General features: G+C 64.9%; 50 protein-coding genes and 4 pseudogenes (2 of these 54 running past the window's edge). 18 read left to right on the top strand and 36 right to left on the bottom strand.

The genetic code is table 11. The features are described 5' to 3' along the window. Positions 1-1,887: the 3' portion of an arylsulfatase gene (locus tag HYG77_RS25930; protein WP_208961080.1), read on the top strand. It extends 435 nt beyond the left edge of the window; only the last 1,887 of its 2,322 coding nucleotides appear in the window; its start codon lies off the left edge, out of view; its stop codon occupies positions 1,885-1,887. A 290-nt stretch (positions 1,888-2,177) separates the two neighbouring features. On the opposite strand, the gene HYG77_RS25925 is transcribed toward HYG77_RS25930, so the two are convergent. Both HYG77_RS25925 and HYG77_RS25920 read right to left on the bottom strand, forming a co-directional pair. Next, positions 2,178-2,519 (bottom strand): Lsr2 family protein, encoded by a 342-nt coding sequence (locus tag HYG77_RS25925; RefSeq protein WP_208961079.1) that lies wholly within the window; start codon positions 2,517-2,519, stop codon positions 2,178-2,180. 239 nt (positions 2,520-2,758) lie between these two features. Then, positions 2,759-3,433 (bottom strand): FHA domain-containing protein, encoded by a 675-nt coding sequence (locus tag HYG77_RS25920; protein WP_208961078.1) that lies wholly within the window; start codon positions 3,431-3,433, stop codon positions 2,759-2,761. Positions 3,434-3,563: 130 nt separating this feature from the next. Here HYG77_RS25920 and HYG77_RS25915 point away from each other — a divergent pair, with 130 nt between their 5' ends. The 7 genes from HYG77_RS25915 (at position 3,564) to HYG77_RS39965 (ending at position 12,454) form a co-directional block, all read left to right on the top strand. After that, on the top strand, positions 3,564-5,834 hold the full coding sequence (locus tag HYG77_RS25915; protein WP_208961077.1) for a serine/threonine-protein kinase: 2,271 nt from the start codon (positions 3,564-3,566) through the stop codon (positions 5,832-5,834). A gap of 186 nt (positions 5,835-6,020) precedes the next feature. Continuing rightward, positions 6,021-7,070, top strand: coding sequence for a hypothetical protein (locus HYG77_RS25910; RefSeq protein WP_208961076.1), 1,050 nt, complete (start codon positions 6,021-6,023; stop codon positions 7,068-7,070). Positions 7,071-7,278: 208 nt separating this feature from the next. Further along, the gene (locus tag HYG77_RS25905; RefSeq protein ID WP_208961075.1) at positions 7,279-9,156 is read left to right on the top strand and encodes an endonuclease/exonuclease/phosphatase family protein; all 1,878 of its coding nucleotides are present in this window, start codon (positions 7,279-7,281) and stop codon (positions 9,154-9,156) included. 207 nt (positions 9,157-9,363) lie between these two features. Then, complete coding sequence (locus HYG77_RS25900; RefSeq protein ID WP_208961074.1) at positions 9,364-10,212, top strand: hypothetical protein; 849 nt, start codon at positions 9,364-9,366, stop codon at positions 10,210-10,212. A gap of 13 nt (positions 10,213-10,225) precedes the next feature. Beyond that, positions 10,226-11,281 (top strand): tetratricopeptide repeat protein, encoded by a 1,056-nt coding sequence (locus HYG77_RS25895; protein WP_208961073.1) that lies wholly within the window; start codon positions 10,226-10,228, stop codon positions 11,279-11,281. 206 nt (positions 11,282-11,487) lie between these two features. Beyond that, complete coding sequence (locus HYG77_RS39970) at positions 11,488-12,198, top strand: UPF0182 family protein (protein WP_244373192.1); 711 nt, start codon at positions 11,488-11,490, stop codon at positions 12,196-12,198. After that, a complete protein-coding gene (locus HYG77_RS39965) occupies positions 12,158-12,454 on the top strand; it encodes a hypothetical protein (RefSeq protein WP_244373189.1) in 297 nt (98 codons plus the stop codon). Before HYG77_RS39970 ends, HYG77_RS39965 begins: the two co-directional genes overlap by 41 nt. 415 nt (positions 12,455-12,869) lie before the next feature. On the opposite strand, the gene HYG77_RS39960 is transcribed toward HYG77_RS39965, so the two are convergent. The 4 genes from HYG77_RS39960 to HYG77_RS39955 all read right to left on the bottom strand — a co-directional run bounded on the left by HYG77_RS39960 (position 12,870) and on the right by HYG77_RS39955 (position 14,735). Further along, positions 12,870-13,280 carry a hypothetical protein gene (locus HYG77_RS39960; RefSeq protein WP_244373188.1) on the bottom strand — a complete coding sequence of 137 codons (411 nt, stop codon included), beginning with the start codon at positions 13,278-13,280 and terminating at the stop codon, positions 12,870-12,872. A 121-nt stretch (positions 13,281-13,401) separates the two neighbouring features. Next, positions 13,402-13,836 (bottom strand): hypothetical protein, encoded by a 435-nt coding sequence (locus HYG77_RS25875; RefSeq protein ID WP_244461387.1) that lies wholly within the window; start codon positions 13,834-13,836, stop codon positions 13,402-13,404. Positions 13,837-14,016: 180 nt separating this feature from the next. Beyond that, positions 14,017-14,181, bottom strand: coding sequence for a hypothetical protein (locus tag HYG77_RS25870; RefSeq protein WP_208961072.1), 165 nt, complete (start codon positions 14,179-14,181; stop codon positions 14,017-14,019). Between the two features lie 89 nt (positions 14,182-14,270). Next, positions 14,271-14,735: a winged helix-turn-helix domain-containing protein gene (locus HYG77_RS39955; RefSeq protein WP_244373185.1), complete on the bottom strand. Its 465-nt coding sequence runs from the start codon at positions 14,733-14,735 to the stop codon at positions 14,271-14,273. 181 nt (positions 14,736-14,916) lie between these two features. Here HYG77_RS39955 and HYG77_RS25860 point away from each other — a divergent pair. Beyond that, positions 14,917-15,412: pseudogene (locus tag HYG77_RS25860) on the top strand (N-formylglutamate amidohydrolase). Between the two features lie 259 nt (positions 15,413-15,671). On the opposite strand, the gene HYG77_RS25855 reads toward HYG77_RS25860, so the two are convergent. Continuing rightward, the gene (locus HYG77_RS25855) at positions 15,672-15,935 is read right to left on the bottom strand and encodes a hypothetical protein (protein ID WP_208961070.1); all 264 of its coding nucleotides are present in this window, start codon (positions 15,933-15,935) and stop codon (positions 15,672-15,674) included. Positions 15,936-16,188: 253 nt separating this feature from the next. Further along, the gene (locus tag HYG77_RS25850; protein ID WP_208963518.1) at positions 16,189-16,971 is read right to left on the bottom strand and encodes a hypothetical protein; all 783 of its coding nucleotides are present in this window, start codon (positions 16,969-16,971) and stop codon (positions 16,189-16,191) included. A 308-nt stretch (positions 16,972-17,279) separates the two neighbouring features. Here HYG77_RS25850 and HYG77_RS25845 point away from each other — a divergent pair, with 308 nt between their 5' ends. Both HYG77_RS25845 and HYG77_RS25840 read left to right on the top strand, forming a co-directional pair. Further along, positions 17,280-18,317, top strand: coding sequence for an alpha/beta hydrolase (locus HYG77_RS25845; RefSeq protein WP_208961069.1), 1,038 nt, complete (start codon positions 17,280-17,282; stop codon positions 18,315-18,317). A gap of 809 nt (positions 18,318-19,126) precedes the next feature. Further along, complete coding sequence (locus HYG77_RS25840) at positions 19,127-19,462, top strand: hypothetical protein (RefSeq protein WP_208961068.1); 336 nt, start codon at positions 19,127-19,129, stop codon at positions 19,460-19,462. Between the two features lie 400 nt (positions 19,463-19,862). Here HYG77_RS25840 and HYG77_RS25835 read toward each other — a convergent pair. From HYG77_RS25835 to HYG77_RS25815, 5 genes and pseudogenes are all read right to left on the bottom strand, one after another. Next, positions 19,863-20,112, bottom strand: a pseudogene (locus HYG77_RS25835) (DNA-binding protein); the annotation flags it as partial. Positions 20,113-20,349: 237 nt separating this feature from the next. Continuing rightward, on the bottom strand, positions 20,350-20,955 hold the full coding sequence (locus HYG77_RS25830) for a hypothetical protein (RefSeq protein ID WP_208961067.1): 606 nt from the start codon (positions 20,953-20,955) through the stop codon (positions 20,350-20,352). 269 nt (positions 20,956-21,224) lie between these two features. Next, positions 21,225-22,406, bottom strand: coding sequence for an AAA family ATPase (locus HYG77_RS25825; RefSeq protein ID WP_208961066.1), 1,182 nt, complete (start codon positions 22,404-22,406; stop codon positions 21,225-21,227). Between the two features lie 35 nt (positions 22,407-22,441). Beyond that, entirely contained in the window at positions 22,442-22,663 is a 222-nt protein-coding gene (locus tag HYG77_RS39950; RefSeq protein ID WP_244373183.1) for a hypothetical protein, read from the bottom strand. A 257-nt stretch (positions 22,664-22,920) separates the two neighbouring features. Beyond that, positions 22,921-23,244, bottom strand: a complete 324-nt coding sequence (locus HYG77_RS25815; RefSeq protein WP_244373180.1) for a hypothetical protein — start codon at positions 23,242-23,244, stop codon at positions 22,921-22,923. Positions 23,245-23,389: 145 nt separating this feature from the next. Here HYG77_RS25815 and HYG77_RS25805 point away from each other — a divergent pair. Together HYG77_RS25805 and HYG77_RS25800 are read left to right on the top strand one after the other, a co-directional pair. Continuing rightward, positions 23,390-23,558 (top strand): annotated as a pseudogene (locus HYG77_RS25805) (MFS transporter); the annotation flags it as partial. Between the two features lie 328 nt (positions 23,559-23,886). Beyond that, positions 23,887-24,541, top strand: a pseudogene (locus HYG77_RS25800) (hypothetical protein). A 282-nt stretch (positions 24,542-24,823) separates the two neighbouring features. Here the strand turns inward: HYG77_RS25800 and HYG77_RS25795 are convergent. The 19 genes from HYG77_RS25795 to HYG77_RS25705 form a co-directional block, all read right to left on the bottom strand. After that, positions 24,824-28,084 (bottom strand): protein kinase, encoded by a 3,261-nt coding sequence (locus tag HYG77_RS25795; RefSeq protein WP_208961065.1) that lies wholly within the window; start codon positions 28,082-28,084, stop codon positions 24,824-24,826. Positions 28,085-28,397: 313 nt separating this feature from the next. Next, positions 28,398-29,723, bottom strand: coding sequence for a bifunctional lytic transglycosylase/C40 family peptidase (locus HYG77_RS25790; protein ID WP_208961064.1), 1,326 nt, complete (start codon positions 29,721-29,723; stop codon positions 28,398-28,400). A 373-nt stretch (positions 29,724-30,096) separates the two neighbouring features. Beyond that, complete coding sequence (locus HYG77_RS25785) at positions 30,097-30,726, bottom strand: hypothetical protein (RefSeq protein WP_208961063.1); 630 nt, start codon at positions 30,724-30,726, stop codon at positions 30,097-30,099. A 56-nt stretch (positions 30,727-30,782) separates the two neighbouring features. Next, a complete protein-coding gene (locus HYG77_RS25780) occupies positions 30,783-31,748 on the bottom strand; it encodes an MlaD family protein (protein ID WP_208961062.1) in 966 nt (321 codons plus the stop codon). Then, complete coding sequence (locus tag HYG77_RS25775; protein ID WP_244373178.1) at positions 31,745-32,740, bottom strand: MlaD family protein; 996 nt, start codon at positions 32,738-32,740, stop codon at positions 31,745-31,747. Before HYG77_RS25775 ends, HYG77_RS25780 begins: the two co-directional genes overlap by 4 nt. After that, positions 32,737-33,822 carry an MlaD family protein gene (locus HYG77_RS25770; RefSeq protein WP_208961061.1) on the bottom strand — a complete coding sequence of 362 codons (1,086 nt, stop codon included), beginning with the start codon at positions 33,820-33,822 and terminating at the stop codon, positions 32,737-32,739. The genes HYG77_RS25775 and HYG77_RS25770 overlap by 4 nt, the downstream gene beginning before the upstream one ends. 1 nt (position 33,823) lies before the next feature. Then, the gene (locus tag HYG77_RS25765) at positions 33,824-34,843 is read right to left on the bottom strand and encodes an MlaD family protein (protein ID WP_208961060.1); all 1,020 of its coding nucleotides are present in this window, start codon (positions 34,841-34,843) and stop codon (positions 33,824-33,826) included. Beyond that, complete coding sequence (locus HYG77_RS25760) at positions 34,828-35,844, bottom strand: MlaD family protein (RefSeq protein WP_208961059.1); 1,017 nt, start codon at positions 35,842-35,844, stop codon at positions 34,828-34,830. Before HYG77_RS25760 ends, HYG77_RS25765 begins: the two co-directional genes overlap by 16 nt. Beyond that, entirely contained in the window at positions 35,841-36,929 is a 1,089-nt protein-coding gene (locus HYG77_RS25755; protein ID WP_244373175.1) for an Mce family protein, read from the bottom strand. Before HYG77_RS25755 ends, HYG77_RS25760 begins: the two co-directional genes overlap by 4 nt. 4 nt (positions 36,930-36,933) lie before the next feature. Then, complete coding sequence (locus HYG77_RS25750; RefSeq protein WP_208961058.1) at positions 36,934-37,812, bottom strand: ABC transporter permease; 879 nt, start codon at positions 37,810-37,812, stop codon at positions 36,934-36,936. Continuing rightward, positions 37,812-38,699: an ABC transporter permease gene (locus HYG77_RS25745; protein WP_244373172.1), complete on the bottom strand. Its 888-nt coding sequence runs from the start codon at positions 38,697-38,699 to the stop codon at positions 37,812-37,814. The genes HYG77_RS25750 and HYG77_RS25745 overlap by 1 nt, the downstream gene beginning before the upstream one ends. A gap of 649 nt (positions 38,700-39,348) precedes the next feature. Next, positions 39,349-40,296, bottom strand: coding sequence for a zinc-binding dehydrogenase (locus HYG77_RS25740; protein ID WP_208961057.1), 948 nt, complete (start codon positions 40,294-40,296; stop codon positions 39,349-39,351). Positions 40,297-40,335: 39 nt separating this feature from the next. Further along, a complete protein-coding gene (locus HYG77_RS25735; RefSeq protein ID WP_208961056.1) occupies positions 40,336-41,334 on the bottom strand; it encodes an acyl-CoA dehydrogenase family protein in 999 nt (332 codons plus the stop codon). After that, a complete protein-coding gene (locus tag HYG77_RS25730) occupies positions 41,331-42,443 on the bottom strand; it encodes an acyl-CoA dehydrogenase family protein (RefSeq protein WP_208961055.1) in 1,113 nt (370 codons plus the stop codon). The genes HYG77_RS25735 and HYG77_RS25730 overlap by 4 nt, the downstream gene beginning before the upstream one ends. A 10-nt stretch (positions 42,444-42,453) precedes the next feature. Next, positions 42,454-43,236 carry an enoyl-CoA hydratase-related protein gene (locus tag HYG77_RS25725; protein WP_208961054.1) on the bottom strand — a complete coding sequence of 261 codons (783 nt, stop codon included), beginning with the start codon at positions 43,234-43,236 and terminating at the stop codon, positions 42,454-42,456. Continuing rightward, entirely contained in the window at positions 43,229-44,035 is an 807-nt protein-coding gene (locus HYG77_RS25720; RefSeq protein WP_208961053.1) for an enoyl-CoA hydratase-related protein, read from the bottom strand. Before HYG77_RS25720 ends, HYG77_RS25725 begins: the two co-directional genes overlap by 8 nt. Positions 44,036-44,076: 41 nt before the next feature. Then, complete coding sequence (locus tag HYG77_RS25715) at positions 44,077-44,838, bottom strand: SDR family NAD(P)-dependent oxidoreductase (RefSeq protein ID WP_208961052.1); 762 nt, start codon at positions 44,836-44,838, stop codon at positions 44,077-44,079. A gap of 58 nt (positions 44,839-44,896) precedes the next feature. Then, entirely contained in the window at positions 44,897-46,093 is a 1,197-nt protein-coding gene (locus HYG77_RS25710; protein WP_208961051.1) for a thiolase family protein, read from the bottom strand. A 50-nt stretch (positions 46,094-46,143) separates the two neighbouring features. After that, positions 46,144-47,442, bottom strand: a complete 1,299-nt coding sequence (locus tag HYG77_RS25705; RefSeq protein WP_208961050.1) for an oxygenase MpaB family protein — start codon at positions 47,440-47,442, stop codon at positions 46,144-46,146. A 236-nt stretch (positions 47,443-47,678) separates the two neighbouring features. On the opposite strand from HYG77_RS25705, the gene HYG77_RS25700 reads away from it, so the two are divergent. After that, positions 47,679-48,263 carry a TetR/AcrR family transcriptional regulator gene (locus tag HYG77_RS25700; protein WP_280123282.1) on the top strand — a complete coding sequence of 195 codons (585 nt, stop codon included), beginning with the start codon at positions 47,679-47,681 and terminating at the stop codon, positions 48,261-48,263. Here HYG77_RS25700 and HYG77_RS25695 read toward each other — a convergent pair. From HYG77_RS25695 to HYG77_RS25680, 4 genes are read right to left on the bottom strand one after another with little or no spacing between them, the layout of a single operon-like run. Beyond that, positions 48,241-49,392, bottom strand: a complete 1,152-nt coding sequence (locus HYG77_RS25695; RefSeq protein ID WP_208961048.1) for a CaiB/BaiF CoA-transferase family protein — start codon at positions 49,390-49,392, stop codon at positions 48,241-48,243. The genes HYG77_RS25700 and HYG77_RS25695 overlap by 23 nt on opposite strands. Next, positions 49,389-51,083, bottom strand: coding sequence for an AMP-binding protein (locus HYG77_RS25690; RefSeq protein WP_208961047.1), 1,695 nt, complete (start codon positions 51,081-51,083; stop codon positions 49,389-49,391). Before HYG77_RS25690 ends, HYG77_RS25695 begins: the two co-directional genes overlap by 4 nt. A 1-nt stretch (position 51,084) precedes the next feature. After that, positions 51,085-52,212, bottom strand: coding sequence for an acyl-CoA dehydrogenase family protein (locus HYG77_RS25685; RefSeq protein ID WP_208961046.1), 1,128 nt, complete (start codon positions 52,210-52,212; stop codon positions 51,085-51,087). Between the two features lie 7 nt (positions 52,213-52,219). After that, positions 52,220-53,455, bottom strand: a complete 1,236-nt coding sequence (locus HYG77_RS25680; protein ID WP_208961045.1) for an acyl-CoA dehydrogenase family protein — start codon at positions 53,453-53,455, stop codon at positions 52,220-52,222. A gap of 196 nt (positions 53,456-53,651) precedes the next feature. On the opposite strand from HYG77_RS25680, the gene HYG77_RS25675 reads away from it, so the two are divergent. The 4 genes from HYG77_RS25675 to HYG77_RS25660 form a co-directional block, all read left to right on the top strand. Continuing rightward, on the top strand, positions 53,652-55,094 hold the full coding sequence (locus HYG77_RS25675) for an aldehyde dehydrogenase family protein (protein ID WP_208961044.1): 1,443 nt from the start codon (positions 53,652-53,654) through the stop codon (positions 55,092-55,094). A gap of 45 nt (positions 55,095-55,139) precedes the next feature. Next, a complete protein-coding gene (locus HYG77_RS25670) occupies positions 55,140-56,546 on the top strand; it encodes an aldehyde dehydrogenase family protein (protein WP_244373169.1) in 1,407 nt (468 codons plus the stop codon). 44 nt (positions 56,547-56,590) lie between these two features. After that, on the top strand, positions 56,591-57,394 hold the full coding sequence (locus tag HYG77_RS25665; protein WP_208961043.1) for a crotonase/enoyl-CoA hydratase family protein: 804 nt from the start codon (positions 56,591-56,593) through the stop codon (positions 57,392-57,394). A 149-nt stretch (positions 57,395-57,543) separates the two neighbouring features. Then, positions 57,544-57,671, top strand: partial view of an ABC transporter ATP-binding protein gene (locus HYG77_RS25660; protein WP_208961042.1) — the 5' portion only. 913 nt of this gene lie beyond the right edge of the window; the window shows 128 of its 1,041 coding nt (coding positions 1-128); the start codon lies at positions 57,544-57,546; the stop codon falls past the right edge of the window.

The following is a 57,671-nucleotide window of genomic DNA, read 5'->3' as shown; positions in this document are numbered from 1 at the left end:
AGCACCGCCGCCTTCGGCAAATGGCACAACACCCCCGCCGAGGAGACCACCGCGGCCGGCCCGTTCGACAACTGGCCCACAGGTGTCGGGTTCGAGTACTTCTACGGATTCCTCGCCGGCGAGGCGTCGCAGTACGAGCCGAACCTGGTGCGGAACACGACGGTGGTGCTGCCCCCGAAGACCCCGGAGCAGGGCTACCACCTCAGTGAGGATCTCGCGGACGACGCCATCGGCTGGCTGCGCAGGCACAAGGCCTTCGACGCCGACAAACCGTTCTTCATGTACTGGGCCAGCGGCTGTCTGCACGGACCGCACCACATCATGAAGCCGTGGGCCGACAAGTACGCCGGGAAGTTCGACGACGGCTGGGATGCCTACCGGGAGCGTGTCTTCACGAAGGCGAAGGAGAAGGGCTGGATTCCCCCCGAAGCGGAGCTGACCGACCGGGATCCGACGATGGCCGCCTGGGACGACATTCCCGAAGACGAGAAACCGTTCCAGCGCCGGCTGATGGAGGTCGCCGCCGGATACGCCGAGCACTGTGACGTTCAGGTGGGCAGGCTGTTCGACGAACTCGAACGTCTGGGCTACCGGGACGACACGCTGGTCCTGTACATCTGGGGCGACAACGGTTCCTCCGGGGAGGGGCAGAACGGCACCATCAGCGAACTACTCGCCCAGAACGGAATCCCGACCACCCCCGCGCAGCACATCGCGGCGCTCGAGGAGCTCGGCGGACTCGACGTCCTGGGTTCCCCGAAGACCGACAACATGTACCACGCCGGCTGGGCGTGGGCGGGCAGCACACCGTACAAGGGGATGAAGCTGCTGGCCTCCCATCTCGGTGGCACCCGCAACCCGATGCTGGTCCGGTGGCCGGCCAAGATCGCCCCCGACCCCACACCACGCACCCACTTCCTGCACTGCAACGACGTGGTACCGACGCTGTACGACATCGTCGGGATCACCCCTCCGCGGACGGTGAACGGGATACCGCAGGACCCGATAGACGGTGCCAGCTTCGCGCCGACCCTCCTTGACCGCGACGCGGCGGCGGGAAAGCTCACCCAGTACTTCGAGATCATGGGTAGCCGGGCGATCTACCACGACGGCTGGATGGCCTCGGCGTTCGGGCCGCGGGCACCCTGGTTGCCGGGCACACCTGGCGGCATCCGTGATTGGAGCCCGGACGACGACACGTGGGAGCTCTACCACCTCGACGAGGACTGGACCCAGAGCCGCGACCTCGCCGAGCAGCATCCGGACAAGCTCGCGCAGCTACGGGAACTCTTCGTGATCGAGGCCGCGAAGAACAATGCGCTCCCGGTCGGCGGCGGGCTGTGGGTGGTCGCACTGCATCCCGAGCAGCGGATCACCACCCCGTATACGAGCTGGGAATTCTCCGGCGACATCACCCGGATGCCCGAATTCTGTGCACCCGCACTCGGCAACAAGAACAACCGCGTCACGATCGATTTGACCGTCCCCGACAACGCCGCCGGAGTGCTGTATGCGCTGGGCGGTGCGGGCGGGGGCCTTACCTGTTACATCGACGACGGCCACCTCTGTTACGAATACAACTTGTTCATCATTCAGCGCACCAAGATCCGCTCGGCAACCCCGATTCCGCCGGGTAGACGCACCATCGAGGTGATCACCGACTACGCCGAACCCCGGCCCGGGGGGCCGCTGAATGTGCGGATGTGCATTAATGGGCAGGAAGTGGGCCGGAGCACCGTGCCCGTCAGCGCACCCCTGCTGTTCACCGCGAACGACTGCCTCGACATCGGCACCTGCCTCGGCTCCCCGGTCTCTCTCGACTACTACGACCGTGCCCCGTTCCCGTTCACCGGCACCATCGACAAGGTGGTGGTCGAATACCCGTGACGGCTGGCAACGATCACGGAAGGTCGGCGCCCGCAGCATCGAACACAAAAGTCGGGCACCGCCCGCCCGTCGAGCGGCAAGGCAGCCGGAAGGCCGCTCCCGGTAACCGCGCTGGCCCGAATTTTTCTCCTTTCTGGCTTGCCCGAACTCTCACGTCGACGCGACGCGTCGAGCGGGACCGTCTGGGTAGGCGTGGAGCAGGCGTGCCCGATATTTCCGGAGTATCGGTCGTGTTCAGGCCGCGCCCGGTTCAGCACGGAGCCGGCGCGGCCGACTCGTGTCGAAAGGGGTCAGTGCGCTGCGTCGAACGCTTCCTGGACGTCGGTGGGGATCCGGCCGCGTGCGGACACTTCGTAGCCGCTCGCGGCCGCCCACCCCCGCACCTCCCGGGCCCGCGACCGGGACCGCGCCGAGCCGGCCTTGGCGGTCGGGCGGCGCTCGTCGCCGCCGATCTTGGTGGCATGTTCAATGTAGAAGTCCATCGTTTTGAGGAATTCTCGGGCGTTCTTCGTCTTGAGGTCGATCTCGTAGTCGACACCATTCACCAAGAACGAGTTGTGCTCGCCCTCGCCGGCCTCGATCACACTGCCGTCGAGGTCGTCGACCAGCTCCACGACCATTTTCCGCGCCACGCGTGAACTCCCTTTTCCTCCGGATCCAGCCAGGCAGACACTACTGCCCAGACGACCTGGACAGCCTCCCTGCATCTGGCGGTACCGAAGTCATCTCCGTCACGGGCGCAGCGCTGCGGACGATCTGGACGCTGGGGAGGAGATAAAGGCCAACGGCGCTGTGGCGAATGCCTCATGATCGATCTCAACCTGGAGACCCGTTGACCCGACATCCTGCTTCCTTCAGGAACGATGACCGATCAGTCGGTGAGGCCGTCGTTCATGCCGTCGAAGTCCGCGACGAGACCGTAGTGCAGCGCGCGCTGGGCCAGGCGGGTCCGCTTCTGGCTGGGTGGTGCGTCGCCGACATCGAATCTGCGGAAGAGTTCGCGGAGGTGCGACTTGACGGTCGCCTCGGATAGGTTCAGTTCCTCGGCAATCCGTTTGGTGGACGCCGGAACGGCATAGGGCGCGTTGTCGAGGTAGGGCCGGCACAGTGCCCGTAACACGTTCATCTGGGCGTTTGTCGCGTTCCACATCGACGGCCGGCTGGTGGCCGTGTGGCTTTCGGCCCGCTTCGTCGTCCGCTGGCCGACACCGCCGAGGCCGCACACGGTGAACGTGGTCTCGCCGATCGCGATGAAGTCGCCGCTGTGCAGTCGACGAGATCCGCACAGGCGGGTGCCGTTGACATATGTTCCATTACGGGAGAGTCCGTTGTCCTCGACCGTCCAGTGCGCGCCCATCCATCTGACCACGGCGTGCAGTGTTGAGACCGATTCGTCCCAGGTGAGCGCGATGTCGGCTTCCTCCGCCCGGCCGATGACAACCAGCGGCGTGTCGACCGACAGGGACAGCTGGAGGGGACGCCCCGCGTTGTCGTCGTAGCACAGGAACGCCTCCCCGGTTCCTTCCGAATCCCTCGAAGTGGACATCGGAGTCCTCTCACCCACGGCCGAACCGGTGTACTCCATTGTGGTCCTTCCGGCGTGTGCCGACATCCGCATCGGCCGACCCGGTAGGACTACCATTACCTCATCGCACGAGGGCAAGGAACCGACCGCGATGGATCACGACCGTCGGCCGCTGCCCCAGACCCGAGGCGGCGTCGGAGAAGATTCCGCCACCGCAACCCGATCCGGGTTGGCCGTGGCAGTGGCATGCTTCGCCGAGGCGTGGGAGCAGGCTAGTTCCCCGCCGGACCTGGCTGCCTACCTCCCGGAGGTGCCCGGTCTTCGCAGCGTGTGCCTGATCGAGCTGATCAAGGTCGACCTGACGTACCGGTGGCGTCCGGGCGGTCACCGCAAGCGGCTCACGGAGTATGTCGACGAGTTCCCCGAGCTGCGGGCGATGCCATTGCCGCCAGATCTGCTCTATGAAGAGTTCCATTGCCTGCGCCGCACCGGTGTAACGGCCGAGCCGGCACACGATTGCAGGGCCATCCGGTCTGGGTGGCGGACGGGCGACTACCGCAGCACCCTGATCGTCCGTCCGCGCGCCGTCGACGCCCTCGGCAGTTTCGACGTCGGCGACCAAATCGACGATTTCGATCTGCTGCTCGACCTCGGCAGCGGCGCCTTCGCCCGGGTATTTCTGGCCAGACAGCGGTCAATGGAACGGCTGGTGGCGTTGAAGATTTCGCAGGATCATGGCACCGAGCCGCAGACACTCGCCCAACTGGACCACCAGTACATCGTTCGGGTCTTCGACAAGCGACTGCTCGCCGATCGCGACCTGAAGCTGATGTACATGGAATACGTCCCGGGCGGGACGTTGCTGGGAGTTCTGCGGCGCGTCGTCGAAACCCCGGCGGGCCGGCGCAGCGGCAGGATGCTGCTCGACGAACTGGATTCGGTGCTCGGGGAGAAGGGTGTCCGCCCGCACGAGTCCGGTGTCCGCGCCGACCTCACCGGCTTGTCATGGCCGGAAACCGTGGCGTGGCTCGGGCGCAGGCTCGCCGAGGCCCTCGACTACTCCACGCATCACGGCGTTCTGCATCGCGATATCAAGCCGGCGAACGTGCTCATGACCGCCGACGGGGTCCCCAAGCTCGCCGATTTCAACATCAGCTTCAGCAACCACATCGCCGGCGCGAGTCCCGCCGCCTACTTCGGTGGCTCGTTGGCCTACATGTCCCCTGAGCAGTTGGAGGCATGCCATCCGCAGTTGCCCGGCCGCGCCGAAGATCTGGACGGGCGCAGCGATATCTATGCGCTCGGGGTGATGCTGTGGGAGCTGCTTACCGGCCGTCGTCCGTTCGACGACGAAACGGCAGCCGGTGACTCGGCCACTTCCCTCGAGCGGATGCTCGCCCAGCGCCGGCGAGGTATCGGGCGGGCCTCACTTGCCGGGTTGCCACCGGACTGTCCAGCGACCCTGCGCCGGGTGCTGCTGACCTGCCTCGCGCCCCGACCACAGGATCGGTGGTCGTCGAGTGCCGAGCTGACCCAGCAACTTCAACTGTGCCTGGACCCGCGTGCCCGCACTCTCGTCGACCCGCCGCTCGGCAGCTTGCGCGAGCGGCTCGCGTTGCGGCCGGTTCCGATCGCGACGACGGCCGTGGTCGTCGGGCAGCTGCTGGCCGCCGCCTACATCTTCGGACACAACGTCACCCTGCTCAATGCGCACCTCCCCGCCGACGCGAAGCCGGCATTCGCGATCATGACGGTGATCGCCGCGATCGTTGTCCCGGCCGTATTCGGCGGGTTGATTCTCTACGCGTGCCGCAGTGTCATCACCGTGCCGTGGGGAGTGCGGAAGGGGCGGTTCGACGCCGCGGTCCTCGAGAAGTCCCGGTCGGACACCCTTGCATGCGGCGACCGCATCGCGCTGATCACGTTGACCGGGTGGCTCGCAGCTCTGGTCGTTCTCGGCGGCACCATCGTCGTAGTCGCCGACCTCCCCACGGAACTGCTCGTCAACATTTTCGCAACGCACGTCGTCACCGGAATGATCGGCGCCACGTGGCCCTTCTTTCTCGTCACCTTCCATGTGGTGCGCTGGTACTACCCGGCCCTGCTGATGTACGGGACGACGACACCGACCGACGCGGAACAACTTCGTCGGCTGGCTCGTCGAGCCACACAGATCCTTGTGCTGACAGCACTGATTCCACCGGTGGGAGCGGCGGTGGGGACCGCGTTTCTCGATCCGGACGACCTGCACTTGATCATTGGGTCAATCATCTGGTTGAGCATCTGCGGCGCCTGCACATTCGTCCTTTCATTCGGGCTGTATCGGACGCTCACGGCAGACCTGGCTGCACTCGGTCGGGTGGTCAGCACCGGGCTGCCGCACCGGGGGCGGTCGTCCGCACCGGGTGCCGGGGCCGCGTGAACGGCGGTGTCACCGGACGCGGGGTAGCCATCGGGTGCAAAACCCCAACACCTACGAGGGGCGCCGAGCCACCCTTTCGCTGATGTTCCTGGCCCACGCGGAGCGAAGACTTCTCGGTGTCCACTCCGGTGCTCCGAACTTTCCGCGGAATGCCGCTTCCCATATTCCGCAAGAAGGTTAAATCCGATGACCGACACAAACGAGGGACCCATCGTTCTCGACGAAGGCGCCGAGGAGTTCAGGCCGACGGGCTGGGAGGACTATCTCATTGGATTCGGTGGCCCCACCGAATTCACCAAAGAGGACCACAAGCAGTGGTACGACAATGCGCTCGAGTTGGAGGAGGAGGCCGAGGCGGCCTGGCGAGAAGCGCGACGTGTCCGCAAGCTTCGCGAAGACCAGTTGGAAGAGGCTCAACGCAAGTATCCCGACCAGACCGGCGACCACCCGTCAACCGTCGCTGCCGTTACCGGCGGTGAGGGCAACGAGGTCTACACCGCGAAAAGAAATCTGCGGCATGCGCAGGAGTCGGAAGACCAGGCCACCGAGGACTATCTGAAAGCGAAGGACAGGCGGGAGGTGGTGCAGGAGAGATACGAGAACTACGACGTCAACAAGATGCTCAGGCATCTCCTCAAAGCTCTTGCGGTGTTCGCCATGATTGCCGCGCTCGTGGCCATGGGGTACACCGTCACGAGAAGCGACTCCCCGCCTGAGCCGGCTGTCGTTGAGAAATCCGAGTCGAAGTCAGTCCCGAAGCCCGGCACGAACACGCCACCCGCCCCCGCGGTCCCCAATCCGGCACCGGCATCACCGGCCGACTCGGGCCCCGCGCCCGAACCCGAACCCGCGTCCGACCCAGGACCCGCGTTCGACCCAGGACCCGTGCCCGGTTCAGAAGATTCCGGCCAGGGCATGGTCGGCACCACCTCTGACGCCGGTCCGGCGCCCGAACCCTCGCCGGCGGCAGATCCGGGGCCTACACCTGAAGCAGGTCCCGCGCCCGGTTCGGTCGATACTGACCAGGGAACAGTCGGCACCGCACCCGACCCGGTCACCACATGGATTCCGGAGATCACTGTTCCGGACCTCGGCGACATCCCGATTGCGGACGTCACCGTTCCAGAACCAGGCGCGAGCATCACCGGTGAATATCCCCCGCTCGCTCCCCCCGGCACCGACACCTACACCCAGCCGCACACCGACATCGGCGACGCGCCGGCGTCTGTGTGGTGAACTGCCGCTTCCACACCAGCTCGAAACCGTCCCGGTGACCGCCCCACGGGATGCACAACCCGCAGATGCCGTACTCATCCCCGTCGGGTCGCCCATCGCAGCACGGAGGGGCGGCACCCGGTCACCGGAAATCGACAACTCGATCCCCGACCATTCCGATCCCTCGATTCATCCGACACCATCAGCACCACTTTATTTGGGAGCAAACATGCCCGAGAACAATCCGACCGCCATCGCCCTCAACCCGAACATCATGGCGATTCTCACCGCCGTGGACAATGCCGCGGAACTTCGAAAAGCCCTGGATGGACTAGGGCCGGCACTGGCCTCACTCGCTTGGCTCGGCGAACCGGCCAGCGCCGCCGAGTCGACCAACAACATCGGTGGCAAATACCGTCACTTCACGAACGGAATCCTCTACCGGTACACCCATGACGACGGCACGAAAGCATTCGGTGGTGTCCCACGCGGTGGGGTGTACGAGCTGTGGACCAAGACCGGCTGGGAATACGGACCGTTCGGCTATCCCGTCGGCATGCCCGAATTGGCAGGGAACAAGACGGTGTGCCGGTTCGAAGGTGGCACGATCACCTCGGTCGCGGAGAGCCGCCACTCCATCATGTTCTACAACACCGCACTGATCGGCATGGACGTACTCGGTGTCACCGAGAACCGCGCCACCCTGGAAATCCCGCTTTTCGGTAAGGTCATCGACAAGGCGATATACAGTGGCCGGGGCCGCGCCGCACAGCTGAAGGCGCTGATCGCCACGGTGTCGAAATCGAAGAACGACGTCGTGGTGCTCGCCGAGATGATGGGCAACCACGAACGCGACAAGCTCAAGACCGCGGTCAAGAACCTGTTCCCTCACAGCGCCGAAGGGCCCGACGAGAAGGATCCCGAGGAGGATGGCGGGCTACTCATCCTCAGCCGCCACCCGATCACCGAGGTTCGCAGCACCATCTATCGGTCATGTATCGGCGACGACTGCTTCGCCAACAAGGGTGCGGTGATGGTGCGGGTGTCCCCGCACGACGGACCGGACTTCTACGTGCTCGGCACCCACCTGCAAGCCGGCAACGCCACCTCCGGTTCCTGGCCCACCGACGCCGGCGTGGGAACCGGCGCAAACGGCAAGCGCGAGGCGCAGTTACGCCACCTAGACTCCTGGATTCTCGGAGCACGCGATCGGGACCTGCCGATCATCATCGTGGGCGACTTCAACATCGACGCCAACACGCAGGAGGGGCGAGCGACCCTCGCACACAATCTCCCCGAGACCAAAGACCTGTGGCCCGAATACCAGATGTGGCTACCTACGGACCGGACGCGTTACGACCCCATCACCTGTGACCGAGCCAGCACCTACAGACCCGGCACTCCAGCACTTCCCCAGATGAGCCCGCACCGCTACAAGAAGGGTGGCCGGATAGACTTGGCCCTCGTCGATCAGGGCGAACGAGTCACCGCCCACGTCACTCATATGGGCGTGTACAGCCATGAACTCAGCCCCGGAATCGACCTATCGGACCACTACGCGATCACCCTCTCCGTCGGCATGTCGACAGTCACCCACAAGCTGAATCGGAAGGTCAAGAAGACAACCGCATGGCTGAAATACATCCACGCGCTCACCTTGACCGACGGCGCCGGGGTGGCGCACTTTTCGAAGAAAGATCCCGACGAGGTAGAGGTTTCCGGGCGAATATACAAGGGCAAACCGGGTCTCGATGGCCGACCAAGCGCACGCGTCGAGTACGCCGAACGGACGATGTCCATGGGCGAACGCCACGAGTACTCCTACAAGCCCCAAAAAACGTTATCCTTCAACGGGACTGACGACGTCCACCTCGAAATCACCCTCGACGAAGTCGACACGGCGGGACCCATCGAGACGGGTCGGACCGCGATCGGCAGGGACCGCGACGTGGTGGCCTCGAAGACCTCACAACTGCTTAACGCACTGCATGGTCACCGATACGCGCCGAACGTGATGCACGGCGACGGCTCAGAATACGTTGCGATCCTGTACGCCAACGTCGATCTCGAACCATTCGCGCACAGGCGGCAAAATCCCGCCCCATAGCTGTCATCTGCCGGCCGCGGCGTCAACGCCTCCGATAACCGGGACAGGTCTCGACCGGTCGACCCGACACCACCGGGACCGCTTCGGAGCCCGCCGGAGTCGCCCCCCATGACGGGGTTGTAAATCGGGAACCCATCGGTGGGCCCGGCGACACGTTCGGGGTCACCCGCGACACCGTTCACGGCCTGAACCCCGGATCGGCAGGCGGTGGCCCGGTACTCCGGCACCGGCACCTCCTGGACGAGGGTCGGCGGCACCCGCGGCCTCGATCACCGCGTTCGAGGAATGACGCCAAATGTGAATCGGTCCTACGCCCAGCCGTACTCGAAGTGGTTTGACCAGCCGCCCAGAACTGGATTGAGCCCAACGTCACGTAAGAATCAGCAGGCCGTCATCGGTGACCGGGAGGATGTCGTGGACTACATCTGCTACATCTCACGAACCAAGGTAGACAGCCTGCATGCGCAGCTCGATCCGGAGCGCAGTAGCGAGTTCACCGAGCAGGTGATCTCCGAACAGTCCGGTGTTCGAGATCTCCGCATGGGTTTGTCCCTCGGCAATATTCTGAGCCTGTTCAACGGTGGCCTAACGTACGGGCGGAAGAACGTGATCCAACGGGAACGCACGGTGAAGCTGGCCTACATCGACAAGCTCAGGGACGTACTGTTGACCATCGCTGCGGACCACGGCGACGTGCCGGATATCAGAGAAGCAATCTCATCGGGACAGAGCGGGACATACTACTTTTACGATGGCCCATTCCGGATTGAGATACCGGTCGAGAACCCCACTTCGGCGGACATTGTGACGCTTCGGTCGTCGTTCTGCGGACGCACCCTGCTCTTGGACTGCTCGCTGCGCTTCTTCAGCGAAGGACCCGAGCCGGACGGAACTTTCCTGCTGCATTCAGGCAACTACCGTTTCTTCGCCGGACAACTGCAAATGAGGATGTCCACCGTTTTCGCGCTGCTTGGGGTACAAGGAACGGACGTCGTCGGAACTCCTCTCTACCTCCAGCTGTCGAGCGCCAATTTGTCGCCCGGAGCGGCACTGTAGGCGCGGTGCCGTCATGGAGATACTCGATGTGCGCGAGCACGATCCCGAGGAATACGAGGGGAAGGGTATAAACATCCGCGGCTGTCTCTATCGGATCGGCCCCCAGATCGGCGCGGGTCATTCAAAGATCGTCCATGTGCTGCGCAACGCCAGATCGGGCCTGCACCTGAATGCACTCGCGATCTATCGCGACTCCGACTCGGGCAGACAGGAGCTGGGCCGCGAATTGGCCTTCAAGGCTCTCGACGACCTGATCGAGGGGCAAGGGGTGGTACCCAGTCTCATGGAGGTCGATCTGCCGGGAGGAGTCGCGTACGTGCAGGACTACATAGGCCCCTATGAACCCGCGCCGAGTCAGGACATCATGGCTGCGGAGCGACTCATGGCGGCCGGTGAATGGATCGGGGCCATCGACGTGTACTCGCGTGTTCTCGAGACGCAGCCGGACCACACCGTCGCCCTGTTTAACTGCGCATCAGCCCTCAACTCCACGGGTCACCCGGAACAGGCGGCACACCTGATGGCGCGGGCTATCGACATCGAGCCGAACGACCGTGCCTACCTGCACGACTACGTGAAATACTGCTCGGCCGCCGAAAGGCCGACCCAGGTCATGGATGGGTGGAGGGCCATCACCGAGCGCTACCCGCACGACACCAGCTGCCAACTGTACGTCGACAAGGTGCCGCAACAGGCCGCCGCGCTGCACAACAGGGGAGTTCAACTGGCGGCCGAAGGCCATTGGAATGAAGCGGTAGCGCTGACAGACCGGGCGATCGAGTCATACGTTCGGCTCGCCGAATTCGATCACAAGAAGGTCGACCAGGAGCTGGCAGAGAGCTTGTTAAACTATGGAGTCTTCACAAGAGCGATCGGCAACCTAATTGGCGGCGTTCAACCGTTACTTCAGACCATGCGCATCGCCCATGAATACGGGCGTCACGATCTGTATGATCTTGCCGCACACGCAATGCGGCAAGCATTGGCGCGTGACCGGCAGACGGTGGAGCAGGAACTCGAGCGGCTGACCGGAGGCCCGGTACCGCTGTGGTTCAGCAAACCGAGCTAGCGTGCGGCGGGCGGGAGTGATGCGAACCGCTCCCTCCTCAGTTCAGTTGCAGATCCTTGCAGAACTAGAATCCCCCATGGCAAATGGGCTAACGACTCGTCCGGGGGCTGATCGAACTGTCGGCCGTCATCGTTCTGACTCCTTCTTCGTTTTTCGGTTGGGCAACGCTGGGAGGGTGGGAGCCGTACCATCCTCCGCACCTGGCATTGCGCGCCGTCCAAGGTGCGGCGCTGGGCGGATCGCGGTACGTGGTCGCCGTCGATCCTGTCGAATTCAAGCGCGCCAAGGCCCTCAAATTCGGTGCGACCCACGCCGTCGCCACCAGCGAGGAGACGCACGCCCCGGTCACCGACCTGACCTCCTGGATGCGCATCTTCCCGGGCACCGTGCAGCCCGAGGACACCGTCTCCGAGGAACTCCGCGCACTTCCGCTACCCCAAGGACCTGTTCACACCCTTCAGCGTGAGCTCCTCGCGAAATATCACGTCGACGAGCCCCGTGAATTCTTCACCACCAACGCCTTCTGGTCGGTGCCCAGCGACCCCACTGTGGAGGAGAACCTCGATCAGCGGCCGTTCCACGTGCTCGTCGGAGACCAGCACAGCGCCGAACCATCATTCCAGCTCGCCAGCGCCATGGTGGGATTCAACCGGGAATTCCCCTCCGCATACATCTCGGCGCATTCCGACCCCGACAGCTACGGCACGATCACCGTCCTGCGGTTGCCGACCGACACCCTCACCCAAGGTCCACAAACAGATCCAGAACTCGATGATCTCCGACACCCGAGTCACCTCCGAGCGCACCCTCCTCGAGCGGTCGAACAGAATCCAGTACGGCAACCTGCTGAGCTTGCCGATCGCCGACGGCGGAGTGATGTACCTCGAACCCCTCTACACCGAACGGATCTCCTCTGAGCAGAACGGCTCCACCCTCCCTCAGCTCTCACGGATGCTCCTCAGCTACCGTGAGCCCGGCCCCTGCGGTGTCCGAGTCGGCTACGTCCCAACCCTCGCCGAGGCCCTCGACCAGGTGCTCGGCCCCGGGACCGGCCAGCCGACGACCGCGCCCAGCGGCGACGCCGCAGCACCCCTCCCGCCCGAGCGAGCGGTCGAGGCATCCAAAACTCCGGCGCTGAATCGACCGAAGAAAACCACAACGAACCCGATCTGACCAACCAACCAACCAACCCACCCGGACAAGGAACTGTTCGAGACGGAGAGTCTCGAGCAGAATAGGTGGACTGGCGACAGACCCCCGTGCAAATGCAGCGTCCCCATCACGCATTCACCGATGACTTGCGCGCAGTGTGCCGCCGCTGGCCGCGCAGCCTCAGGACGGGCCACGCCCACGCCCCGGTGCGCACTCCCCCTCATCGAGAATGGTCTAAGCGACCGCTGCGGTGGGATCACCGGCGAGTAGATCCAATACCTTCGCATGATCCCGCAGGCAGGGATTGATCGAGGTCACATGTTGTCGAAGATGACGGCCTCGGGAACGCCCGCGGTCTGTGCGTCGCCGTCCGACCGCCTCGAGCAGTTCGTCGGTGAGCTGGCGGTAGGTGTCCTGGTGCACCCGTCCGGGGACATCAGTGTGTGGGAGGTGCAGGAAGCTGCGCAGCACCGCGCGCGTCCCGCACCCGTTCGAGCCCAACGCGCTGTTCGTCGGTCATTTCCGGCACCGGAGCGCAGCAGTTGCCCCGGGGTCTCGCCGCTCGCGCCGCTTCGGCGCGCACGAAGGCACCGAGCGGTTCCTCGTTCGGGGTCCCGGGCGGGTGCACCGGTTCGGGCGCATCGTTCCGGTACGCGTTGCCGACCGACCTGATGAGGTCTTGGTACAGGCGCCGGTAGATGCTTAACCACGGGGCGTCGACCGGTTCGGCGCGCAGGTGCGCCATCAGCGCCGCGCTGTTGTCGTCGGTGGCCAACCATCGGCGCATCGCGGTCGCGCAATCCGGTACCTGTCGCAGCGACTGTGAGTGTCCGGACTGGTTCGGCACCGTGCCGCTCCCCGTCTGTCACGAATCTCGGTGCAGTGCAGTGATACGACTGTGTCCAGACTTTCCTCGCGCGCGCTCGGTGCCTCGGCGCATGCCCCGGCCTTGCGGTGTGGGCCGGTGGTTATCGTCCTTCGACCAGTTTGCCGTCGACACGCCGCGAGACCAACGGTTCGGCGCCGAGTCTGCGGTCGATGTGGATGAGGGTGACCTGTGTGATCGCCGCTGCGAGCGTACTTTCGAACGCCGCACGGGCGTGGGCTGCGCACCGGCTCACCGAACCCTGCTCATACAGCCGTGCGATCGCCGCGGGCGGTGTGAACCTGCCACCCATCCGGTCCTGCCCGCTGATCCCACGGAGCCGGCCCTCCCACCACCGACGCACCGCCTGCTCATGGGCGATCGACGCCGGTACTTCGACGTCGACGATGCGCACGTCGGTGTAGTCGTGCGCACTGAATTGGGCCATGAGGATGCCACCTTGCGGACCCCATTGCAGGGTGCCTTCGATGACGACGTTCTCGCGTCGTTGCAGGCACACCTCGCGGACGTCGTCGATGACTTCGGTTGAATCGGCGTGGACCAGGGCCGCGAGTTCCCGGGGGCTATCGGGTGCGCATCGGCGAGCGTCGTCGACAGCAGGTCCGCGTAGTGACCGTCCGCGATGGCGCGGCGCAGCAGTTCGTCCTTGACGATGTCCGCGTCCAGATATCGGTAGCTGGTATCGACCAGGTGACGCTCACGCAGCGCCGTCGACTTGCCTGCCCCCGGTGGTCCCGCAGAAACTATCGCGGCGCAGTGCCCGCCCTCGATCGGGCTCGGCGAGGTCGAGGTACCACTCGATGACCTCCTGCAGCGTCCGGTCTCGCCGGCGATCATTCGTGTGCAGGTCGAGGGTGCTCAAGCCACTGTCAGGGTGCAGCGGCTGCCCGTGTTGACCCAGGTGCACCAATTGCCGAGAAACCGCCTCGCGCAGTGGTTCTGAGGCCACGCTCACCGCCGAGCCGCAGCGCGCTGCGCCTGCCGTGCCTTGCGGGTGCTGTCGAACAGGACGTCCCACTCGTCGTCGGAGAGCAAACCCCGCCGATACGCCCGCCGCACCTCGTCCCAACTGCCCTTGGCGTACGCGTCCATCGACTGGTCACCTTCGGTGGGTACATAGCCAAAGGTGTAGTTCCAGTGCACCAGCGTGTCCATCATCTCGTCATCGGTGATCACCCCGGCCGAGCGCTGGTAAATGACCTCCTGCGGGGTTCGCTCGAGTTCGCCGGGCTGCTGCAGGACCCGTTGTGCGAGCCGGTGGACCTGCGTTGCCGAGATTTCCAGGAGATCAGCGATCTGGCGCAGCGTGAAACCCTCGTTCTGCGCCTTGTCGATCAGCCGCAGTCGGTCCAGCCGCAGGAGGTGTTCACGCGCGGAATTGGCAGCGAGAGCACTTCTGGTATCGGTGACGGTCATACCCACCCCTTCCCGAACTCGTGTCCCAAATTGTAACACCAATGTGGAAAATCTGACCTGCTGGTCATCGGAGCGGTACCCGCCCGGTCCGATCGGCCCGCACCGGCTCGCCACACGGTTTCGCACGTCGGCGGCGGGTAGCCCGGCCGGGCGGGTTTCTGCGGCCCGCACTGTTCGCTCCATGTCCGCTCTCCCCGGCAGCAACCTTGACACCGACGCCGTGCTGCCGTCCCTGGCCACCGACAGCGAATCTCCACACCGTCGCGGCGGCGGCCCGCACCGGAACGGACATCGAACTGCGGATTCACACCTTCATCACCCCGTTCGGCGTCGCCGCCGATCAGTGGTTCCCGCTGGGGCCGGCTTTCGTGGTCACCGTCATCGTGCACACCCTCGATGCGGTGACCGGCGGACTGCGGTATCTGCCGCCCACAGAGCTGCCGAGTGGGCGCGGACGATCTTCTCTCTCCTCCACCGCCGGCGCCGTACACGGGTACTTCCTCGGCGCCGTCGACCCGAACACGGGCACCCACCGGCGCGGGCAGCTCGCGTACCGGCTCTACCTCGGCACCGACCGGCAGCCGATACCCGTGCCAGGGCAGCTTGTCACCTGCCCGCACTACCTACTGCCTGGTCTCGACGGCAGAGCCGAGATCACTATTCTCACCACGGCCTGACCCACCGTAGAAAACCAGACACCGCGGCGCGGACCCCGCTCGACCGCACAGGGTCGGCCAGGGGCCATCGGGAAAGCTTGCGAACTAAGACCTTTCGGATCACCAACAGCAATCACCTGATCGTGCGGCCACCCTCTCGCCACGACGACAAACCAAACCGCAACCCGTGGTCAGTCCTGCCACCATGGGGAGAACCCTGCAGCCCGGTCGCCCCTCGGGGGCGCGTCCCCTGACTGGTTCTCCCACCCTCAGGGTCGGTCTATTCGGCGGCTCCTGGCGCGCTCGGGTCGGCAGTGAGGTCGTCGGTGTCGGCGAAGACCAGCCGCCCGTCGTCGAGGGCGACAGCCCACCGATGCACCGGAGCCCAAGCATGCCCGCGCTCCTCGGTGTCGGTCAGCTCGGCGTAGTCCTCGACGATCCGACCGGTCTGCGCCGGTTCGGACGGCCGGCGCACCAGTACCCGCGCGCCCGCGCCGAGCGGACCGGGTTCGGGTCTCGGACTGTCATCGTTCTTCTCGGGCATCGGTCTGCGCCTTCCGGTCGGCTACATGCCCGGATCATAAGCACCTCGCCGACGAAACCTCATCCTCGACGCCGCCAGGGGCTAGCGATCGACAACGAACCGACCGGACTCCGGTGCTTGCGCCTGCGCCAACGGTGGCTCCCACCGCTCGGCGAGCACCAGCTCATTACCCTCCGTACCTCCGTACCGCCCCGGGCGCTGTAGAACGCCCATGACGCTGCAATCGGGCGACGTCGCAGGGACCGCGGCCTCGCTACCGGGACCTCTTCTCGGCGACCGCGGTCGCCGGATGCACCGCGATCAGACCGAGACCTTGGCGTCGCTTGCACAGCCGCGCCAGCTCCCGATACGCGGCCTCACCGAGCAACTCCGTCAGCTCCGGCGCATACGACTGCCACACCGCCTCGGCGCCGACATGCGCGTCCGGCGAGCCGGAGCAGTACCAGTCCAGGTCCGCGCCGCCCTCACCCCACCCGCGGCGGTCGTACTCGGTGATCGTCGTCTTCAAGATCTGCTCGCCGTCGGGTCGCTCCACCCATTCCTGGGTGCGCCGGATCGGCAGCTGCCAGCACACGTCCGGCTTGACCTCGAGCGGCTCGATGCCGCGCTCGAGCGCCATCGCATGCAAAGCGCACCCGATGCCACCTGCGAATCCGGGGCGGTTGAGGAAGATGCACGCACCCTTATAGCGGCGGGTACGCAGCGCCGGCTCGTCATCGAGCTCGTCCTCCTCGATGTACCCCCTCTTCCCGAGACCCTGCTTCATGAACTGCCAGTCCGCAGGTCTGAGTAGCTTCACCGACTCGTGCAACCTCGCGACATCCTCCTCGTCGGAGAAGAACGCGCCGTGCGAGCAGCACCCGTCGTCGGGTCGGCCCGCGATGATGCCCTGGCAGGCCGGGGTGCCGAACACGCAGGTCCAGTGCGAGAGCAGCCACGTCATGTCCGCGGCGATGAGGTGCTCGGAGTTGCCGGGATCGAGGAACTCCACCCATTCCCGGGCGAAGTCGAGCCCCACCTCCGGGCTGGGCGTCATCTTGTGCGACGGCACCGGAATACCTGCTGCCACAAACCCCACGGTAGCCAATCCACATAACAGACTAGGACTGATCGGATCCCCGTCAGGGAGCGAACAACACTCTCGACCCGAATCGCGCCGACGTGGGTGTAACGCCGCGGCCTCCACCGCGAATAACCAGCGAACGTTCTCGCGGCTGCTTCGGGACACGGGAGGAGGAAACAACCCTCCCGATGTCGACACCCTCGGGTGGGGCGTGTCGTCACGTGTGTCGACGGGGTGAAAGCGAAGAATCGACGTAGAACGCGACAGTCGAGGAGGGTGCGATGGACCCCAGTCGCATGCGCAGGCTCCGGCCGGTGCCCGACGCCGAGCCGCAGATGATGTTTCGCACCATCCACGGGTACCGGCGCGCCTTCCGCATGGCCGGTGACGGCCCCGCGCTGCTGCTGTTGCACGGCATCGGCGACAACTCGTCGACATGGACCGAGATCATCCCGCACCTCGCCGAGAATTACACCGTGATCGCACCCGATCTACTCGGCCACGGACGCTCCGACAAGCCCCGTGCCGACTATTCCGTCGCCGCCTATGCCAACGGCATGCGCGATCTACTCTTCACTCTGGGAATCGACCACGCCACCGTGATCGGACATTCGCTCGGCGGCGGCATCGCGATGCAGTTCGCCTACCAGTTCCCACAGATGGTGGATCGGCTCATCCTGGTTTCCGCCGGCGGTATCACCAAGGACGTTCATCCACTCCTGCGCCTCGCGGCGACGCCGATCCTCAATGAGGCACTGAAATTGCTGCGCCTGCCCGGAGCGGTGCCCGCGGTCCGGTGGGTGGGAACGGTGTTGACTCGGCTGCACGGCACTGCCCTGCACCCCGGTGCGGCGCTGCACGACACACCGGATCTGGTGCGTATCTTGACCGAACTGCCCGACCCCACCGCGTACGAGGCCTACCTACGCACCCTGCGTGCGGTGGTCGACTGGCGCGGACAGACGGTGACCATGCTCGACCGCTGTTATCTGACGGCAAGTCTGCCTGTTCAACTCGTCTGGGGAGATCGGGATACGGTCATCCCCGTCAGCCACGCCCACACCGCGCACGCGGCAATGCCGGATTCGCGGCTGGACATCTTCCGGGGCGCCGGTCACTTCCCCTTCCGGGACGACCCCATGCGCTTTGTCCACACCGTCGAGAAGTTCCTGTCCGATACGCGCCCATTGCCGTTCGACGAGGCCAGGTGGCGGCAACTGCTCAACATCGGAACCGTCGAGAAGGCTCTCACCCCCGACGCCTCGACGCGTGCCGCCGTGCTCGACGCGGTGGGATCCGCCGAACGCAGCGCCACCTGATTCGGCCTCAGGTGACCGACACCGGGCACAACAACCACCCAGTACCTGGGTAGGGTTCCCACCGCACGGTCACCGGTCGCGGGCAGGCCCACTGCGGCGCCGATAGCGCTTCAGCATGCCGGCGGTCGGCACGGACTTACGGCGTGGCATCGCAGGTCGTGTTACGGGTCCCAGTCGGGTGCACACACCCCGCGCTCGTGCACAGATACACCAATGTCTTTGGGTTGCAAGGATCCCCGGTGAAGATCAGCGTCTGCGGATTCCACTCACCGGGGCGCCCTGGCTCCTCGAGCCGTTCGGTCAAAAACGCCCGCCATCGCTCGTCCGTCTCGCACGGTGCGAGCGCGAGCGCCCCGACGTCGCTGCCGCGCTCATCGCGTTGTCGCGGGTCGGCCGGACCGCAGCACCGCGACGGTGTCGACGGCGCGCCGCATCTGCTTTCTGACAGAGATCCAGTGTTGCACACCGACGATGGGGAGAGTGCAGTGGAGGAATCGCATACCGAGACGCCACACGGTCGGTTTTGGCATTTGATGGTGGGTACCGCCCCGAATAACGTCAAATCTAGCGGCCCGGGCGGTCGCCAAACCTTCAATGCGTGGTCGTCCGCTTCGCGTTTCACCAAACTCGAATCGAAGGAGTACGACCCTCATCACCCTCGCAAGTCCAGGTACCGGTTCGGGATCTACAAGCCCGACCTCATGGACGCCGTAGTCGGCGCGCGAAGGGCGGACATACCCGAGCATCCCCATCCACAGGGGTGTTCCAACTCCGTCCACAGGACATATCGATGAGGTTTCGATCCGTCGGTGACACTCGGCGCGCTCCCGATTGCCCTCCTGCGGTTCGAGTACCGGCTCGCCCGTATCCCGCTCCAGTTGGTCGAGGATGTCGCGATCTCCCAGCTCGGCGAGAAGGACGCGTTGCGGCTGGCCTACGAGCGGTTCCTCATCGAGTGCGACCACGCCGCCGCCTACCTCCTCAATGACGAGAACGCCGCCCGGCGTGCGGCCGACCTGAAACGAGAGACCGCCGCCGTGCGAGTCCTCATTGCCCGCGAGCAACACCGCTTACAGCACCGAGGTGTCATCATCCTCGATGAGCAGCGCGAACGGTTCCTTCGTCGACGACACCATTCGATGTGATCTGGGCCACAGTGCCACCTCTCGCCATGCGTGGCCCCGCTAGCCTGTGAGCCGGGTCAGCGCGAGTTTCGAGGGTGCCGGACCGCCCGGTGAGGTGCTGGGTCGTCGCGCAGAATTGGGTATTCCGGCGGCGCTGGCCCACTCAATCGACAACCGGAAGCCGACCCCAGCGCAAGGTGATCGGAGGCAGCCAGTCGTGCTTCTCATCTTCAGTTTCGTCGTGTCCCCGAGGGTCGGCCTCGTCGCCGCTGCGGTCGCAGCGGTCCTCTTTCCGCAGGCTGTCCCTGCTCGCCACGATCCTGCGCCTGCGGCAGCGCACCGACGATCCCCCACCCTCCGCTAGCGGCTGACGAGACCGGCGGAACACCCACACGACACATCGAGGAGTTGGTGCGCAGGGTCCACCGCTGGGGTAGGCGAACAGCACCGGCCGGTGGGACACCACCACCACCGCCGCCCCCAGGTACGGGGTCAGGTACAGGTACGCCAGCCCACCGAGCGAGAGCACCAGCAGTATCCTGGGTGGCGTAGGCCACCGACGACAGGGAGGCGAACGCCAACGGCTCGGACAGCAACTGGTCACCGAGATGCTCACTGCGCAGCGCACGCCCCAGAATCAGGCGTCGCGCCGCATGGCCGGCTTTGGACACCGCCGAAGCCTAAGGGGCGGAACCGGGCCGAGCTGACCGGTCGGGCGTCAGGATTTCGCTAAGAAAACTTCTGCACCGCCTTCCGGCGAGGTCGTCTATAACGACATGAAGTATCTGGTCGAGGCGGGGTGCGGCCACCGATTCGGGCAAGACGGCGACGAATAGCCGGTGGACGGCGTGAACTTGACTCGGTTGCACACGATCCCACGTAGCGGGTCGATGTAGTTGTGCTCGCGGCTACCGTGCGCCGGACATCAGCATCGGCTCGTGCAGATCGCGATAGGTGACCTCACCGGCCAGCCGCGTCTCCTCCTCGAACAACGACCGGAGATCGTCCGGGATCTCCAACTTCTCGTGTTCGCGGGCCTGCTCCTCGCTGGTGAAGTACACCACCTCGACATACTCGTCGCCGTGTCGGGCCATGAGGCCGCCGATGATCTCCGGACGCAACTCGTGCAGCTGTGGGCCGGCCTGCGCCAACAGCTCCCGCATCCGGTTCACATCGCTGCTGTGACCCTCCATGATCTGCACGAATCGGGCCTCGTCGGAGCCGCCGGCCAGGAATTCCGAGACGTCCTCGCAGTCCAGGAACCGCACCGGGCCCTGGAAGCACTTCTCCGTCTCTGCCCACCAGGCGCCCTGCTCGGGGCGATCACTGTTGCGCCGTGCGGCCTCGTCCGACTCGAAACGTGCCAGGCACACGAACGTACCGTCGTCACAGAACCCCATGGTCGATCCGAGATAGCCGGTAGCCCCGGGCTTCAAGTCCCGGTCCCATCGGTCCATACAGCGGCGCAGCTCCTCTGGGTCGGAGCACTGTCCCTCGATGACTTGAATGAACATCGATCCTCCTCGCGCGGGGCGATGGCCCCGCGCCGAGCACAACGATGGCCGGCAGGTCGCGGTCCACCGTCGATCGGCACCGCACGGCCCGCGATCGCGGCCACTGCACCAACAATCATTCGCCCAGGCAGTGCACGGCGCAAGACACATCCCTCGAGTCGACAGCGCGCCCATCGCGTTCACCGCTTCCGCCACCGACGGGTCGTCTCCCGGCGCGCAATCGCGGGGGCGCTGGCCGCGGCACGGCACGGTCACATCGAGCAATCAGGTCAGTCTTGGTCGCGGATGAACTGGTGGAAACCCGGAACCGTGAAGGCGAGGACTCCTCGTTCGGGCGCGTAGACAAGACCCTTCTTGATCAGTTCGTCACGCGGCACGGACAGCGCCGACGCGCTGGGCTTGCCCATAGCCCTGGCCAGGTCCCGGACGACGACACCATCGCCATCGCCATCGCCTTCCTCCGCCAGCGCACGCAGCAAGTCCTTCTGCGCCGGTGTCGCACGGTCCCACCGCGACTGGTAGAGACCAGCATTGACTTCCGCTCGCGCGATTTCGGTGCCGACCTGCGCGTCCTCGACGGTGAAGACCGGGCCTAAGGCGTTGTTCCACACCGCCTTCCCCACCTCCTGCAGGAAATAGGGGTAACCGTTCGCTGCGTCCAGAGCCAGACGCAGTGCCGCCTCGTCCCATTCGGCGTCCCGTTCGATGACCGGTTGCACGAGTGCCGCACGCGAGTCCAGCTCGCTCAGGGTCGACAATGCCCGGAACTGGTACAGCCGCTCGGCGTAACTGTTGGCCGTGGCCAACTGCGACGGCAGCGACGGCAAGCCCGCGCCGACCAGGAACAGGGGCAACACCGGCGAGGTCTGACTGATCTGATGGATGGCGGTGCTGACCGCCGCCATCTCCTCGGCCGTGGCCTCCTGCAGCTCGTCGATCAGGATGAGCGCACCGACACCCAGCTCACGCACGGTCTCACCGAGAACGACGAACAGGTCGGTCAGGTCGGTGGACAACCGGCCGGTATCGGCGAACCCGGCAGCCGGGTCGATATCGACGCCGAGGGTAACGACACCCACGTTCAGCGACACCGTGAACGACTTGAACACGCCCAACAGTTGGGTGAGCTTGCGCGGGTCGAATCGTCGCGTCGCGCCCCGCAGGCTGGTGGCGAGCGTGGTGGCGAGTTCCTCGGCCATGGGATGACCCTTGCGGACCTCCAGCTTGGCGACGATCCAGCCACCGTTGATCGCAGTGCGGGCGAGTTCCCCGATCAACACGGTCTTGCCGACCCCGCGCAGTCCCGTGAGAATCCAGCTGCGGTCGCCTTCGCCCAGTTCGGTGATACGCCGGCGAACGATGTCGAAGTCCCCGAACAGAGTGTCGCGACCAGCGAGAATGGGCGGGCGCAGACCGGCTCCGGGCTTGAACGGGTTCAGGACTGGATCCATTCATCAGACATTATCAGTCTCTATAAGAAGTCCCTTTATAAAGACCGATACGACCGCACCTCACGTTCACGCAACGCACCGTGCGCTCGGTCGCACGCGGTAATCATTTCGAGGGCGTCGGCGAGGACGTCGATATTTTCGGCGAGCCAGGGTGTGAAGTTCCCGGATTCGTAGGTCCACACCGACCTGGCGTCCGCGATCCGGCGCAGCCTGCCCAGGTTCTTGCTGTCGAGTTCGTCCATGTCGACTCGCCCCACTTCCGAGCACGGTACTCAGCTGTGGGCTCAGCGTACGGCCGACCGACCGGTGTCGGTGCCGAGTTCATGACCGGAATTGGCCTGTGTGTGGTGCAGATATAACGCAGCCACGCATAGGGACAGCGGCGTCCGCGGTCACCACGCCCGTTTCCGCGGCATCGGTGCTCCAGGGTGGATGCTGCGCGGCGTAGAACGGCCACGGCGCCCTTGCCGCCGCGTGGACGAGGGTTCCGGCGCGTGTCTTCCCGCGGAGCGGGTCATCTTCCCGGGGTGTTCGATGAGTGGGGCGTGGGTGGGTTCGGCGGGCCGCCGGAGGTGACGGTGAGTGTCCAGTCGCGGCGTTCGGTGACGGCGCGGTGTAGGTGTTGCGTCCAGCGGCGGCGTTCGTCGCCACTGCGATCGTGGGTGATCGTGATTCGTCTGGTCCACCTTTCGGGTATCCCGCGGTCGTTGATCGCCAGCCCGATGACAACCCGAAGATCGGGATCGGGCGCGGTCGGCGTATCGGACGGCACCTCACGCTCGACGGACGCAGGATTACCCGTGTCACGGTGGACCACGGCTTCCGGTCGAGTCGTCACGCCCCGCACCGTAGCAGCGTTGTTTACTGCCAGGAAACTGCGGCTCGCCCCCGTGCGCACACGAGCAACCATGCTCACGCAAGACGACGCATGACGCCTCTTGGGTCTCCCCCGCCGAACACGGCTGATGCCGCTGCGTGAACGCCTGATCGGAATCGCCGGCACCGTCGGTGCACTCGGCGGAGTCGCAATCAACCTCGTCCTGCGCGCGTCTACCTCGGGTACACAAGTCGGCCACCACAGCATTCTGGGTGTTCGCCGCGTTCTACATCATCTGCGCGGCGGTCACACGGGCGATGTACCTGCGGCGACCGACCGCATCGACCCCCACTCCGGCCCGGCACCCTCATGCCTGCAGCCTGAACAACAACGTACGGAAACGAACGGGAACGTATGGGTCGCCGCTCCCACCCGCGGAACCCCGTTCAACAGAACACCCGCCAAGGGCCTTGGCTGCTGCACAGCCAGCGTGCGGATCAACACCCCACGACAGCGATTCAGAGCCTCTCGGCCGCGTCGACCGACGCTGCCGTCATTCGCTGGACAAGTCCAGTACTGCAGGGCCCGTTCGGTCCCTGGAACACATGAGAAGGAAATCTACGAGCATGAACCAGCGACGGGCGACAGTACCGGAATCGGTACATGTCCAAACTGATGGCCGTCGCTGCCATGACCATCGCGTCGATGGGAATCGTCGCCGGCACCGCCCACGCGGAACCCGCACCGGCCCCGGTCTCCGGGGTCGGGTGGAACCTCACCCAACGGTGACCAGGTCATCGTCGAAACGTCGGCCGGGTCGCTGAGCAACGAGAACAACCACCTGATCGTCCGCGACGCCAGCGGCGCCACACTCGAGTCGGTGCCACAATCGATCGCCGTCGACGGCTTCGCGCACCCGGTCGCCGCACAGATCAACGGCCGCACCGCAACCCTGACCACCGACACCAGCCCGGCCGCCGCGACCCCGGTCACCCTGCCGTTGCGACAGGTCGATCTGCCCTCCGCATCCGCCGGAGTCAAGGACAACATCACCCTCACCGCGGCCGTCGGCGGCTTCCTCGGCGCGGCCGGTCTGGTCGGCGGCTGCCTCCTCGGCGCAGTGGCCGGGGCCGTGATCTCCGCACCCGCCGCACTGCTGTTCGGCGCCGGCCCCTTGGCAGGATGCATCGGCGGCGCACTACTCGTCGGCGCGGGCGCCCCCCTCGCCGGCACCGCCATCGGCGGCCTGGGCGCCATGGCAGCCAACGCCGATCCGTTCATCACGCTACTGAACGCACCACCGGTCCCGAAGAAGTAACACGGCCCGCAGCATCATCGCTGTACAACGTCCTGCGAGTGCGGCCCGCCTGGCGGGCCGCACCGCTGGCGCTCGTGTCGCAGATACGGAGTCGTATCCGCACAGCATGACGAGTCGATGAATACCACTGGGGCAGGCGTCGCACACCGTACGCGGCCGGCGCACTGCGGAACGGGGCAAGGCGTCGACGTATGTGCGAGCATCTCCAGGGATCGCTGCCGCGTCTTCGGCCGCTGACCTGAGCTGGGTAAAGGGTCAGCGTGACGTCGCCCGCGCCGAGTCTCACGAACGCGATTCCACGACCCACGCTGCGATCTGTGCGCGTGAGCTGAACCCCAGCTTGGTCAGGAGGTGTTCGACGTGGCCCTGGGCGGTGCGTGGTAAGATTGTCAGGCGGGCGGCAATCTCCTTATTGGTCAGCCCCTCGGCGATCAGTTCGGCGACCTCGCGTTCGCGTTTGGTCGGTGTGACCGCCGAACCGGCGGACGACGATGGTGTGGACGGTATCTGCTCGCCCAACGCGTAGCCGACGGCGGCGCCGAAACCGAGCGCACCACCCTCCCGGCGGGCGACGGCGAATGCCTGCTCACCCATCGCCCGTCGCGTCGTTCGTTCACATTCGTCTTGGTATCCGAGTAGCCCGGGCAGGAATACCGTCGGACTCCCTACCGACTGGCTGAGATTTTCCGCGGCTCCTAGTAACACGGCCGCGCGCTTGGCGTTCCGTTCCTCGGCAGCGATCCACGCCAATGCCTGCAGGCACACACTGACGTTCAGGCGGTCATTGAGCTTTCGATTCAACTGCAGCGCCTGCCCGAGGAGTCGTACGGCGCGAACGCGATCGCCGAGCCGCCACACTGCAACGGCCAGCGCCCACAGTGCATAAGTTCGATACATCATTTCCCCGCGCGGCTCGGTGATCGCCAGGACCCTCTCGTAGCAGTCGCTGGCCTGCTCCATGTCGCTGAGAAGTTCGTGTGTCATTCCAAGTCCTGCCAGAGCGACTACCTGGAAGAGGAGGTCGCCGCGTGCGGCGTACACCTGGATGGCATGTCCGAACTGCGACAGGGCTTCCGGTTGCTGCCCGCCGAACAGTGCCCGATAACCGTCGGCGAGATCGATGTGGGCCCGCAGCATCGGATCGGTCGTGTGCTCGGTGAGCTGCCGCCCCTGCTCCACGAGGACGGTCGGCGCCTGAAGGTCGCCCTGCACACCGGCCAGGATGCTGCCAGCGTAGAACGCTTTGGCCTGTTCTGCGGTCAGTGGGCCTGCGCGTTGGGCCAGGAGGCGGTCCACCCATCGCCGGCCCTCGCTGAGCGAACCTCGGGAAAGCCAGAACGGAAAGAGCGCGGCGGCGATCCGAAGCCCGGCGTCGGGACTGTCGGACACACAGAACTCCAGGGCCTCCCTCAGATTCGGTTGCTCCCGGCCAAGCCTGGTAATCCACCCGAGCTGGCGGGGACCTATCCAGTCGGCCTCCGCCTCGAGGGCCAGCCGCTCGTACCACTCCCGGTGCCTGCGACGGAGATCGGGATACTCACCGGTGTTCTGGGCCTTCTCGCGGCCATAGTCCCGCAAGGTCTCGAGCATCCGGAACCGCACCACCTCCCCAGATGCTTCCCGGGTCAGGATCGACTTATCGATCAGAAAGGTCACAGTGTCGAGGACCTCGTCGGCTGCCAAATCGGCGTCGCAGACCGTTTCTGCGGCATCGAGTTCGAAGCTCCCGGCGAACACAGACAGCCGGGCCCACACCCGTTGCTCGATCGGGGTGCACAGGTCGTAACTCCAGTCGACACACATCCGCAGCGTCTGTTGCCGCGACGGTAAGTCCCGGTTGCCGTGGGTCAGCAGCGTGTATCGGTCGGTGAGCCGCGCCAGGATCTGTTCGGGCGACATTGCCCGGAGCCGGGCTGCCGCCAACTCGATCGGGAGTGGCAGGCCATCGAGTCGCTGGCAGATTCGAGCGATGGTGACTTTGTTGTCCTCGGTGAGTTCGAACCCAGGGACCGCCGCGGCGCCACGCTCGGCGAACAACGTGACCGCGTCGTTGCGGGGCAGTCCCCTCGGTAGACGATCGGGATCGGGCACGGGCAGCGGGGAAATCGGCAATACCGCCTCTCCTCCGATACCGAGCTGTTCGCGACTGGTCGCGAGAATCTGCAATCGGGGGCAGTGTCGAAGTAGGGATTCGGCGAGTTTGGCCACGGCATCGACCACCTGCTCGCAGTTGTCCAGCACGAGCAGATGTTTACGTGGAGTGAGGTACTCGACCAGCACCTCGGGTAGCGGTCTGCCTGATCGGTCCCGTAGACCCAGAGCGGCCGCGAGCACACCCACCAGTAATGTCTGGTCACGTAGTTCGCCCAACTCCACCAGTGACACACCGTCCGATTCGCGGCGCGCGGTGGAGGCGACCCGCACCGCCAGCCGGGTCTTCCCGACTCCCCCGATCCCGGTCAAGGTGACCAGCCGTGAGGTCGCCAACAGGTTCTTCACCTCGACCAGTTCCGAGCGGCGGTCGACGAAACTAGTCAGCTCCAGCGGTGGGCTACCCGACCGGGCAGAATCCAGGGGTGAGGGTGGTGGCGCCGGCGAGGAATGCTGGCTCTTCGGTGATGCGCCCTCGTGCCCGGCACCCGGATCGAGGTGCAGTGCCATCTCGTCGACCGGGTAGCCGTGGTGAGATTGCGATTGGCGGAGTTGCCGACCCAGTTCAACAGCGGAGGGTCGACGTTCCGGGTCACCGGACATCGCACCTTCGATGATCGCGCTCACGTCCTCTGGAATGCAGTGTTCACGTGGATCCGGAATGGGCTCGGAGGTGATCCGCAGGAAGTGGGCCACCAGTTGCTCGCCGCTGCGGCGTTCGAAGGCGGCGTGCCCGGTGATCGCCGCGAACAGCGTGGCACCGAGGCCGTACACATCCGCGGCGGGACTCGCAGGTTCGCCGGCAATGACCTCGGGGGCGATGAACGCCGGCGACCCCGTCACGACGCCGGTGGAGGTCTCGAACCCGCCGGTGATGTGGGCGATGCCGAAGTCCGTCAACGCGGGCTCGCCGTAGTCGGTGAGCAAGATGTTGCCTGGTTTCACGTCGCGATGAAGGATCTTATGGCGGTGCGCGGTCCCTAGCGCGCCGGCCATCTTCACCCCGAGTCGCAGGGCTTCCTCCAGTGGGAGCGGTCCGTGGCGGTGGATCCGCGCGTCGAGGGAGTCCTGGGCCAGGTAAGGCATCACGATGAAGGGGCGACCGCTGTCGGTGACGCCTGCTTGGAGGACGTTGACAATGTTGGGGTGACCCGTCAGCCTGCCCGCCGCGCGCTGCTCGCGAAGGAACCGCTTTCTGTTCAGCTCGTCGAGGTCGGTGGTGAGGACCTTGACTGCGACGGTGCGGTCCAGCGCAGCCTGGGTGCATCGGTAGACGACCCCGAACCCGCCCCGGCCGATCTCCTGAGCGTCGCCGAACCCGGCCGCCGCCAACTCCGCGGTGACCGAACCGGACACGTCCCGCTGTGTCGCGAAGGGATCCACGTCGGTCATCAGCTACATCGATTCACCTGGCTGTCGTAGCGCACTTCCGCAGGCATATCCCTCAGGATATCGTCAGCCGCCCCGGCTGGAACCCCATACCGGCTCCCGAGGATGCTCCACCGACCGGCCTAGCCGTCGCCCGGCGCGCTCCAACTATCGGTTGGACACAGGGCCCCTGCGGGGCAGCTGTCTTCTACCTCCTGGTCATCCACGGGTGTGAAGACCGGGCCGCGACCGGTCAGGGCTTTCCGTCCCGACGATGCCCCGCCGGTAACGGTGAGGCAGAGGGCATGGTGCGGGTGCGATGCGCGGGCTCCAGCGATCAGAGGATGCGGCGAACTCGCATGTCGGGAAACACATCACCGATACGGACGACGTCGCCAGTGGTAGGGGCGTGAATCATCTGTCCGTTGCCGATGTAGATCGCGACATGCCCGGGGCCGCTGGACTGCCAGTTTCCGAAGAGAAGGTCGCCGGGCTGGGCCTGCTCGAGGGGGATCTCTGTGCCGATATTCCATTGCGTCTCCGAGGTCCGCGGCAACTTCACCCCGGTGGCGGCGTATACCGCGAATGACGTAAGCCCGGAGCAGTCGAATCCGCCGCCCGATGGGCCGTCAATGTTTCCTCCACCCCATATGTAGGGCAGGCCCAGGTACCGCAGGGCGCTTTTGACGATCTCGCCTCCCCCGGCTCCGCCGGGAAGGGTGAGCTGCGGGTTGAGGATTCTCGCGAAGTAATTTTCGGTGGATCGGATCTTTGCTACGTACGGTTGGGTTTGGTTCTCGTAGTCGGGAAGTCCCGAGGGCATCCCGCGGGATGCGAGAACTGCGCCAGCGCCGGCGTTGTAGCCGGCGATCGTCAGGTCCAATGTGTCGCCTTCCACCACACCCGCCCGTTTCCATGTTTCGACCTGCGCTCGAATGTCGCACAACAAGTGTCCAGAGGCCATGACCGAATCGGCGATCCCGTTGATGTCGACGTTGCCATCACCGTCAGCATCTTTGCCGTACTTCGCCCACGTGCCGGGCATGAACTGGCCCGGGCCCCGTGCACCTGACGGCGACACCGGAGAGGCCGGACCGTAACGGAAGCCATTCTCCGCTGAATACAGGGCGGCGAGAACGGGCGCTTGCACCCCTTCACAGATTTCGCCGGCCTTCTTCAGCCACGGCACGAACACGGCGATTGCACCTACCGACGTCAATGACGCGGTCGGCAGAGCTGCGGGGAAAGGCGCGAGTACCACACCGCCGTCCCCGGCGGTCGCACCCGTGACGGCAGCGTCGCTGTAATTCCCCGATTCACCGGGCTGCGGTGTCCAGGGTGCCGGCGGTGGAGCAGCCGGTACCGGCGGGGAAATCTGGCTGACGGCCGGATCGGGTGCGGCAGCCGGCAGATAGGGCTCCAAGTTTTGCGCCGCGGCCTGTGTGGCCTGGTCTACCGCCGCCTGAGTTCGGTCTTGTAGCGGGTCGGGTAACTGTCCAATCACATCGTCGACCTGCTGGTCAACGGTTGGCGCTGCATTTTGTGCCGCCTCGACCGCGGCAACCACTTGATCCTGAACCTCGGTGGGTGCGTTTGCACCCTGGAAGAGGGTGCCTACAGCAGTGGCAGTGGCGATGATAATTGCCGACGGGTCAACGGACATGGGGGTACTCCTGAGTGCCCGCCGGTACCTAGAGCGGACACGCGGCGGGAGGCGCGCCTGCAGAATCAGAAAAGTTGTGTGGTAGCACGTTTCGAGTCGATGAGCTCGGACGTTTGCGGTCCAGCGTGCACTGGCGACTTGATTCGAAGAGGCCTGTGGGCGGCGTCGAATGCGGCTGCGGTGGGGATTTCATCGGCGAGAGCGATCGATCGATTTTCGCGGCCGCGGCGGGCCATAGCCGATCTGCGCTCACGACGACTGTGACTCTGTGGCCTCGCAGTCGCGTTTGCGTCATCCTCCGTGTCGGGGTGCTGAGAACATCGTCAACGGGTAGGCGCAATTCCGTCCTCGAAAGACCCACTTCGAGAAATGCTCATTTGGGTGCGGCTGCGGGTGCACCCTCGTCTCCCAACGCGGCTCCCACACCGCTGATCTCGGTGATCTTCCAGTCATTGCGGCTGTCCATACTCAGCTGGTACGTGGCGGTGGACTGGATACCGTCCGGCGCCTGCGCGTTCGTTGTTCTCACACTGACGAAGCAGTCCACCGAGTAGGTGCCGTCACCCGTGGACTCGGCTTTCGCGGTGATCGGTTGGGCCGTCGACGCCCACTGGAGCGGAACGATGATCTGTTCCATCGAGGTCGCTGCCTGGCCGAGTCGAGTGGACAGCTCCGGGGTCGTACCCGCAGTCAGCCGGCCTTTCCATGCCTCGAGGTCACGAAAGTCCATTTGGGCGGCACCGATGGCGTAGTCGAGAGCGACCTGCTCCGCGTGCTGCCGCGCAGCGTTGTCTGCGCGCACTGCATTGAGCTCCGTCGTTGTGTCGTACAGTTGCCACGAGCCGATTCCCGCCGCCGTGAGCACTGCGGCTCCGGCGATCACGGCGATCGCCTTCTTTCGCTCGATACGGAGGGTGATGCCCTTCTCCTGGGACTTCTCCACATCACCATTCGTGTGATCCGCCGGGTTCGGGTTGTGCTCGATGAGGGCTGTCTTTTGCATGTCGATCTCGTTCCTGAGTTTGTCGCTCTGTGTTCGTCAAATTCGGTCTGTTTCTGTCATCGGCCTCCCGGGTTTTGTATGTGTACGGTCAATGCGTCTCCAGACGCCGTCGCGGTGAGGGCGTTGTCGAGGAGTCCGCTGATGTCCATCGTGCGGAGGCTCTGCGCCCCCGCCGATACCGCGGGCAGGAGATCGACGCCGATGGTGTGGAGATCGCCGGCAGTCGCGTCGAGGAACTGCTGGAGTTCAGCGATGAAGGGGCTGGCTCCGTTGGTGATTCCGGGGAGTAGTGGTCCGCGCTCGACAACGAAATGGACGCCGTCGGTGAGGACGTTCTCGAACCCGGCACCGAATTCGGCGGCGTAGGGTGTGGCTCCGCGCAGCCCCTCAGGGATGGGCGCGCTGTCGAGCAGCAGCGGTTGCAGGGTACGGAGCAACGTGGTGAAGCTGTCTGAATTCCTGCTTATCTCGGACGCCATCAGTTCTCCGGCCCGGGAGAGGTTGCTGTATACCCGCGGGTCGTCGGGCAATGCGATGTCGAACGTGCGGAAGATCTCCTGCACTTTGTCCGGTTCCACCTGAGTGAGCAGGTTGGTGAGGCGTTCGGACAGTTCTTCGAAGGTCGTAGGAACTTCGACCTGAGACACCGGAACGAGGGCCGCGTCGTCGAGGTAGGGCCCGGACGCCGAGTCGGGCCGAATCGACAGATATGGTTCGCCGAGCGCTGACAAGTTGTCCACCCGGAATGTGCTGTCTGCCGGTATCGCAACGCCCTCGTCGTACTTCCACGCCACGTCGATCTGTTCGGCCGACGCGGTGATCGTGGTGATCTCGCCGACTGCGATACCGCGCAGGAGAACCCGAGATCCGACGACGAGCCCATTGGTGTCGGGAATCTCGATTCGTGCTGTCTTGACCTTTTCCAGGATCCCGGTTCGGAGTCCGGAGTTGATCATGTAGACGAACGAGAGCGCTGCGATCACGGTCATCCCGATGATCGACAGACTGGTGCGCCGGCTCATTTCACAGCTCCCAACATGCGCAGAATGTTTTCGGCGTCCGCGACCATCTGGTCGCCTTGCGGTGTGTTCACCGAGACGATGTCGACCGAAGGATTCTTTGCGAACGGGATCAGGGTCGTCCGAAGGAAGTTGGACACGTCCACGGTTGCGGACGAGTACCCGACGATGGAGTCTCCTGTGTCGGCCAGTGATTCGAGCATCGGAACCATCCACAGACCACCTTCGTAGACGCTACCGATCGACGGGAGGATCTGTCCGATGTGCGCCACGATGTTGGTGGCCACCCGCCGCCAGTAGTGCACCGACGAAGAGTCGAACAACGTCGAGAGTTCGGTTTCGTTGTCCCCGAGCGCAACGGCGGTGGAGTCCATCTCGGAGAGCATGCGATCGACGCTTCCGGTGCGATCGCCGAGGTCATGAAGATCGACCGAGACGATGGAGGAGAGTTTCTGGATTTCCGGAACCGACGGCATCACGGTGTTCACCCGTGCCATGACGTCCTCGATCCGCCGGATGCTCCCGCCGTTGATGAAAGTGGCGAGTACCGCCATCGTGTCCTCGAGTTGCGGCGGTGAGGTGGTCCGGCTGGCCGGAACGGTCGCCCCTTCGGCGAGATACTCCCCACCGGGAGCGTCGGGGTCTCGAACAAGGGCAACGTAGGTATCGCCGAGGAGCGTGTTCTGCCGAACGATCGCGCGGATGCCGGCGGGGACGCGCGTGTCGTCGCGGATACCGGTATGCACGACGACGCTGTCGTCGGTGATCTGCACGTCGTGGACTTCGCCGACCCGGACGCCGTCCATGATGACGTCGGCGCCGTTGGGGAGATTCATGACACTGGCGAACTCGATCGACAGCTCGTAGTCGGCACCGACACCGCCGCGCACCGAGGGCAGGTCTTCAGGCCTGAGTGAGCAGGCGGAGGCCACGAGGATCAGCGCCAACGCCACCAGCATTCGGACTCGCCGGCCCGATACAATCGATGCTTTCACTGTGCCGCCCCGTTCACGAGCGTGTAGTCCATCCACGCGGTGGCCGAGACGTGTGCGCCGGTGTCCGTGCGCTGGCAACTGCCCGGGCGCAATCGGTCGAGGACCGCGCACAGTTCGTCGTTGACCGCGACGGTGGGAGGGGTGTACTGGATGTGGGGGCCGCTGGCACTCGTTGCCTGCTGCCTGACGAGTCCTTCCAGGGAGGGAAGAGTGCCGAGCATGCTGTTGATATCGCCTGTTCTGCCTGCCGTCATCGCGATCGCATCGGTCACTTGTCCGTGCACGAACGGCCAGATGTCGTTGCCGTAGTTGGTTTGGATGTCCTCGAGCGTCCGTACCAGCCAGGCGATGCCCTGACAGACATCGACGACTCCGGGCCACAGCTCGATACCGGCTTCGGTGACGGCGGGCAGATGCTGCACCAGGCTCGTGATTGCCGCCCAGTCGGCGAGGGCCCTCTCGCTCAGGGGCGCCATATTCACGATCGAGGAGCCGATGTCGGCAACGAACTTGTCGGGGTCGTCCATCGCCTCGGCGGCGTGCTCCATCATGGTCCGCGCGCTCTCGCCCTGACCGCGCAGCGACTCGTCGAGCCCTGCCACCGCCATCGCGATGGTCTTCTGCTTGTCTTCCGGGGCCAGTGCCTTGATGAAGTCGGCCGCGGAGGAGACCACCTCGGAGATGCTCTTCGGGGTATGACTGTTCTCCAGTGGAATGCAGGTCCCTGGTTCGAGGGTCGGGCCGGCCGCATAGTTGCCGACGAGTTCGAGGCTGCGGTCGGCGAGGATCGACTTCGATCTAGTCACCGCCTGGACGTCGGCGGGAAGGTCACGGTCGCTGTCCGCGGTGAAGGTCACCTCGACGTGACTGCCCTTCTGCACGATCGATTCGACACGTCCCACCTCGAACCCCATTTGCGTCACCGGATTTCCCGCGTAGAGGCCGACTGCGTCAGGCATCTCGGCGCAGTACGAGCGAGTGGAGTCGGTGGCGACGGTCCGCGCGACCGCGATGCCGGCTGCGCCCAGCGCGAGGGCAACGGTGAGGGTGGCGGCAGTGGTCGCCAGCTTCTTCTTGTTCATCTCAGCACTGCCGTCCCGGTACCGGTATGCAGATGTCAGATGCCATGAGGGTTCCTCCGCTGATCGTGGCGAGGCCTTCGGGTGTCAGCCATGTCGCAAGTTGGTCCCGTGCTGCGATGAGGGCGTCCATCGCGGGCCCCATGGAGGTGTTGAACTCCTCGATCAGGCTCCGCACCTGGGTGATGGCTGCCGCGACTTCCTCTTTGTGGTCGAGGTAGTAGCGCTCGACCGAGGCCATGCTCATGAGAACCTCGCCGAGCAGGAGGTATGACTCGTTGAAGCCCGCATGAGTCGTGCTGTAGGTCGAGAACACCATGTCCATCTCGCGAATAAGGTTGAAGACGAGTTCGCGGTTGACGTTGAACGAGGTTAGGTACTCGTTCGCCAGCCCGGTGATGGTCGTGACCTGCTCTCGCTGCCGGTCCATCACCCGAGCGATTGCGGTCATTCCCGAGATCATCGACTCCACCGAGCCCGGGTTGGTGGTCAGCGCGTCGGCCACCTGGGCGAGGTTGGCGTCGATGGTTTCGCCCTCGACCTGGTCGGTCACGTTCGGGGCGGCTTGCAGGACATCGCCGATGGAGTATGGGACGGTCACTTGCGCCGTGGGAATCGGTTGCTCCCCGAGCGGTGATTCTCCGAGCGGAACAAGGGTGATCGCGTAGCCGCCGACGGGTGTCAGCATCCGCACTTGAACGTGTGAATCGGTGCCGACGAACAGGTCGTCCTCGACTTCCATGCTGACGCGGACGGTTTCCTGGTCGAGGGCGACGTCCGTCACCTTGCCGACCGAGATTCCGGCGACGCGCACATCCTGTCCTACCGAGATGGCGGAGACGTCGGTGGTTTCGAATGTCACGGACTTTCGCCCCGGTGGGCTCACGTACAGCACGGTGGTCGCGACGAGCGCCAACACCGCCAACGCCGCCACGCCGACGCCGAGCCGGATGTCGTTGTCGAACCACGACCGCACTCGCCGGACGCCTGGGCGCGGCCTTCTGGTGGTTACCGCGCGCTGCATACGACGACCTCGCTTCCACTGAGGAGGACCTGGACATCGGTTGGCAACGTAGCAACGCCGTGACTGCATCCTGGTCCACCTGGATCGGCACCCACACTGGTGGGAATTTGGAGTCCTGCGATGGAGGCTGGCAGCAGACTCAGGGCTCGGGCCGTCTCCTCGGCGGAGGAGAATGCGGAGGCCACGATGGCTTCGATGTCCGTACCGGGCTGCAAACCGATCATGTCGAGCAACCGCTTGATCGGTCTCAGGAACTCGGGACCGTACGCCGCGGTCTTCGGGAACTCGTCGAGGACCGTCATCGCACTGGCGATCGGAACGCTGAACGAGCGGAGAAATTCCACCACTTCGTCGGATCGGCCACCCATGCTGTCGGAGATTCGCGCCAGATTGGCCGTCAGCGTCGAGATCACCTGTTCCCGATCGGCCGCGAGATCGGCGATCTTCTGAGCGTCGTCGAGCATCGGCTTCAATCCGCCTCCATCGCCTTGCAAAACTGTGATCGCGTTTTCGGCGAATCGGTTGATGTCATCGGTGCTCATCGTGGCCAGCACCGGTTGCAGGCCGTTGAAGAGTTCGGTGATGTCGAAGGACGGGCGCGTCCTGTCGATCGGCAACTGATCGACCTCGTGACCTGATCCGTCCCCGAAATCGGCGTCGATGTAGCGCACGCCGGTCAGGTTCTGATACTTGACGGACAGTGTGGTGTTTTCGGTGAGTCGGTAGGGCTGCTCCATGCTGAAGCGCACCTCGGCGACTGTGCTACCGCCACGCCGATGCAACTCGATGGATTCGACCTTGCCGATTCGCACTCCCCTGGTCCGGATATCACCGTGGGAACCGAGGCCGGATACATCGGAGAACTCGGCGGAATAGCTGCGCGTTTCACCGGTAACCGGGCTCTTCATGGCCGAGATCACCAGGGTGAACAGCAGAAATGAAATGGCTGCTGCAACTGCGAGTTTGACGATGGTAGCCATGTAGGCGGCGCGGGTGTTCATCGCTCTCCCTGGTCCTGGGCGGGCGCCGACACGGCGCCGAGTCCGAGCGGCGCCGCAAGAGCCGGGAATCCGTCGAGAACAAGGCGCAGTTGGAGCCGCTGTCCATCGGGAGTGTCGACAAAGGCCGAGTCGAGCCGGCGGATGATCTCGCTGGTGGCCTCCGGACTCATACCGCTGTTGAGTAGGTGGGGAATGACACCGGTCGCCTCGACGACGATCTGCGTCAACGGGGTCAGTTCGGTTCCGTGTGACGCGAGCAAGGCTCCCGCCTGCCCGAACAGTTTGTTACCTGCGATGCTCAGTGCAGCATTCGTCTCGTCCATGAACGTGTCGTCGACGCCGACGGATCCGTCAGGGCGGCGATTGTAAGCACTGTTGTAGATCGACATCAATCCTTCGATCGCTTGATCGCTGAAACCCGGTATGGCGTAGAGGATTTCGTTGAAGTGCTCGATCAGGTTGCTCGGTAGTGCCTGCTGGGTGGCGGCGACGCGGTCGGCCACCAGCACCCCCGTCTCGATCCATGGGGTCAGCCCGTCGAGATAGTGCACGGACTTGTCGAGAGAGGAGATCATCTGGTCGGTCAGCGTCCCGTCGATCGTCAGCGAGCCCCGTTCGATCATCGTCGACATCGTGAAGTCGCCTCGCGGCGTGCGTTGGAGCTCCATACCGGACTCGAGCTCCGCGCCGCCTGGCTGAGCGATGAGGTTGACCGCAGAGGTACCGAAGTAGTTTTCCGGACGGAAGTCGAGCTCAAAATTGTCGGTCAATCCGGAGACCTGGTCCTCGGACAGTGCGAGTTGCATTTGCACCGCACCTGATCGCGTTCGCGCGAGTGCTGTGACCTCGCCGATGCTCTGCCCACGCAAGACGACTTTGGTGCCCTCTGCTACTCCCGGCCCGACCTGCGGAACCTCGATGCCGACCGCGATCCCATCGGGCGCGGTCAGACGCGGGTACATCGATACCGTGGCGACGGCTGCCACTGTCATGGCGGTGACCACGGCGATGCCGGTCGTTGCCAGCATGCGGGACTGTGTGGTTGCGGATCCCCGTAGGAAGTCCTGATTTCTTGATTTTGTCATGTTCTCATCCCTTGAACACCAGTTCCGGGCTCAATCCCCAGATGATCACCGTCATCACAAAGTTCAGTACGACGATCGCGACAAGACTTGCGCGGATCGCCCGTCCGGATGCGGATCCGACGCCGGCCGGGCCCCCGGATGCGAAGTACCCGTAGTAGCAGTGGATCAGTGTGACGACTCCGCAGAAGACCAACACTTTGGCAACTGATGCCACCAGATCGGGAACACTCAGAAACTGGGCGAAGTAGTGGTCGTAGGTGCCGGCGGGCTGACGGTGGAATATCTTCACGATCAATCCACCGGTGATGAAGCTGATCATGAGGGCCATGAGGTAGCCCGGAAGGACCACCAGCATGCTTCCGATCAGTCGTGTTCCGACGACGAAAGGAATGGCCTGCAGACCAATGGATTCGGTGGCGTCGATTTCTTCCGAGATTCGCATGGCTCCGATTTCGGCGGTCATGCGGCAACCGGCTTGGGCGGCGAACCCGATTCCGGTGATGATGGGGGCAATGACTCGGATGTTGCCGAACGACTCGATTATTCCGGTGAGGGCTCCGAATCCCAGCAGGTCGAATGCCATGAACGCCTGGATCGCGACCACGGCGCCCACTGCGACGCCGAGGAAGAACATTAGACTGACCACGCCGCCATCGACCACCAATGATCCATTGCCCCAGGCCATGTTGTTCATGGTCGTGACGGTCTGCTTGCGGTAGTGACGGACAGTCTTGGGCAACAGGTAGATGGTCTTGCCGACGAATACCGTGATCTGTCCGACTTCTTCGATTCCGGCCCGGAACGCTCGCGTAAGCTTGCCGACGGGCAGGAGGTCGGCTATCGGGCGGTGATGCCGGCGGTGTGCGCTGTTGTTGATCGCCATTACGCCAACCTCGCCGGAAAGAACATCATCTGCAGCTGGCTCACGAGGAGGTTGGCCGCGAAGATGCAGAAGACGCTGAGAACGACCGATGCATTGACCGCATTGGCGACCCCCGTCGGCCCGCCCTTGGCCTCGAGCCCACGCAGACCGGCAATGATCACCACCATGGCCGCGAAGATCAGCGACTTGAGTATCGAAAACACCAGGTCGGTGGGCGTGGCGAATGCACCGAACGACTGCCAGAAACTACCCGGTACGACGTCATTGACATTTGCGGAGATCAGTAGTCCCGCGGAGACTCCCGCAGCGATGATGATGATGCACAGCATCGGCGCGATAGCGATCATGGCCAGGAATCGCGGTACGACCAGGCGCTGGACCGGGTCGATACCCATGACGCGAATCGCTTCGATCTCCTCGCGAATCGCGCGTGCTCCGAGATCGGATGCGATCGCGGACGCCGCCGCACCACTCATGAGCAATCCGGCGGCCATCGGGGCGCCCTGACCGACGACGCCGAGCCCACTGGCGGCCCCGGCGAGCGAGTTCGCACCGACCTGGTTCATGATGCCGCCGACCTGAACCGAAACCTCGGCGCCGATCGGTACGGCCATCAGCAACGCCGGCAACGCGGTGACTTTCAGCAGTTTCCACATCTGCTCGACGACCTCGCGGAGGGGAAGCTTCAACGCCAGCGTGTCTGCTACGGCGAAACGCACAACATTGCCGCCGAGCCTGGCAGAGCGTCCGATCGTCGCGAGACTGCGTGTCGGGTTCTCCCTGAGATACTTCGCAATCCTCTCTGCCCGAGCCGGTTTGGACGGAGGATGCGGGGCGGTGGCTTTCTCTGCCCCGAGCGTCTGCATCCCCGCTAGCGACGTACTCATCGTTCCACCACTTCCGTAGCGTTGGGGGTCGTCACGTGCGCCTGCGTATTCACAGGTCGATTACCTTTCTTTTTCACCAACCACTCGGGTAGCAGAGGTGTGCCGATCTCTCACGGCTGTGCAACATACGGGCGTGCCCGTAGCCATCGATATCGACGGAACCTCCGGCGCACCGGCACTGGGGTTTCCATGGCCGTGTGCGCGCGGAGACTATCCCGAGCCGCGATGTACGGAACGGTGACCACTCACCACTTGTATGCGACTCGCGGCCCCGTGACTGATGTCACATTACGGAGAGCGTAACCTGTCACCTGTCTTTACGTCAATGCTGGTGTTCAATACACCGTCGCTGCCGGTGACCGTGCACGGGAGCCCCGTTCTGACCTAATGCTCGCGGCAGAATTCAGCGGGTAAGCGGATGTGTGCCCGGCCCCTCACAAAGCGAGAAAAGCCCCTGCGCACGCGACCACGCGATTTCGTGGTCGCGTGCGTTGGGGCCGACCGGCGGTCTGGGGAAGCGCACCTGATCCCTGGTGGCTCGCGGCCCGGGAACGGACGCTTCAGGAAGGGAGGCGGTTCTGCCGGCACGCATCGTTGATGGCGTGCCCCGCCGAGCCCGCGCCCGGTGGTCCTACGCCGCCCGATTCGGCTACTCCTGACCGGGAAGGAGGAGCAGCTTTCCCATGGCGACCCCGTTCTGCATAGCCTGGAAGGCGGTACTCGCCTCGCGCAGCGGGAACGTCGCGTGGATGGGTGGATGGATCTCTCGGTCGACGCACAACTTCACGAGGTCGGCGAGTTCGGAAGCCGAGCCCATCGACGACCCGAGGATCGCGAGCTGTTTGGCGAAGATCAGCGAAAGGTTGATCGTCGCTTCGTATCCGCTGGTGGCGCCGGGAACGACCATGGTGCCGCCGGCCCTGAGACATTTGAGCGAGTGGTTCCACGTCGCGGCCCCGACCGAGTCCATCACGTAGTCGACGCGCTCGGGAAGCCGGGCACCGAACTCGAAGGTGGCCTCAGCTCCGATCTTGGTGGCGAAGGCACGCTTGTCGTCGGTTCTGCCGGTGGCCCATACCCGCGCTCCCACCGCACTCGCGAGCATGATCAGTGCTGTGGACAGGCCTCCGCTGGCGCCCTGAATGAGGACGAGATCTCCCGCGGAGACGTGTGCCCGGGAAAACAGCATCTTGTACGCGGTCAGCCAGGCGGTGGGGAGGCAGGCGGCCTCCTCGATCGTCATCCCCTGGGGAATCGGTACGAGATTCGCCGTCGGTACGGTGACGTACTCGGCGAAGGTACCGTGATGGCGTTCGGAGAGCACCGACCTTCGTCCGCCGTCATCGACGACCGGGTAGATGAGCACTGCGCGGCCGGTGTCGTCGAATCCTGCGGCGTCACAGCCGAGGATCAGCGGAAGGCGGGCTTCGGAGATCCCGACTCCGCGCAGCGACCAGATATCGTGGTGGTTGAGCGAGGCCGCCTTGACGGTGACCGTTGTCCATCCCGGGAGCACGTCGGGCAGGGGGAGGTCACCGAATCGAAGTGCGCTCAGCGGCTCGTGGGCGTCCGGTTGGGTCATGTAGACCGATTGCATCTGCGAAATCCTCAGTGTCAGGGTCCTGGCGGGCGTTGCTCAGGCGGTCAGGGTTTCCCAGAGGGCATGTTCGCCCTGGCTGAGCGCAAGCTCACCGAGGCACGCGAGCCATCGGCTCTCGCTGACCGGTTCGTCCCGCCACGCCCAGATTCTGGTGGTGTAGTGGTGAAGGGGGTACTCGCGAGTGATTCCCAATGCCCCATGCAGTTGATGCCCGATGCGAGCCGCCCGGGTACCGGCCCGTGACGCCATGATCCGCGCGGTCACGGCGGTCGGGTCCACGGTTGTGCGTCCGGTGGCCTCGAGCGTGACCGATTCGACGGCACGGTCGAGTGCGGACCCGGACTCGAGCAGCGCCACCTTCAGTTCTGCGAGATTGGCCGCGACGGCCGGAATCTCGATCAGGGGCTGACCGAACTGCTCCCGCGTTTGTACCTGCAGGCACGCCAAGCCGTAGGTGCCCTCGATCGCGCCGGTCAGGGCGGCCGAGCCCAGCAGCGCGAGCCGGCCGAGGACATCGGCGGCGGTGGAGGGGCCCGACAGTTCCTGCCATGCGTTTGCGGGAACGCTCACGTCGTCCCGCGCGTCACCACACAGGTTCGTTCCGGGGGTGATTGCCACGCCCGGGGCCGTCAGGTCGATCACGCCGACCCTGTCCTCGTTCACGGTCACCAGGCGTTCGCAATGACGGGCCCAGGGAACGGCGGAGAGGGTGATCGCGTCGCTTCCGCCGGTGTGACCGACGACTGCGATGGTGCTGCGGGCGATCTCACCTCCACTTTCGCCGAGGATCTGATTCGCCAGAGCGGCTTCCGCCAAGGGGGTGCTCACTCCTTGCGCCGCGAGTGTGCGGACCAGGACGACGAGGTCGTGAAGGGTGCCGCCGGATCCGCCGGCCCTTTCCGGTACTCCCACGGTGGTCAGGCCGAGTTCGATCAGTTTGGGCCAGAGTCCGGGCAGATCTCCGGCCACGGGCAGGGTGGAGTCACTCGCCAGGTCGGTGATGAGCTCCACGAGCTCCTGCGAGGTGTCTGTCATGTTCTCTTTTCCTCACGTGCGATCAAACCGAGCAATACCTCCGCGGCACCGCCACGCACGGTGAACCCCGGTGAGGCGAGCAGGGCGTGACCGAGCAGGCTGTCGGGCCGGTTCTCGGAGGGCGGCAGGATGGTCCGGGCGGTTTCGAGGACGTCGAGTTCGAATGCGTTGCCCAGATATTTCAACGTTGCCGATTGCTGGACCGGTGCATGCCCCTGGTCGATCTTGCGGGCCACCTCGAAGGCGAGTCTGCGAAGGGTGGCCAGCCGGGCGACCAGTGACCCCACCGCACCCTTGGCCGACGCATCGGCGGGATCGGCGACGTCGAGCATTCGTGCCAGGACCGGGTAGGTGGACAGGAACCGTTCGGGACCGCCGCGCTCGAACGAGAGCTGTTCGACGACTTGCTTCCACCCGTTTCCGACCGCACCGAGCACGCGGTGTTCGGGAACGAAGACATCGTCGAACAGCACCTCGTTGAAGTGTCGTTCGCCGGTGATGTCGACGATCGGGGAGACACTGATTCCGTCCGACGCCATGTCGACGATGAATTCGCTCAGTCCGCGGTGCTTGGCCACTTTTCGGTCGGTGCGCGCGAGCAGATAGATGTGGGTGGCGTCGTGGGCCCCGCTGGTCCAGATCTTGCGCCCGTTGACCAGCCAACCCCCTTCGACCGGCTCGGCGTACGTGCTGACGGCGGCGAGATCCGAACCTGCGGACGGTTCACTCATTCCGAGGCAGAACACGAAATCCGACGCAACGATGCCGGGAAGGATTTCGCCCTTGAGTTCGGCGCTGCCGTGCCGCAGGACCGCGGGGCCGATCTGCCGGTCCCCGACCCAATGGGCCGCGACCGGCGCGCCGGCCCGCAGAAGCTCCTCAGCGACAGCGAGCCGGTGGATCGCCGACAGACCACGTCCGCCGTATTCGGTGGGCCAGCTGACTCCGATGAGCCAGCGTGAGGCAAGTTCCTTGCTGAATTCGAGATCGAACCCCCGCAACCAGTTGTCGCTGCGTGGTGTGTACTTGCCGGCGGTGCGCCATTGCGCGGTGAGCTCGCGCACCTCGCTGCGGAGGGCGAAGGTGCCGTCCGGTGACTCGGTTGTCATGTCGGGCCTTTCAGCGCCCGGCGTATACGCCGGGACGTCGTTCCTTGAATGCAGAGAGGGCTTCCGCCGAGTCGGCGGTCGATGTCACGACCGCCAGGTGGGAGGAGATGGTGTCCAAGGCGGTCCGGAGATCCTGTTCCATCCCGAAGTACACGGAACGCTTGATCATTTGGACGGCGATCGGTGGCTGTGCGGCAAGCTGGGCCGCCAGTTCTGTGACTGCGGAATCGAGTGTGTCCTCGGGTACGACCTTGCTGACCAGTCCGATGTCCAGGGCTTCGGCCGCATCGACGAATTCCCCTGTACACAGAAGCCGAAGAGCCTGTGCGACACCGACGATGCGCGGGAGGTAGAAGCAGCCACCGTCACCGGGAACCAACCCGACACGGACGTAGCCCTCGGAGAACCGGGCGGACTCGCCGGCGATGCGGATATCCGCCATCAGCGCCATGTCCATTCCTGCTCCGACGGCCGCACCTGAGACAGCAGCCAGGTACGGCTTGCTCAGGTCACGGGCGGCGTAGGCGACGTGGTGGACGTGTTCGGTCAGCAGGGTTCTCTGCGACAGCGGTGTGCGCTCCCGGTCCGCCAGCGCACCCAGATCCACTCCGGAACAGAAGGTGCCACCCGCCCCTTTCAGGACGACGACGCGGACGTCGGGATCGGCCTCTGCGGCACGCAGTGACCGAGCCCAGGTCTCGACCATCTCGAGAGTGAAGGCGTTCTTCGTCGCCGGCCGGTTCAACAGGATCGTCGCAACATGGTTGGTGAAGCTGTACTCGATGTCAGCCACCAGCGACCTCCGTATTCGTCGCCGGTGTCGCCGACTTCGTGGTGAAGGCCGCGACCGCCGCCTTGAAGTCGTCCCCTGCCACGTTCAGGGACTGCACCCGCGCCTCGCTGTCGAGTGACTGCTCGAACGTCGAGTCGTAGGCGTCGTCGAGCAGCGATTTGGTCTGGGCGAGGGCCGTGCGTGAATGGCTGACCAGTTTGCCGACCAAGGTTTCGACGGCGCCGTCGAGGGCCTCGACGTCCGTCACGGCGGTGACCAGTCCGAGGCGGAGCGCCTCGTCGGCCGAGACCATCTCACCCAGCATGCACAGGCGTTTCGCCTGCCGGATGCCGGCGAGGCGGGGCAACAGCCAGCTGCCGCCCCCGTCGACGGTCAACGCCCGTCGAATGAAGATCTCCGAGAACCGGGCGCGTTCGCTGGCAACGACGAAGTCGCAGCACATCGCCAGATTCATCCCGATTCCGACGGCCAGCCCGTCGACGCGCGCGATCGTCGGGATCTTCAGCGCACGCAGCGAGAGCACCACACTGTTGATCCACTGCATGCGCTCGAGCTGGGTGCGGTGGGACACGCCGAGCTCGTTCCCGGATGCTTCCGCCGAGGACAGGTCCGCGCCGACGCAGAAGTCATTGCCCGCGGCGCTGAGCACGAGAACCCGGACGTCCGGGCTGCGGCGGACATCGCCGAGGGCGCGTTCGAGTTCCGCCCACATCCGCGTGTCGATGGCGTTCTTCTTGTCGGGGCGATTGAGGACTATTCTCGCGATCCCGTTGTCCATGGTGTGTTCGATGAGAGTCATCGACCGTTCCCTCGATACCCCGTTGTGCGTGCTCGGCTCAGTCACCGCGGCGCCATACGGATTGCGCCATCGAGCCGGATGGTTTCTCCATTGATCATCGGGTTCTCGACGATGTGGGCGGCGAGCAGTGCGTACTCGTCCGGGGTTCCCAGGCGCTTGGGGTGCGGAACGGACTTGCCGAGGGAGGCTCGCACGTCCTCCGAGAGGCGCCCGAGCAGCGGGGTCTCGAAGATTCCCGGTGCGATCGTGGCGACGCGAATTTCCTTGCCCGCGAGATCGCGTGCCGCGACGATCGTCATGCCGACGATGCCCGCCTTCGAGGAGGCGTAGGGGATCTGGCCGATCTGTCCCTCGTACGCGGCGACCGATGCCGTCAGCACGACCACGCCTCGCTCACCGTCGAGGCTTTCGTTGCGAGCCATCCGAGCCGAGGCCAATCGGAGAACGTTGAACGATCCGATCAGGTTGATGTTGATGACCTTCACGAAGTGCTCGAGTGGTGCCGGATTGCCCGCTTTGTCGAGGATTCGCAGGGTGTGCCCGCTGCCCGCGCAATGCACGACCGCCCGGATCGGCTTGCCCCCGGATTCTGCGGCATCGAGGGCGGCGTTGACCGCGGCCTCGTCGGTGACGTCTGCCGGCGCGAATCGGGCACCGATCTCGGTGGCCACTTCCTCACCGCGGGAGGTCGGAAGATCGACGATCACGACGGAAGCGCCGGCCTTTCCCAGACGCTTCGCGGTGGCCAATCCGAGGCCCGATGCCCCGCCGGTGACGATGACTGATGCGTTCTCGATGTTCATTGCAGTCCTGTTCGGTGTGAGGTGGCAGAGGTGTTCTGCCGGTGGTGCAGTCGTGGGGTCAGGAGAGGCGCTCGATGATGGTTGCGTTGGCCATGCCGCCGGCTTCACACATCGACTGGAGTCCGTACCGTCCGCCGGTCTCCTCGAGCGAGTTGAGCATGGTGGTCATCAGCCGGGCACCTGATGCTCCGAGGGGGTGCCCGAGCGCGATGGCCCCGCCCGCGGGGTTGAGCTTGGCGGGATCTGCGTCGAATTCTGCCTGCCAGGCGAGGGGCACCGGGGCGAAGGCCTCGTTGATCTCGTAGTGATCGATCTCGTCGATCGTCAGTCCGGACCTGCTCAGCACCCTCCGGGTGGCCGGGATGGGGCCGGTGAGCATCAGGATCGGATCGTCCGCCATCACCGCGAAGGAGTGGAACCGGGCGCGCGGCCGAAGTCCCAGCTTGTCCGCTACTGCGGCACTGGTGACGAGCATCGCGCTGGCGCCGTCGGTGATCTGGGACGAGTTTCCAGCGGTGACGGACCAGTCGATCTCGGGGAAGCGCTGATCTGCCTGGGTCTTCACGAACGCGGGGTTCAAGCCGGCAAGCTTCTCGGCAGTTGTACCGGGGCGGGGGGTTTCGTCGCGGTCGACGATTCGGCGGACCCCGTCACTTCCGGTGCTGACGATGGGGACGATCTCGTTCTCCAGCCGACCCGCTTCCGCTCGCGCGAGCGCACGCTCGTGCGAGCGGGCCGAGTACGCGTCCTGCTGCTCACGGGTGATCTTCCACCTCGCGGCGATCAACTCCGCCGACACCCCCTGCGGGACCAATCCGGGCGCGTACCGCTGGGCTACCGACGGACCGTAAGGATCCATGCCGATCGTGGTCGATCCCATCGGGATTCGGCTCATCGATTCCACTCCGGCAACGACGGTGATGTCGTAGACGCCGGCCATGATGCCCTGGGCGGCGAAGTGTGCGGCCTGCTGGCTCGAGCCGCATTTGCGTTCGATGGTCGTGGAGGGAACGTGCTGCGGAAGACCCGCGGCCAGCCACGCCATCCTGCCGACGTTGCCGGCCTGCTCACCGACCTGCTGGACACAGCCGACCAGAACATCATCGACCAGCCCCGGATCGAGGTCGTTGCGTGCCAGCAGCTGCGAGATGGTCTGGGACAGCAGTTCGACGGCATGGAGCTCGGCGAGGGCGCCACCGGCCTTGCCTTTGGCGAGGGGGGATCGGACGGCGTCGATGATGACTGCGTCGTGCATGTAACTTCTCGTTTCGGTCTATGGACGTGATGTGAGGGCGTAGCGGCGGGTCACACTTTGTGAAGAATTTCGTGGGCGCGAGAACTGTTGCGGGCCAGTTTCAGCACGACATCCTCGGAATCGGCCACTACCGTTTCTCCCTCGCGGACCCTGGTGGCGACTCCGAAGGCTTCGATGGCCCGCCGCGCCTTCGCCTCGTCGTCGTGCGGCAGTTTCCGGGTGATGCGGTCGTACAGTGCGAGGAACGGTTTCGCCGCCGGGAGCAGATAGCGGAGCCGATTGTTCGGGATGCCGAGCTGGTTGCAGATGTCGTCGCCTGCCCACGCCCGCATCAGCCCGTAGGTCAGTGTCCGTTTCTGGTCGGCGTCGAGGCGCTTGTCGATGACCTTCGGGATGACCTCGTAACCTTCGATCTCCTCTTCACACATGTAGTCGGTGAGCGACTTCATCAGTGCCCGGCATCCCTCGTCGGCGGGATGTTCGAGCATCTTCACGATGGCCGACTTCCGCTTGAGGTCTTGCCAATCCGTGAAGTTGATGTCCTCGGGAATGCCCATGATGTGACCGATATACCGCCACAGAGCGGTGATGTCTTCCTTCTCCCGGTCGCTGAGCTTGATTCCGGCCTTCTCCAAGGCATCGATCACCGCCTCGCAGAACAGGCAGCCCATGGTGTAGATGGAGTCGACATTGCTGACGACCAGACCCCAGTCTTGCCAATCCCAGTCGTCGTTGCGGGAGAGGTGATAGCGCACGGCCGCGTGGATCCAGCGGACCTCCATGGTGGTGCGGAAACCCTCACCATCGCGGCGCATGCCCTCGGGCTTGGAGGAATTGGCGGCCCACCGCAGCGTTTCGATCAATCGACGACCAACCTGGTCACGCTCGATGAGCCGGCGACTGAGCACGAGGGGCCGCGACCCGCCGTAGGTGCGGAAGCCGGCACCGATGGCCGCATACGCCAGCGTCATCACGACGATCTTGCCGGCGCGCCAGTAAGCGACGCTACCGCGGTGGAGTTGGTCCCAGTCGACCCAGTCTGGCACGGTCTCAACGGACTTGAACAGTTCCATCAGTTCGGCGGGAGGGTTCTCGACCGAGTCGATTCCGTGCTCGACCGCCTGATCGAACATGGCCTTGCCGCCGCCCTTGAGCGGCTTGAGAGCCGCATACGCGCGGTAGCCGACTTCGTCGCCGATGTTGTAGTGGCTGGTGATGAATTCGAGGTCGGGTCGTCCGTAGATGCCTGCCGCATGCTCGTAGTTGACCGTCCGCCCCAGAAAACGTCCCTGCGGGACGTCGGCCGGGACATCGACACCGGCGGGTCGGACAGATTCCGTGGTTGCCATTTGAGCCTCCTGGGATTGTGCGGTGCGGCGGTGGTACGCATCACACCTGATGACAGGTTACATTATTTGTCGCTTGGCGCCAAGAGGGTGTGGCCAGGCCGTTCCTCACGCGCTGCGCGCTGCGACCCTCCGCACACGCGCTCGGCGGGGTACTGTGGCACCTAATTGACAACTTCTGTCGCGTGTCAGCTCGGCTGGCCGCGCGACAGGTCGACACAACGGAAGTGCGGACGCAAATGCCTACTCACACTGGAACATCGGTGACCAGGGAGCGGATCCTCGAAGCGGCGCGCCCAGTCGTTGAACGCTTCACTGTGACCAAGTTCGGAATGGAAGACGTCGCGCGCGCCGCCGGCATCGCCCGGCAGACCATTTACAAGTATTTCTCCGGCAAGGACGACCTACTCATCGCCATGTTTGTGCAACAGCTCACCGAGATGGGCGAGGAGCTTTCAGGATTCGCCGCCGCCGATCCCTCCGCCGAACAGTTGGTGACGCTGTTCGTCGAAGAGTTGAAGGCCGCGCAGAAATTCCCCCTCTTCGATGCCATGCTCGACCCGGCCGTGGCACCGAAAATGGCAGAGCTCGTCTTCGGCTCCGACGAACTGTTCACCGCCCGCAACGCAAATTGGTTCCCGATCCTGGAGCGGTACGTCGCGAGCGGCGTGGTCGCCGATGATCTCGACTTCACGCAGACGGTGCGGTGGATCACGTACCAGGAGTTCTGGTTCCTGACCCACCCCACCGTGCTGACACCGAGCGACGAGGAACGCGGAATCTACATCCGCGACTTCATCGTCAAGGCGTTGCTGGCGAAGTGAGACCGAGCTCGGTCAGGATCGTGTCCGTGTGTTCGCCGGGGTGCGGCGCCGGACGCTGAATCTGCCCTGGGGTTCGGCTGAAGCGCGGCGCCGGGGCGGGCTGGACCACCCCTGCGTGCTCGACGAACGTCTGCCGATGTGCCAGGTGCGGATGGTGCGGCGCCTCTTTCCAATCGAGGACCGGGGCCAGACACCCGTCGCTGCGCTCGGCCAGTGCGCACCATTCGTCGCGGGTCTTGGTTCGGAACAGCGCCGACCACTGCTGTTTACGCGCCGGCCACTGCGCCGGATCCATGCGATCCGCCTCCGACTCGACCCCGCCGCCGTTCTCTTCCAGCCCGATCAGGTCGGTCAGGACCCGGTGGAACTGCGGTTCGATCGCCCCGACTGCGACGAACTTCCCGTCGGCACACTCGTACACCTCGTAAAACGGTGCCCCGGTATCGAGGAGATTCACACCGCGGTCGTCGGTCCACACTCCACGATTGCGCAGGGCGTGGATGGCAGTCGTCAACACCGCCGCACCATCGACCATCGCGGCGTCGACCACCTGCCCCTTCCCGCTGTCCCGAGTTTCCAACGCGGCCGACACCAGCCCGAACGCCAGCATCATCGCACCCCCGGCAAAGTCGCCGACCAAGTTCAGCGGCGGCACCGGCGGCTCATCGCGGCGGCCGAATCCGTAGAGCGCTCCGGAGATCGCGATGTAGTCGATGTCGTGGCCGGCGTACGCGGCTTGCGGCCCCGACTGCCCCCACCCGGTCATCCGGCCATAGATCAGCCGGGGGTTGCGGGCCAGGCACACCTGTGGGCCCAGGCCCAGTCGTTCCATCACACCTGGGCGGAACCCTTCGATGAGCATGTCGGCGCCGGCAACGAGTTCGAGTGCGGTGCGTTGGCCGTCCTCGGACTTGAGGTCGAGGGCAACCGAGCGCCGTCCCCGGTTGAGCAGATCCGGGTGGGCGCCGTCGGTTTCCAACGTCTTCCCGGACCGCGTCCGGTCGACTCGGATGACGTCGGCGCCCATGTCAGCCAACATCATTGCGGCAAAGGGCCCTGGTCCGATGCCGGCGAACTCGATCACCCGGAGCGACGAGAGCGGTCCGGTGCGCGGTGCCGGGGCCGTCATCGCGTCACCACCTCCGCACCGTCGGCAGCGGTGGCGGTGAGCCGTTCACGCAGGGTGCGTTTGAGGATCTTGCCTGCACCCGAGACCGGCAACGTGTCGATCACGTGCATTTCCTTGATGCGCTTGTACGGCAGAAGTGCCGCATTGACTTCGTGTTGCAGGGTGTCGAGGTCGACGTCGGGTCCGGCGGCGAGGACGACGAAGGCCACCGGGACCTCCCCGACCGCGGCGTCCGGGCGGCCGACCACTGCGGCCCCGTGCACCTCGGGGCGAGCGAGCAGCATCTCCTCGATCTCACGCGGGTAGATGTTGTATCCCTTGTAGATCAGCATGTCCTTGCTGCGGTCGACGATCGAGAGGTAGCCGTCCGAGTCCACGATTCCGATGTCGCCGGTGTGCAGCCAGCCCTCGGTCAGAACCGCAGCGGTCTCCTGCGGGCGGTCGTGGTATCCGCGCATGACCTGCGGGCCACGGACGAGAATCTCACCACGGGCACCGAGCTCGACGTCGGCTCCGGTCTCGGGATCGATCAGTTTGATCTCCGTGTCGAACACCGGGACACCGACGGTGCCGGGCTTGCCCTGCCCGGACACCCACGTGGGCCCGATGGCCACCCCCATCGTGGCCTCGGTCAACCCGTAGCCCTCGGTGATGGTCGCGCGGGAGAACCGATTGCGGATGGCGCGGATATGACTGTGCGGCAACGGGCCGGCACCGGAGCTGATGTTTCGCACGCTGCCGAGATCGTGGTGTGCGAGATCGGGACTGGCGAGCAGCGCAGCGAAGAGGGCGGGTGCACCGCTCATCGATGTCACTGCGAATTTCTCCGCGTCCGCCAGGTAGGTGGCCGGGTTGAATCGGTCGTGGAGGATGAGTGTGACGCCGGCAGCAAACGGCACGCTCAGCGAGCCGACACACCCCATCGCGTGAAACCATGGGGTGAGGTTGATCGCTGTGCCGCTCCCCAGCCGGACCGGCCAGTCACCTTCGCTGCCGACCTGGTCGAACGTAAGCGCGCCCTCGGCCGTGATCTGCGGGAGTGCGCCGTGGTTCCACGCGGTGAACTGGACGATGTTGGCGACGACGTTGCGGTGCGTCAGTTCGACGCCCTTGGACCGTCCGGTGGTGCCGCCGGTGTAGGAGATGTGGGCGAGGTCGTCGAGGTGTGCCGGGTCGGCGGTGGGTTCGAGGCGGCCGTTCGTGTCGACGAACGCCTCGAACAGCTCCGAATGCGGAGCCGGCCGGGTCCCGACATGCACCACCAGCCGCACGTCGGTGCCCGCGACGACCGCGTCGAGGGCCTGCGCTGACATGTCGTGGGTGACGACGGCGGCGGCGTTGCAGTCGTTGAGCTGAAACGCCAGATCGTCGGGAGGCAGTAGCGGATTCGTCGGGGAGTAGGTGGCTCCGGCGATGAGGGTGCCGTAGTACGCGGCCGCGAACTCGATGCTGTTGGGCAGGTGCAACGCCACGGTGGCGCCGCGGCCGACGCCATGCTCGGCGAGCGCGAACGCGAACGCCTTCGCGGTATCCCACAACTGCGCGTACGTGATCTGTTCCTCGCCATGGATGAGCGCGATGCGTTCACCGTAGGCGTGGGCAGCACCGGCCAGTACGGCAGGCACCGTCACGGTCGGGTAGTCCAGGCTCCGGGGGAGCTGGTCGGGGAGAATGTCGATCGATACGGTCATGTCAGATGCCCAGACGGGTGGCGAGGCGTTCGCGCTGCTCTTCGATGCCGCCGAGGAAGGCGGTCGAGGCGTGTGCACGGCGGTAGTACAGATGCGCATCGTGTTCCCAGGTGCAGCCGATTCCGCCGTGGAGCTGGATGTTCTGCCGTGCGGCGTACATGTAGGCCTCGGAGGCGAGTGCCTTTGCCATCGGCGCGGCCAACCGCAGTTCGTTGCTGTCTGCGGTTGCGGGGTCGGCCGCCAGTTGCACCGCGTGGTAGACGGCGGACCGTGCGGCCTCGATGGCGATCAGCATGTCGGCACACCGGTGCTTGACCGCCTGGAAGCTACCGATCTTGCGGCCGAACTGTGAGCGCATCGTCGCGTACTCCACCGACATGTCCAGGCAGCGCTGGGCGCCACCGAGTTGCTCGGCGGCCAACGCGATTCGGGCCAGATCGAGTGTGCGTTCGACGATCTCGGATCCGCCGCCCTCCCGGCTGACCAGGACTGCGGGAGCCTGTTCGAACGTCAGATGCGCCTGTTTACGGGTCTGATCGAGGGTGTCCAGTTCGGCGGCAGTAACGCCTGGCCACTGGGTGTCGACGACGAACAGCGAGGTCCCGGCAGCGGTTGCGGCGACCACGAGGATCTTGTCAGCGACGTGGCCATCGGACACGAAGTAGCCTCGACCGTCGAGCACGAATCCGTCCGGTGACGTGGTGGCCACTACTGCGTGGCCGTCGACGTCGACCGCACCGCTGGCGTCGAGGAAACTCAGTGTCGCGATCATGGAGCCGTCAGCGATGCCCGGGAGCAGTTCCTTCTGCGCGGCGGCGTCCCCGCTGACCGTGAGTGCATTTGCCGCGAGGGCAACGGTGCTGAAGTAGGGGGAACCGACGACCGCCCGGCCCATCTCCTCGAGTACCACCAACTGTTCGACGAAACCGGCTCCGGCGCCGCCGTATTCCTCGGGCAACGCCAGTCCCTGGAGCCCGAGTTCGGTGGCCATGCGCAGCCAGACCTTGTCCTCGAATCCCCGGCTTGTCGCCATCTGCGATCGGATCGCGTCGCTGGAGAACTGTTCGGTGAAGAACTGCCGGGTCGCTTCCCGCAGAGCCTGCTGTTCCTGGTCGAAAATGATGCTCATCGTTGATTCATCTGCCCTTCAAATCGCGAAATGGGATGTCGCGGTCGACCTGAGGTTCTTTCGGAAGTCCCAGAACGCGTTCCCCGATGATGTTTTTCAGCACCTCGTCGGTGCCGCCGGCGACCGACAGCGACGGCACGAACAGCAGTGTGTTGGCGAAGCTGTCGCCCGTGGGCGCCTCGGCAGGCCATGCGGCTGCCCCCGCACCGGCGAGCGCGAAACCGAATTCGGCTGATTTGTTCGAGAAATCGGTGCGGACGAGTTTGGCCACCGACCCCTCGGGTCCGGGCTGTTTGCCTTGCATGATGCTCGCGGTGATCCGTTGCCCGAGGAGACCGACCACTGTTTCTCGCATCCACAGGTCGGCGAGTTGGCGCCGGATGGACGTGTCGCCGGTGAGGCCTTTCTCGGCCGCGAGTGCGATCAGCGCCTGGGTCGAATGCACGTCATCGAGGGGGCGTACCGCCCCCAGGGAAACCCGCTCGTTCATCAATGTGGTTGTGGCGGTGTGCCATCCGTTGCCGACACCGCCGAGAACCTGGTCGGCGGGAATCCGGACATTGTCGAAGTAGACCTCGTTGAAGTGTTCCCCACCGTCGATCTGGCGGATCGGCCGCAGGCTGACCCCGGCAGTTCTCAGATCCAGGATGAACATCGTCAGGCCCTTGTGCTTCGGGACCGAGGAGTCGGTGCGCGCCAGAACTATTCCGAACTGGCAGTGATGTGCACCCGACGTCCACACCTTCTGCCCGTTGAGGACCCATTCGTCACCGTCGAGCACCGCTCGTGAGGTCAGGCCGGCGACGTCCGAGCCCGCGCCCGGTTCGGAGAACAGCTGACACCAGATCTCCTCGCCCCGCAGCATCGGTTCGAGGTACCGGCGTTTTTGCTCGTCGGTTCCGGCGGCGAGGATCGTCGGTCCGCACATGCCCAGCCCGATGATGAAGACCACCAGTGGAAGGTCGTACTTGCGGGACTCCTCGTTGAAGATGATCTGCTCACGCAGCCCGAGGCCCTGACCGCCGTACTCGGTCGGCCAGTTGATGCCAGCGAAGCCGCCCTCGAAGAGCAACCGCTGGCACTCCTGGTTGCGTTCGACCGCTTCGTGGTCGCCCGCGCCGACGCGGCGCCGCGAACCGTCCGGGGTTCGCAGCCAGCCATGCTGGTGTGCCTTCGTTGCGAGCCAGTCGGCCGCTCTCGCCCGAAATTCGTCCAAGGACGAATCGCTGATGGTGTCCGTCACGCCAATCCCTTCCACTACAAGGTGTGCTGTGTCACAATGGTGACATATTACATTCAATGTCGTCCGTCGCCAATAGTGGAGCAACACCCGATGGCGGGGGAACCGAATGTGGCATTGACCACAGACAGGCGACAGTTTATGTTGTGTGTCATCGCTCGGGCGACTGCCCTCGCGCGTTAGAACTGGAGATGTAGACATGACCTCGGTTGCCTCGAACAGCAACTCTGCGCCTTCCGAACTCGGGACTGTTGCCCCTGCGGACGCTGCTTTCCCGGCCGATGCTGTGAACACGGTCGTCCACCGACTCCGACGGACATTCGATACCGGCCGGACGGGGTCGGCGCGATGGCGCGAGCGGCAACTCGACGCGTTGTCCCGCCTGCTGTCGGAAAACGAAAAGGAGATCCAGGCGGCCCTGGCCACCGATCTCGGCCGACCGGCGGCCGACGCCTGGCTTGCCGACATCGCGGCGGTGCACCTCGAAATCAAGACCGCGCGCCGCAACCTGAAGAAGTGGATGAGCGAGACCAAGGTACGGCTCCCGCTGTCACAGCTTCCCGGCGTCGGCCGGATCCGCCGGGAACCGCTAGGAGTCGTCCTGATCATCGGGCCGTGGAACTACCCGTTCTACCTGACACTCGGACCGCTGGTCGGCGCGCTCGCGGCCGGCAACTGTGCCGTGATCAAACCGTCCGAATACGCGGCCGCGTCGTCGGCACTCCTGGCGCAGCTCGTCCCCCGCTACATGGATGCCGACGCAGTCGAGGTCGTCGAGGGATCCGTACCCGAAACTGCAGCGGTGATCGATCAACGCGTCGATCACATCTTCTTCACCGGCAGCCCGGCGGTCGGTCAGCGCATCATGGCCGCCGCTGCCCCGCACCTCACACCGGTCACCCTCGAGTTGGGCGGCAAGAGCCCGGTGATCGTGACCGCCGACGCCGACATCGAGGTCGCCGCCCGCCGGATCATCTGGGCGAAACTGATGAACTCGGGTCAGACCTGCATCGCCCCGGACTACGTGCTGGTCGCCAAGTCCATAGCGCCGGCGCTCATCAACGCGATGACCGATACGCTCGCCCGCTTCCGGCCCGGGCCTGATACTGCCCTTCCGATCCTTGATCGTCGCCAGTTCGATCGCGTCGTGGCGCTACTCGCCAATCACGGCGGAACCGTCGTCTCCGGTGGCGGCGTCGACGAATCTGCGGCGACCATCGAACCGACGATCATTCTCGACCCGAGCGTCACCGCACCGGTCATGCAGGAGGAGATCTTCGGGCCTGTCCTGCCGGTCATTCCGGTAGACACCCTCGATCATGCCATCGACTTCATCCGCGCCCGCGAAAAGCCGCTGGCGGTCTACTTGTTCAGTCCGTCACGCCGTGTCGCGAACCGGGTGATCGCCGAGACCAGTTCGGGCGGTGTCGTCGTCAACCACATCGGGCTCCACTGCATGGCACCGAATCTTCCGTTCGGCGGCGTCGGGAATTCGGGCATGGGCTCGTACCACGGTCGGTGGGGTTTCGAAACGTTCAGCCATCGAAAGTCTCTGGTATCGACCAAGACGCGGCCGGACCTGCCGATCCTGTATCCGCCGGTCACCGCACTCAAAGAGCGAATTCTGCGTCTCTTCTTCTGAGACAACCCCTTCACAGTCACCACGAACAACCAGGAGGAAGCTGTCGTGTCCGACTATCCGATGATCATCGACGGTAAGCCGGTGACATCCACCGAGTGGATCACGGTGGAAAACCCGGCCTCGGGAGCGCCGTACGCCCAGGCTCCGGCCTGCACTCCCGACCAACTCGACGCGGCCATGCAGTCCGCTGCACGCGCCCAGATCAGCTGGGCAGCCGACCCGGCGCACCGCCGGCACGCGCTGCAGGAGTGCGCGGCAGTCCTGTCGAAGAATCTCGAGCAGATCGCCGCCCTGCTGACCATCGAGCAAGGAAAACCGATAGCGGAGTCCCGGCGCGAAATAGGCGCGGCTGCTGCGTGGTTCACCTATTACTCCGCGCTCGATCAGCCAGTGCAGGTCGTCCAGGACGACGCCGCCGCGCGGATCGAGGTGCATCACAAACCGCTCGGTGTCATCGCGGCCATCACACCGTGGAACTACCCGATCCTGCTCGCATCCTGGAAACTCGCTCCCGCTCTGCGAGCGGGTAACAGTGTGGTGCTCAAGCCCTCGCCCTTCACACCGCTGACCAGCCTTCTGATCGGGCGACTGTTCACCGAGGCCCTGCCCGCGGGGGTACTCAACGTCATCTCCGGACCCAACGAGCTGGGGCCTCTCGTCACCGCGCACCCCACTCCCCGCAAGATCAGCTTCACCGGCTCCACCCGAACGGGCAAGCAGGTCGCCGAGACCGCTGCAGCCACTCTCAAACGCGTGACCCTCGAACTCGGCGGCAACGATGCCGCCATCGTGCTCGACGACATCGACCCCGGTGCGATTGCCGAGAAGCTCTTCTGGTCGGCGTTCATCAACAACGGGCAGACCTGCATCGCGATCAAGCGGTTATTCGTCCCCCAGTCCGCATACGACAAGTACGTCGAGGCCCTGGCCGCCATAGCGGACACGGCGGTGCTCGGTGCCGGCACCGACCCGGCAACCCAGTTGGGGCCGTTGAACAACCCGGCCCAACGCGACCGCGTCACCGCACTCGTCGACGAGGCAGTGCGCTCTGGAGCACGCATCGCCACCGATTCCAGCGCATTCGACAGCTCGGGCTACTTTCACCGGCCGACGATCCTCGCCGACGTGCCGGACAGCGCACGTGTCGTTGCCGAGGAACAGTTCGGCCCCGCGCTCCCGATCCTCGGGTACGACTCCGTCGACGAGGCGATCGCCCGTGCCAACAGCACCGAGTTCGGTCTCGCCGGTTCGGTGTGGGGGTCGGACACCGAGCGCGCCCAGAAGGTCGCCGACCGGCTCGAATGCGGCACAGCCTGGGTCAACACCCACGCCGCCCCCTCCCCCAGAGCACCCTTCACCGGGGTGAAGGACAGCGGTCTCGGTGTCGAGAACGGGCCCTGGGGGCTCGACTCCTACACACAACTGCAGACCCAGTACATCGCCCGCACCTAGAGAGCGCCACCAGCACACTATCGGAGATAGAACGGAAACCACTCTTGCCTGACACACGCACCTCCCCCGTCACCGTCGCACGGGACAACCACACCCTCGTCATCACCATCGACCGGCCCGAAGCGCGCAACGCCATCGACGCCGCAGTCACGATCGCCATCGGCGACGCGATGGCCGCGGCCGAGGACGACCGTGACATCCGCGCCGTCGTGCTCACCGGCTCCGGCGACAAGTCGTTCTGCGCGGGCGCAGACCTCAAAGCGATCGCCCGCGGCGAGACCATCGTCCCGGAGGACGGGCCCCGGGCGGCGTGGGGGTTCGCAGGTTACGTCACCCATCACATCTCCAAGCCCACGATCGCCGCCGTCAACGGCGCCGCTCTCGGTGGCGGCACCGAACTGGTCCTCGCCAGCGATCTGGCCGTTGCCTCCACCACAGCAGTATTCGGGCTCCCCGAGGTCAAACGGGGAATCATCGCCGGGGCAGGCGGAGTGTTCCGACTGCCTCGTCAGATACCCAGGAAGCTGGCATACGAGCTGATGTTCACCGGCGATTCCATCGATGCCGAACGCGCACTGCACCTCGGTCTGGTCAACTACGTCGTCTCGCCGGACTCGGTCCTCGATCGAGCCCTCGAGCTGGCACACAACATCAGCGCGAACGCCCCGCTGGCAGTGCAGGCGAGCAAGCGTGTCGCCCAGCACATCATCGGTGGCAACGTTCCGTCCGACGCCGATGCGTGGCAGTTGTCCGCACGCGAGCGCGCCTCGGTGCGCAACTCCGACGACGCCAAGGAAGGTCCGCGCGCGTTCGCCGAGAAGCGGGCACCGGTGTGGTCGGGGAAATAGCCTCAGCCCGCTACGCGGTAGTGCAAAGCCCCCGCACAATCCCTACCTCGTGATCGGCCGGGTGGCTTCCCGAACACCGCGCAATCGGGAAGCCACCCCAAATCCATTGATCTGTGCGTAGTCAATTCACTTCTCGAAGGAGACACACCATGGGAGTCGAAGTCGAGGTCCAGGGACTGACCAAGTCCTTCGGCAGCCACAAAATCTGGGGTGACATTACGTTGACGCTCCCCGCCGGGGAGGTGAGCGTGCTCCTCGGTCCATCCGGCACCGGCAA

It is taken from the genome of Rhodococcus sp. ZPP, from assembly GCF_017656075.1.
Classification (GTDB): Bacteria; Actinomycetota; Actinomycetes; order Mycobacteriales; family Mycobacteriaceae; genus Rhodococcus_F; species Rhodococcus_F oxybenzonivorans.
The sequence above is the reverse complement of the archived record's forward strand: the minus strand, read 5'-3'. Positions and strand labels throughout refer to the sequence as shown.

Excerpts from the sequence above, each read along its gene's own strand:
- HYG77_RS25920 (WP_208961078.1), bottom strand. The coding sequence starts at position 3,433 with ATGTCCACTTCGAGGGATTCGGAAGGAACCGGGGAGGCGTTCCTGTGC.
- HYG77_RS25915 (WP_208961077.1), top strand. The coding sequence starts at position 3,564 with ATGGATCACGACCGTCGGCCGCTGCCCCAGACCCGAGGCGGCGTCGGA.
- HYG77_RS25910 (WP_208961076.1), top strand. The coding sequence starts at position 6,021 with ATGACCGACACAAACGAGGGACCCATCGTTCTCGACGAAGGCGCCGAG.
- HYG77_RS25905 (WP_208961075.1), top strand. The coding sequence starts at position 7,279 with ATGCCCGAGAACAATCCGACCGCCATCGCCCTCAACCCGAACATCATG.
- HYG77_RS25895 (WP_208961073.1), top strand. The coding sequence starts at position 10,226 with ATGGAGATACTCGATGTGCGCGAGCACGATCCCGAGGAATACGAGGGG.
- HYG77_RS39965 (WP_244373189.1), top strand. The coding sequence starts at position 12,158 with ATGTACCTCGAACCCCTCTACACCGAACGGATCTCCTCTGAGCAGAAC.
- HYG77_RS39955 (WP_244373185.1), bottom strand. The coding sequence starts at position 14,735 with ATGACCGTCACCGATACCAGAAGTGCTCTCGCTGCCAATTCCGCGCGT.
- HYG77_RS25855 (WP_208961070.1), bottom strand. The coding sequence starts at position 15,935 with ATGCCCGAGAAGAACGATGACAGTCCGAGACCCGAACCCGGTCCGCTC.
- HYG77_RS25850 (WP_208963518.1), bottom strand. The coding sequence starts at position 16,971 with ATGACGCCCAGCCCGGAGGTGGGGCTCGACTTCGCCCGGGAATGGGTG.
- HYG77_RS25845 (WP_208961069.1), top strand. The coding sequence starts at position 17,280 with ATGGACCCCAGTCGCATGCGCAGGCTCCGGCCGGTGCCCGACGCCGAG.
- HYG77_RS25830 (WP_208961067.1), bottom strand. The coding sequence starts at position 20,955 with ATGTTCATTCAAGTCATCGAGGGACAGTGCTCCGACCCAGAGGAGCTG.
- HYG77_RS25825 (WP_208961066.1), bottom strand. The coding sequence starts at position 22,406 with ATGGATCCAGTCCTGAACCCGTTCAAGCCCGGAGCCGGTCTGCGCCCG.
- HYG77_RS25795 (WP_208961065.1), bottom strand. The coding sequence starts at position 28,084 with ATGACCGACGTGGATCCCTTCGCGACACAGCGGGACGTGTCCGGTTCG.
- HYG77_RS25790 (WP_208961064.1), bottom strand. The coding sequence starts at position 29,723 with ATGTCCGTTGACCCGTCGGCAATTATCATCGCCACTGCCACTGCTGTA.
- HYG77_RS25785 (WP_208961063.1), bottom strand. The coding sequence starts at position 30,726 with ATGCAAAAGACAGCCCTCATCGAGCACAACCCGAACCCGGCGGATCAC.
- HYG77_RS25780 (WP_208961062.1), bottom strand. The coding sequence starts at position 31,748 with ATGAGCCGGCGCACCAGTCTGTCGATCATCGGGATGACCGTGATCGCA.
- HYG77_RS25770 (WP_208961061.1), bottom strand. The coding sequence starts at position 33,822 with ATGAACAAGAAGAAGCTGGCGACCACTGCCGCCACCCTCACCGTTGCC.
- HYG77_RS25765 (WP_208961060.1), bottom strand. The coding sequence starts at position 34,843 with ATGCAGCGCGCGGTAACCACCAGAAGGCCGCGCCCAGGCGTCCGGCGA.
- HYG77_RS25760 (WP_208961059.1), bottom strand. The coding sequence starts at position 35,844 with ATGAACACCCGCGCCGCCTACATGGCTACCATCGTCAAACTCGCAGTT.
- HYG77_RS25755 (WP_244373175.1), bottom strand. The coding sequence starts at position 36,929 with ATGACAAAATCAAGAAATCAGGACTTCCTACGGGGATCCGCAACCACA.
- HYG77_RS25750 (WP_208961058.1), bottom strand. The coding sequence starts at position 37,812 with ATGGCGATCAACAACAGCGCACACCGCCGGCATCACCGCCCGATAGCC.
- HYG77_RS25745 (WP_244373172.1), bottom strand. The coding sequence starts at position 38,699 with ATGAGTACGTCGCTAGCGGGGATGCAGACGCTCGGGGCAGAGAAAGCC.
- HYG77_RS25740 (WP_208961057.1), bottom strand. The coding sequence starts at position 40,296 with ATGCAATCGGTCTACATGACCCAACCGGACGCCCACGAGCCGCTGAGC.
- HYG77_RS25735 (WP_208961056.1), bottom strand. The coding sequence starts at position 41,334 with ATGACAGACACCTCGCAGGAGCTCGTGGAGCTCATCACCGACCTGGCG.
- HYG77_RS25730 (WP_208961055.1), bottom strand. The coding sequence starts at position 42,443 with ATGACAACCGAGTCACCGGACGGCACCTTCGCCCTCCGCAGCGAGGTG.
- HYG77_RS25720 (WP_208961053.1), bottom strand. The coding sequence starts at position 44,035 with ATGACTCTCATCGAACACACCATGGACAACGGGATCGCGAGAATAGTC.
- HYG77_RS25715 (WP_208961052.1), bottom strand. The coding sequence starts at position 44,838 with ATGAACATCGAGAACGCATCAGTCATCGTCACCGGCGGGGCATCGGGC.
- HYG77_RS25710 (WP_208961051.1), bottom strand. The coding sequence starts at position 46,093 with ATGCACGACGCAGTCATCATCGACGCCGTCCGATCCCCCCTCGCCAAA.
- HYG77_RS25705 (WP_208961050.1), bottom strand. The coding sequence starts at position 47,442 with ATGGCAACCACGGAATCTGTCCGACCCGCCGGTGTCGATGTCCCGGCC.
- HYG77_RS25700 (WP_280123282.1), top strand. The coding sequence starts at position 47,679 with ATGCCTACTCACACTGGAACATCGGTGACCAGGGAGCGGATCCTCGAA.
- HYG77_RS25695 (WP_208961048.1), bottom strand. The coding sequence starts at position 49,392 with ATGACGGCCCCGGCACCGCGCACCGGACCGCTCTCGTCGCTCCGGGTG.
- HYG77_RS25690 (WP_208961047.1), bottom strand. The coding sequence starts at position 51,083 with ATGACCGTATCGATCGACATTCTCCCCGACCAGCTCCCCCGGAGCCTG.
- HYG77_RS25685 (WP_208961046.1), bottom strand. The coding sequence starts at position 52,212 with ATGAGCATCATTTTCGACCAGGAACAGCAGGCTCTGCGGGAAGCGACC.
- HYG77_RS25675 (WP_208961044.1), top strand. The coding sequence starts at position 53,652 with ATGACCTCGGTTGCCTCGAACAGCAACTCTGCGCCTTCCGAACTCGGG.